Below are 42,573 nucleotides of genomic sequence, written 5' to 3'. Positions count from 1 at the left end.
TTGTGGTGCCTCCAGGAATCGAACCAGGGACACAAGGATTTTCAGTCCTTTGCTCTACCAACTGAGCTAAGGCACCAGTTTTAAACTAAGATACTAAAAGCTAATTTTGTGGTGCCTCCAGGAATCGAACCAGGGACACAAGGATTTTCAGTCCTTTGCTCTACCAACTGAGCTAAGGCACCAATTGGCTTTTAGTAAGTGAACTTTTGTTCTCTTAAGCGGTTGCAAATATATAATACTTTTTTATTCTTACAAAACATCTAAGTCAATTTTTCTTTAATTATCTTTGTTCAACAAAGCAAAGTAAACATGATCTACACCCTTGATATTGGCAATACAAGAACCAAACTCGCTATGTTTGAAAACGATAGCCTTTTAAAAACCGAGTACCTATCGACGAAAAACATTCAGAAAGAATTATTGTTTTTTTTTAAAAAAAATAGCGAAAAGCCAAAAATTGTCTTGGCTAGCGTGGGACAGTTGGATACTTCCTTGCTTGATTGGCTTAAAAAAAACACAGAATTAACCCAAATTACACCTAGTACGCCCCTACCTTTGATCAATAAATATAAAACACCTCACACCTTAGGCATGGATCGATTAGTTGCTGCTGCTGGAGCTTCTATTCAATACCCTCAGGTAGCGCGATTGATTATAGACGCAGGTACTTGTATTACGTACGACTTTGTCAATGCGAACAATGAATACCTCGGTGGATCAATTTCTCCAGGATTGCAACTGAGGTATAAAGCCTTAAATGATTATACCGCAAAACTGCCTTTATTGGAAATGGAAGATATTTCGTATTTCATTGGCCAAAATACACACGAATCGATTCAATCTGGCGTTATCAATGGAATTGTTGCAGAAATTGACAATATTATTGACCGTTATAAAAAAGAATATCCTGATTTAACAATAATTTTAACGGGAGGTGATACAGTTTTTTTGGCAAAAAGATTAAAAAATATAATATTTGCTAATCCAAACTTTCTTTCTGAAAGTTTGAACCATATATATCAATACATAATTGAAAATGATAAAAAGAATCATTCTTAGCTTTAGCCTTATTTTATCCGCTCAAGCTTTCGCTCAGCAAGGAACTGCGTCTCCTTATTCGTTTTACGGAATTGGAGATTTAGGTTACAATGGTACAAATGAATATAAAGCTATGGGAGGTAATAGTGTCTATTCAGATAGTTTACACCTAAACTTACTGAACCCTGCTGCTATTAGCCAACTAAAGGCTACGACCTTTTCGGTTGGAAGTACCTCAAAATTCTATAATTTCAAATCGGATCAAAGTTCGGACAATATCAAACGTCAATCTCTTGATTATTTTGCTTTAGGATTGCCCCTATCTAAGAAATACAGCGTAATTTTTGGATTGCAACCGTATTCAAATGTTGGATATAAAATCGAAAGTGTAAAAACCAACGAACTCAACCAGATCACCAACAATCAACTAGAAGGAGAAGGGGGAATTAACCGCGTTTTCTTAGGTGCTGGATATGAAATCAACAAGAATTTTCAGGTAGGTGTGCAAGCGAGCTATTTCTTTGGTAACACCAAACACATGAACTTAATAACCATGATTGATGCTGGAGATGGTTTTGCCTTAACGTACCGCACAAACGAAATGCGAAGAATTGACTACAAAGGATACGAAATCCGAGGAGCGGTTCAATATAAAGGAAAATTGAAAGGCTATGATTTTCAAGCAAATGTAACGTATAGCCCAGAGACCAAACTGACTGCGGACAACCTGACGAATTTAAGAATCTTAAATGCCAATGGTGGAATTGTTGACGCAAGAGAAATTTTCAACGGGAGCACTAACTTAAAGAAACCCCAAGAATTCTCTCTTGGAGCTGGTATTGGTGAAAATTTAAAATGGTTTGTTTCAGGGCAATTTACTTATGTTGAAAACAGCAAATTAGCCAATAGCTGGAATCAATCTTCTTATTCTGGCTTTAAAGATACTAAACGCTATGCAATTGGTGGGTTCTACATCCCGAAATACAACTCGTTTACAAGCTATTTTGATCGCGTTGTATATCGCGCAGGATTCCGTTATGAAAACACGGGATTAGAGTTAAAAAATCAAAGTATAGACGACTATGCAGTATCTGTTGGAGCTGGATTCCCGTTATTTGGACGCACCTTATCGAATGTAAATATCGGGCTTGAATACGGAAACAGAGGAACAAAAAGCAGTGGATTGATCAAAGAAAACTATTTCAACTTATCGATTGGTTTATCTTTGAACGATTTCTGGTTTATGAAACGTAAATTTGACTAATCCCGTTTGCGCATGTTATTCACTAAGAAAACACCTTTTATTCTTTTAGGACTTTGTGTCCTTAGCTTGTTGTCTTGTGAAAGCAATTTTAGAGATATTCAAAAAATACACAACAAAGCACCATTTTATCCTGCGGGAATCGCGGAGAATATGCAAGGTCAATTTGTAGATTCAGGAAGAGTTAAAGCCATTCTAGTGAGCAAAAAAATGCTCGATTACTCCACGGTAAAATACAAGTTTACTGAATTTCCTGAGGGTATACACTTAACGTTCTTTGACGAATCCAACAATAAAAATACAGTTGTAGCGGATTATGCTATTCAGTATACTACAACTGAGCTTGTAGATTTAAAAGGCAATGTGGTTATTACCACCCACGACAATAAAAAGCTCGAGTCAGATCAGCTGTATTACGATCAAAAGCGCGATTGGTTTTACACCAACGGAAAATATAAAGCGTCGACAGACAAAGAAAACTTTACCCAAGGCGTAGGCGTTGATTTTGATGGAAAACTCAACGTAATTAAAGCTAGAAACAGCTACGCAGAAAGTATTAAAAAAGAAAACTAGATTATGAAAGCACTACAAATTATACCGTTCCTTTACCTATTCATTGCCGGTCTATTCATATATGACGCAATCACAAAAATTGCAGTAAATGAACCTTTCTCAGCCTATTGGTTGAGTTTTGCCGCCGCCGCTTTGTGTATTTTCATGTTTTTCTTCAGAAGAAAATACAGTAAGCGAATGGTAGATCACTACAAGAAAAAATAACTTTCAATACAAAATATCAAGAAATCGTCGAGCAATATATAGCTAGACGATTTTTTTTTTGTGCATTCGCTTGTCTATTATTTTTTATAATTTTATCTTTTTCCCTTACCTAAAGACTGATTTTTACGAGCTAGAATCAAGCTTTAAGTAAAAAATTTTATTTTTTAACAGTAAAATTCATTGAGAAAGGCATTCTTTCTTCAAAATAATGGGTTTACCCCTTTTATTATTAAAGAGATAATTGTATTTTCGCTCTCTGAAAAAAATTACACATAATAAAAAAACATGGCAGTTTTATCAAAAATTAGACAAAAGTCGGCGCTGTTAATTGCAGTAATTGGTATTGCGTTATTAGCATTCGTTATTGGAGACGTAGTTAGAAGCGGTGGTGCTGATACTTCGAGAAATATTGGAAGCGTGAATGGTGAGGACATCAATACGCAAGTCTTTCAGCAAAAAGTTTCCCAAGCAGAGCAAGGGAATCAAATGAGCAGAAATCAAGCCTTTCAAATGGTTTGGAATAACGAAGTGAATAATATACTGCTACAAACCGAATTCGAAAAATTAGGTTTGCAAATTGGAAAAGACCAATTAATAAACGTAGTGAAAACCAACCCTATGTTTGCTAATAGTCCTGAGTTCCAAAATCAATTGGGACAATTTGACATGGCTAAGTTTAACGCTTGGGTGATGGCAATGAAACAAGCTGGTCCTGAGCAATGGCAAGCTTGGTTAAATTACGAAGTTGAACTAGAGAAATTTGGTTTACAACAAATGTATAACGCTATGGTTAAAGGTGGTATTTACACTACTCAAACAGAAGCGAAATACTCATACCAAGGTGAAAACAGCAAAGTAACTTTTGATTACGTTACGGTTCCTTATAGCACTATCAACGATGATGAAGCTAAAGTAAGCGATGATGAAATCGTTAGCTACATGAAAAAACACGAAAATAGATTCAAATCTGAACCTACACGTGAATTGACTTACGCTTACATCGAGAACAAGCCGTCAGACAAAGACAAAGAAGAGATCAAAGAAAAAGTAGAAGCATTTTTACTACCTACAGTGCAGTACAATGCGGAAACAAAAAAGAACGATACAATCCCAGGATTTAAAGCAACTAAAGACTTAGCTGCTTTCGTTAACGCGAATTCTGATGTGAAATTTGACAGTGTATACTACGCGAAAAAAGATCTACCATTAGAGTACCAAGAACAACTATACAACCTTCAAGCAGGAGAAGTATTCGGTCCTTATTTATTTAATGACCACTACTGTATTTCTCGTATCGTAGATAAAAAACCAGGTGCTAGAGTAAACGCAGCTCACATTTTGATTTCTTATGCTGGGGCACCACAAAGTGCAGCAACAAGAACAAAAGAAGAAGCTAAAGCTAAAGCAGACGAAATTTTGAAAAAAGCTACTGCTGCTAACTTTGCTGAATTAGCAAGTGCTGAATCAGAAGACCCAGGATCAAAAGCTAACGGAGGTAAATACGAAGATATTGCCAAAGGTCAAATGGTGAAACCATTCGAAGATTTCATTTTCAACAATGCCCCTGGTAAAATAGGTGTTGTAGAAACAAATTATGGTTTCCACGTGATTCAAGTGTTAGGAAAATCTGAAGGAGTACAAATTGCTACTTTAGCTAGAAAAGTAGAAGCTTCTGAAACGACTGCTGATGAAACATTCGCAAAAGCAACAGCAATTGAATCTGCAGCGAGCACAGCTAACTTTGTGGCAGAAGCAGAAAAAGCAAATGCAATCGTTCAACAAGATGTAACTGTTCGTCCTTTTGACGAGTATTTACAAGCAGTTGGATCTAGAAGCGAAATCGTTTCATGGACATTTAACAAAGATTCTAAAGACGGAGATGTGAAGCGTTTTGATATTCCTGACGGATACATCATTGCAAAATTAACGTCTAAAAACGATACTGGTTTATTGCCGATTAAAGAGGCTAGAAAAATAGTAGAACCTATTTTAATGAACGAGAAAAAAGCAGTAATCATCAGACAAAAAATGACTGCTTCAACCGTTGAAGAAGTATCAAAACAAACCAATGCTTCTGTTGCAGTAATCATGGATGTAACAAGACAAAATCCATTAATTACAAATATCGGAAACGAACCATTAGTAGTAGGTACTGCATTTGGAACACCTGTAAACCAAAACTCAAAATTGATCGATGGTATTAAAGGAGTTTACATGGTAAAAACAACGAGAATTAATCCTGCACCAGAATTAGATCACTATAATAGCTACAGAACAAAAACGGATAACGTAGTTCGCGCAAGTGCATCGAGTAAAGCATTACAAGCTTTAAAAGATCAAGCAAAAATTAAAGACAATCGCATTGGAATTATCCAATAAATCATACCAAAAGCCACCTATGTTTAGGTGGCTTTTTTTATTCCTTTTCGTTTAACTAAGAAAAATACCTTATTTTTGCCCCCGAACCTATATATTAATACTATACATATGAAAGCATACGTTTTCCCTGGTCAAGGTGCTCAATTCACAGGAATGGGTAAAGATTTATACGAAAGCTCGCCGATTGCAAAAGAGTTATTCGACAAAGCAAATGACATTCTTGGCTTCGATATTACAGCCATTATGTTTGAAGGAACTGCAGAACAATTAAAAGAAACAAAAGTTACGCAGCCTGCTGTATTTTTACATTCGGTGATTTTAGCTAAAACAATCGAAAACTTTAAGCCGGAGATGGTTGCTGGACATTCATTAGGCGAATTCTCTGCTTTAGTTGCCAATGGGACTTTAGCTTTTGAAGACGGCTTGCGTTTAGTTTCTCAACGCGCCCTGGCAATGCAAAAAGCTTGTGAAATCACTCCTTCTACCATGGCTGCTGTATTAGGTTTAGAAGATGCAATCGTAGAACAAGTATGCAAGGAGATTGATGGCGTAGTGGTTGCTGCGAATTACAACTGCCCTGGTCAATTGGTTATTTCTGGTGAAACAGGAGCAGTAGAACAAGCCTGTGAAAAATTAAAAGAAGCCGGCGCAAAAAGAGCACTATTACTTCCTGTTGGTGGTGGTTTCCACTCGCCCATGATGGAACCTGCACGTGCTGAATTAGCTGCTGCAATTGAAGCAACTACATTTAACCAACCAAGTTGTCCCGTATATCAAAATGTACCTGCAGCTGCTGTAAATGACCCTGAGGTAATCAAAAAGAACTTAATTGTACAGCTAACTGCACCTGTAAAATGGACGCAATCCATTCAACAAATGATTGCTGACGGAGCTACTAGCTTTACAGAAGTAGGCCCTGGAAAAGTGTTAACAGGCTTAATCAAGAAAATTGACAAAGACGCTGAAACATTCAATAGCTAAAAAATCAATTAACAATACAAAAAATCCTTGATCCCAAAACATCAAGGATTTTCTATTTCATTATAAATTGTGGAGAAATTATCACTTCAAGAGTGGGTATTAATCTTTACCTTGGCGAGTCTTACAGCATTAGGACCATTAGCCATTGACATGTATTTACCTGCTTTTACCAAAATAGCAGCCGATCTACAAACCGAGGTTAGCTATGTTCAAGTTTCCTTGTCAACATTCTTAGGGGGTTTGGCTGTAGGTCAACTCTTTTGGGGGCCAATTTCGGATAAATATGGGGCGAAAAAACCGATTATCCTTTCGCTGAGCATTTTTATCCTCACCTCTTTTGCTTGTCTTTATGTCACAGATATAAAAATGATGTGGGTGTATCGCTTTTTACAAGCCTTTGGAAGTAGCGGTGGACTAGTCATTGCACGCTCTATTGTAAACAAGCGTTTTGACAAAGACAAAACCCTAAAAATATTCAGCATCTTGGCACTCGTAGGAGGTATTGCTCCTATTGTTGCGCCCATCCTTGGAAATGCAGTATTGGAACACTACGATTGGCCGCATATTTTTACCGCTATGGGGTTATTTGCACTATTCAGTATTGCAATGACGTTTACCTTTCTAAAAGAAGACTTTTCGAATCGCCTACCTACGCTAGAAGTTAAGTCAATCGCCCAAAACTATGTCAAGTTATTTGAAAACAAAACATTTATCACCTATACCCTTATTGGGAGTATTGCCTTCAGTTGCTTGATGCTCTATATTTCCAATTCACCCGTTTTAGTAATGGAAGTAGGTGGATTGAGCAGTCGTGCTTTTAGTCTTGTTTTTATGGTGAATTCTTGCGGATTAATGTTGGGCTCATTCCTTACCTCTTCTTTTTTGAGAAAACGTCTAGAACCTAAACAAATCATCACCTTAGGAACGAGCATACAGCTGATTGCTGCCCTTCTATTGCTTGGATTTATTTTGATAGAAGCATCGATTTATTACCAACTTGTACCCCTTTTCTTTTTCGTACTGCCCTTAGGGATGCTCTTCCCTACATCTACTACATTGGCTCTTTCGCCATTTAAAGCAGAATCTGGAATTGCCTCTGCCCTTTTCGGTGCATCTCAATTAGCCTTTACCTTTTTAACCTCGGTACTGCTGAATACCTTAAACAACGGATCCATGCCCATTGTAGCCTTATCCTTGGCCGCTTGTGCCCTGTGTTCGTTATTGATTAATACAACAACCAAAAGAATATAAACGCAAAAAAGCCTTGATCACTCAAGGCTTTTTTTATACTTCTTTTGAAACGATTAGGCGAAAAACGCTTTAATCTCCTCTGTAATAAATGCAATTTGATCTTCCTCAAGCTCAGAATGCATTGGCAGAGACAATACTTCCTTCACCAATTGATTCGTAACTGGGAAATCTTCTTCTTTGTAACGTGGATCCAAGTAAGCCTTTTGATTGTGTAAAGGAATTGGATAGTAAATCGCACAAGGAATTCCCTTTGACTGTAAGTGCGCCATTAAAGCATTGCGATCTGCATTGACAATACGCAATGTATATTGGTGGAACACATGGCTGTCTTGGTCACCTGTTACTTTTGGTGTAATGATGTTTGGATGATTAGCCAAAGCTGCAGAATACTGAGTAGCTGCTGCTCTCCTTGCTGTATTATACTGGTCTAAACGCGGTAATTTCGCATTCAACACCGCTGCTTGTAAACTGTCTAAACGCGAATTTACTCCAACTACATCGTGGTGGTAGCGCTCGTACATTCCGTGGTTTACTATACCGCGAATAATATGAGCTAAAGCGTCGTCATTTGTAAAAATAGCACCACCATCTCCATAACAACCTAAGTTTTTAGAAGGGAAGAAAGACGTTGCTCCAACGTGTGCAATCCCACCTGTTTTCACTTTTCTACCATCAGAAAACGTATAGCTAGCTCCAATCCCTTGTGCATTGTCTTCAATCACAAATAAATTGTGTTCCGCTGCAATATTCATGATTTCTTCCATATTAGCTACTTGCCCAAATAAATGCACTGGAACAATCGCTTTTGTTTTAGGTGTAATCGCTTTTTTAATTGCATCTACAGAGATATTCAAACTATCAGGACAAACGTCAACCAATACGGGTGTTAGTTGCAATAATGCAATTACCTCAACTGTAGCAGCAAAAGTAAAATCTGCAGTAATCACCTCATCACCAGGCTGTAACCCTAGCCCCATCATTGCAATTTGCAATGCATCTGTTCCATTTGCACAAGGAATAACGTGCTTCACTCCTAAATACTGCTCTAAATTCGCTTGAAAAGTGTGTACTTGTGGGCCATTGATAAATGCCGAAGTTTCTAACACTTCTTGGAACGATTGATTTACTTCTTCTTTAATTCCTTCATATTGACTTTTTAAGTCAACCATTTGAATTTGTTTCATCGCCTTGGATTTAGTATCTCTAAGTCTCCTGCTCCTCTTATTGTTTTGGGGCAAAATAACTTGGTTATCGATATGTTTTACAACCACAAAAATACTAATTTCTTTACTTCAAAAATCTTTTCTTTACTAAAAGAAGTGTAATTTCGCTAGATAAACTATTCTATATGTTATTTCTTTACAATCTACTTATTCATATCGCGACGGCTTTCTTGCCTGTTGTTGCTTTATTCAATACTAAGATTAAGTTATTTGTTCAGGGACGAAAAGCGTCTTTTTCTATTTTACGCCAAAAAATCCAACCTACAGACCGCGTATTTTGGATTCACGTTGCCTCATTGGGAGAATACGAACAAGGCTTACCGATTATGGAAGCCCTAAAACAGCAATTCCCTACCCATAAAATTGTATTGACCTTTTTTTCACCATCGGGTTATGAAGTAAAGAAAAACAACACTTTGGCAGATGCAACCCTGTACCTTCCGATGGATACCAAACAAAATGCAAAGACTTTTTTAAAACTTACCCATCCCGAAAAAGTGTTTTTTGTCAAATATGAATATTGGCCGAATTACCTCAACCAGCTCAAAAAACAAGGAATAGAAACCTATTTAGTGTCTGGAATTTTTCGACCAGATCAAGTGTTTTTTAAATGGTATGGCAGCTTTTATAGAAAGGCATTATCCGCCTTTACATACTTCTTTGTACAAAACAAACAGTCCCAACAATTACTCGCTAGTTTAGACATACACCACAGTCAGGTAGTGGGCGATACGCGCTTTGACCGAGTAAGTCAGATCTTAGAACAAGACAATACACTTCCTTTTTTAGAGGAGCTGACCCATGGAAAAACAAAACAAACTCTTGTGGTAGGAAGCTCTTGGCCGCAAGATGAGAAAATAATCCTGGATTACATCAATCAAACAACCGATCAAGAATTAAAAGTAGTCCTTGCTCCGCACAATATCAAACCCGATCAAATCAAACAATTATACGAATCAATTCAAAAACCCAAGCAACTTCATTCACAATATCAAGCAGGAAGCACAGATCTGACGCATGTACAAGTTTACCTCATTGATGCTTATAGCTTATTGACAAAAGCGTATAGTTATGCGAGTATCGCCTACGTTGGTGGAGGATTCGGCGCTGGCATACACAACATATTGGAGGCTGCCACTTTTGGTGTACCCATTTTAATTGGTCCTAATTACAAGAAATTCCAAGAAGCCAAAGACTTGATTCAACTGGGAAGTTGTATAGTTATTAACAATGAAGCTGACTTTATCAACAATTTATCAAAGTTATTAACAAATGATGACTTGCGTTGTGAATTAAGTAAGGTGAGTTCTGACTTTATCCTAGCGAATAAAGAGGCAACATCTAAGATCACAACACACATAACAAACATATAGCCAATTACTTATAATGAAAATATCGCACTAACCACTTGTACATAGTTATTAACAACCACTAGCACTAACAAGTATTATAATTGTTGATAACTATCTGAAAATTCCAAGTTAAACGAGAATAGCACATAAAAAAAGGTAAGTAAACGCTGTTGTTTACTTACCTTTTATACTATGAATTAATAATTACACTATAGGTAACTTATAGAAAGTTAGAGGTATATATAAATTAGTTTAATACCGAACGAGCAAGATAAGTCAAAATATTCATTGTCACAATAGCTCGAGTCTAAATAATGTGAAGCTATCGAATCGAAGTTCTCATTTTTACTGTTCCCCCTTCTATTTACGAAACCCATCGCTTTATTTGTATCCTGCACAGGCAAACCCCTGTAATATCCTCTTTTTTTTAACAGGCTAAAGTATCCACTGCCCCAGGACATTACCTAGGTGGTATAAAAAACACTAGCTCAAACTCCGTTTTACTACGTTTTTACTTACCTTCCTTATTAAAATATCAATTTTCTTCTATTTTGCTTTGACAAACATCTATTTTTTTGTCAAAATAGACATAAAATAAAGGATGTACAATCAAACGTTCTTCCCTATTAAACGAATAGTTGTATCTTGCCTCGAATAAAAACATAACGAACAATTTTATGAACTTAAGACTTAAACACGCATTTAAACTGCTCGTTGCACTTCTTATTGTTCCCGTTTATGCACAACAAGGAGGAATGTGGATTCCGTCATTGTTAGAGGGAATGAATGAGAAAGAAATGACGACATTAGGAATGAAAATGTCCATTCAAGACATCTATGATGTGAATCATTCGAGCATGAAAGATGCTGTACCTCATTTCAATGGAGGGTGTACCTCTGAGGTTATTTCGGCACAAGGATTATTGTTGACGAATCATCACTGTGGATATGGGCAAATCCAATCGCACTCTTCTGTAGAGCACGATTATTTGGCCGATGGCTTTTGGGCACAAACAAAAGCGGACGAATTGCCGAATGACAATTTAGAAGTTACCTTCATTGTGCGCATTGAGGATGTTACGGAAGCTGTAATGCACGGAGTAAAAGCCAAAGACACGGAACTTCAAAAACAAGAAAAAATTAATGCAAATATTTCTCGTACCGTTGCTACTTTCCCTAAAAAAGATTGGCAAGCGAACAAAATTAAATCGTTTTACGAGGGGAATCAGTACATTTTATTTGTAACAGAAACCTTTACAGACGTTCGTTTAGTAGGGGCTCCGCCATCATCTATTGGGAAATTTGGTTCGGATACGGACAACTGGGTATGGCCGCGTCATACGGGAGACTTCGTTTTGTTCCGCATCTATGCAGACAAAAATAACCGCCCTGCTGCCTACTCTAAAGACAACGTTCCTTATACACCCAAGCACTTTTTCCCTATTTCACTTGATGGTGTAGCACAAGATGATTTTACCATGGTGTTTGGTTACCCTGGGCAAACACAAGAATACTTGCCTTCTTATGCTATTGAGCAAATCATCAACGATTTGAATCCAGCTAAGATTGGAGTACGTGATGTTGCTTTAAAAATTACGGATGAATATATGCGCAATGATCAAGCGATCAAAATTCAGTATGCATCTAAATACGCAGGAACTGCAAACTACTGGAAAAAGTGGATTGGCGAGAGTCAAGGCTTAAAAAAGAGCCATGCAGTAGCAGCTAAAAAAGCGTTTGAACAAGACTTTACTGTAAGAGCGAAGAAAAGTAAAAACGCTAAAGAATATACGACTATACTGCCTAAATTCGAAAAATTATACCAAGACATTGCTCCTTATGCTTTAAGTAGAGATTATTTCATGGAGGTTGCCTTGAGAAATGGTGAGTTATTAGCTACAGCTTGGAGATTATTTGCGGTAGAAAATGCGTTGAACAACGAGGCTCAATTCCAAAGCAGAAGAAACAATTTGTTGCAATCACAGGAGCGTTTCTACAAAAACTACAATAAAAATGTAGATGAAGATGTGTTCAAAGCAATTGTTCAACTCTATAAAGAAAAAGCACCAAAAGAACATTTAGCGCCAACTTTAGTTGATGCAGACGTTACTGCCCTTACGAAAGAAATTTACAGCCAAAGTAAATTGACGTCTTATGAAGGATTGAAAGAATTATTACACGGTGATGCCAGCCAAGTAAAAGCGGCATTAGCAGCGGATAAAGGATATGTATTTGCCAAAAGTTTAATCCAAAACTACCAAGCGAATATATTGCCAAAATACGAAGCATTAGACCTTGAAATTAAAGCGTTGCAACGCACGTATATGAAAGCGCAATTGGAACTTTATCCAGATGCTAGAATCTTCCCTGATGCAAACAGTACTTTACGCGTAACTTATGGTAAAGTTGATGGCTATGCTCCAAAAGATGCTATTTACTATGAGCCTGTAACTCACTTAGAGGGAATCATGGAGAAATACGTTCCTGGCGATTACGAATTTGACGTACCAGCCAAGTTGATTGACTTGTATAATGCAAAAGATTATGGAGCCTATGCAGAAGATGGAAAACTTCCTGTAAACTTTATTGCGACCAACCATACAACTGGAGGAAATTCAGGAAGTCCGGCCATTGACGCATATGGAAACCTAATCGGATTGAACTTTGACCGCGTTTGGGAAGGTACTATGAGTGATATCTACTATGACCCAGCGATCTGTCGCAATATTATGGTCGATGCACGCTATATTTTGTTTATTATTGACAAGTTTGCAGATGCAAAACACCTAATAAATGAGATGAAATTGGTAAATCCCAAAAATGATAAAAAATAAATAACTGATTTTCAGGTATTTGCAAAATAAATTTTTATATAAAAATATTTTACAAAAACAAATCATTGAATGATTTATTTTCTATATTTGTATCGAATTAATAATTAACTTTTATAACTTTAGTAAAATGAAAAAAATCGCATTAAGCATTGCTTTAGTAGCTATGATGGGTGTATCTTTTGTTTCTTGTAAAGACACTGCAAAAGAACCAGCTCAAGAAGAAGTAACAACAACTCAAGAAGAAGTAGTAGCTCCAGTTGAGGAGGCTCCTGCTCAAGAAGAGGTTGTAACTGAAGAAGCTCCAGCTACTGAAGAAGCTCCTGCTACTGAAGCTCCAGCTACTGAAGAAGTTGCTAAATAATTTTAGCTAGCAATAAAAAAAAGCTCCCACAAGGTGGGAGCTTTTCTTTTTTATACTCGTTTCGTTTGATTCAATTTTAGCAGTTCTTCGATAATCCCTCTTTCATTGGATAAACGTGGTACTTTGTGTTGACCTCCTAATTTATCATGCTCTTTTAACCAATCATAGAATAACCCTTGACGCGCTTGGTGTAAAACCAAAGGATTTAGTGTCATATTATTGTAACGTTTAGCTTCGTAATCAGAATTTACTTCCTGTATACACTGATCTAATACTGTAGCAAACTTGGCTAAATCGTCTGGTGCTTTTGTAAACTCAATAATCCACTCATGTGCTCCCTTTTCTCGATCAACCATAAAGATTGGAGCAACCGTATATTCTGCAATTTCAACTTGAAACAAAGCAGATGCTTTTGCTAAGGCGCGATCTGTATTTTCTACCATTAATTCCTCTCCAAAAACGTTGATATGGTGTTTGGTGCGACCTGTGATCTTAATGCGATATGGCAATAAACTCGTGAATCGAACGGTATCCCCTATCAAATAGCGCACTAAACCAGCGTTTGTAGTAATCAACATAGCATAGTTTTTCCCTAATTCAACATCGCGTAGGGAAACGATTTTTTGCGCACTTGATCCAAAGGTATCCATGGGAATAAATTCATAGAAAATACCATAGTCTAGCATCAACAATAGCTCGTTGCATCCATTTTGATCCTGAATGGCAAAGAACCCTTCTGAGGCATTGTAAATTTCATAGTATTTGAAATCAGCACTAGGCAATAATTTGTGGTATTGATCTTTATACGGTTCAAAACTAACGCCGCCGTGAAAATACACCTCAGCATTAGGCCAAAGGTCAAGCAAACTTCCTTTTCCCGTTTCTTGCATAATTTTATTGAATAGCACTAACATCCAGGAGGGAACCCCCATAAAACTAGTAACATTTTCATCCCTAACTTCTTTAATAATAGCATTCATCTTGGTTTCCCATTCTGACATTAACGAGGTTTTGTTTGATGGTGTACTGCTAAATTCGGCCCAGAACGGCATATTGTCAATGAGGATAGCCGATAGATCGCCAAAGACCGTATTATTGTCCTCATACAGCTGTTTACTTCCACCTAAACGCAAGCCTTTTCCGGTGAACAGCTGTGAGTTTTCATTGTTGTTTAAGTACAAACAAAGCAAATCTTTAGCCGCCTTGTAATGACAATTTTCCAAGGCTTCGTTGCTTACAGGAATAAATTTACTCTTAGCATTGGTCGTTCCACTTGACTTGGCAAACCAACGAATGGGGTCGGACCAAAAAATATTGTTCTCCCCTCTTCTGGCTCTTTCTATATATGGTTCAAATGCCTCATACGTATAGATTGGAACTCGTTCTGAAAATGTTTCATAACTTTTAATACTAGCATAATCATACTGCTTTCCTACTAGTGTCTTTTCATTTGCTTTAATCAAACTTAAAAACACATCGTTTTGTACCTCATTTGGGTATTTTCGAAATAAATCTATTTGATGAATTCTCTTCTTCAGAATCCAGGATGCAATAGAATTAACAATTGTCAGCGCCATATCTATATTATTAATAAGGTAACTACCTTTTCCTTGTGAAAAGAGTAACTAAACAATAAAAATTGTTTTTGTACTTTTACTCCTTACCCAAAAATAACAATTTTATTTATGCTATACGAAGGAGTTTTAAACAAAATGCAAACGGAATGGAGTAGCCCAATTGAATACTATCTAGTGTTTCAAAATAACTTCATCAACTTAAATCAGGTATTGGATCGTCCTATATCAATTTCATTTGTGGATTATCAGTGTTTAAACTGTGGGGGGCACAAAAAAATATTCCGTCAAGGCTTTTGTTATGACTGTTTTTATGCAAGTCCGGCTGTGGGTGATTGGATTATGCGCCCCGAGTTGAGTACGGCTCATTTAGGTATTGCCGATCGCGATTTGGACTATGAGTGTAAAGTGCAGTTGCAACCACATATTGTATACCTAGCCGCTGCAAGTGATGTAAAAGTTGGTGTAACGCGTAAAACTCAAGTCCCTACGCGTTGGATAGATCAAGGCGCTTCCCGTGCAATTCCCATTGTAGAAGTTCCCAATCGCTATTTAGCAGGAATCACAGAAGTCGCTCTAAAAGACCTCTTTACCGATAAAACCAATTGGCGTAAAATGTTGCAAAACGATATCATTGATACGGATCTCTTGGAAATTCGAAATACACTTGCGTCCAAATTGCCCGAAGAAGTACAACCTTACTTTGATCAAACCACAGCTGATCTATGGGAATTACATTATCCTGTGTTGGAATTTCCCACCAAAATAAAAAGCCTTAACCTAGATAAAACACCTTCTTATCAAGGGATATTAAAAGGCGTAAAAGGGCAGTACTTACTCTTTGATGATGGTACAGTTTTCAATATTAGAACCTATGAAGGCTATGTTGTTCAACTAGATATAAAATAAAAAATGCCCCAAAAAGTTAAACACTTTTTGGGGCATAGCTATTACTTTTGGATCAATGCTTTTATTCGCTTTTCTTTTTGCCGAAAAGATCTTTCAATCCTTTCCCTATTTTATCTACAGCTTCTTCCGTTTCTGTTTTCTTCTTTTCTCCTTCTCCACCCTGTTCTCCTTCTGTTTTATCTTTTTTTCCACCGCTCAACAAATCTTTTAAAGCATCCTTTCCTTTATCGATATATTTATTAGCCTGATCTTCTGCAATTTGCTTGGTTAGATTGGTAATGACCTCATTCATGTTGGTTCCTACTTTTGGCGCACTAAAATCACCTGTCAACCCTACTTTCACCGGAATTGCATCGTATTTGGCACTTTCTTGAGGGCTTAATTTCGCCAAGAGATTCGCTACATCAGGTCCTAACATTTTAGCAGGAACGTTGAAATCTAAGTCGTAATTCATCTGTTGATCAAAACCGTGCTCTCCTGAAACTTGTACATTCATATCTTTCAATTTCAAATCAAAAGGAGAAACTTGTACTTTTCCGTCTTTAAACTTCAAATGGATGCGTTTATTATTCAAATCTAATTTACTTAAATCAACAAATTTTACTGCTGAATCTAGAGAAGAAAGCAATTTTGAATGAGCGACATTCACCTGCGAATTTAAAATATCTCCCGTTAAATCCCCAGAAAGTGTATTCAGTATAGGTGAAAAGTCATTGCTTTCCAATTGCCCATCTAATTTGACATTGGCATTGATATTACCGGCAATAATTCCTGCAATAGGAGCAATTTTCTTCAAGAACTCAAATTGAGTAAATGTATCCTTGATATCCAAGGTTTTCAAACCTAAATCCATATTGAACTTTGGTTGTGTTCCCTTTGTTGATACATCTCCCGCAAACAACAATTTACCGCCAAAAATATCCGTGGTCATGTTTTCTAATCGAGCGGTTTCATCTTTTACAATCAAACGACCTTTTACGTTTTTCAGAGTGAGGTTGTCATAGACTACCGTTTTAGCATCTGCATTTATTGTACAATCTAAAAACGCAGGTATTTTCAAAGCTTCTCCTTGTGGAGTAGGTTTAGCTTTTTCTTCTTTCGGTTTTTCAGCTGCTTGGGCAATATCCTCTTTCAAGAGATCCGCTAGAATAAAGTTCGTAGAACGCACATTAAAGTTCCCTTTTAGCGTTTGTTTATTGAACAAGAAGCCATATAAATTATCTAAACGCCCATCAGCAGCTATATCCGTTTGTCCTGTTGCCAAAGCAAATTTATTCAAGCTCACATGATTGGTATTAAACGAAATAGCCGCTTCTTTTATATCTAAGGGCTTAGCCATTGCAACTGAAGCAAAATGGAAATTCGTTAAGCTAATATCTCCTGCATTTTTGATGTTTTGATACTGACTTTTCTCTACGGAATTCATATCAAAATTAGTCGTAACATTGGCTTTTAAGATTCCCGTTAAGGGAACATCGAGTTTCACGGGATAAGCTTTGGTCACATTGGCTAAATTAATTACCCCATTTAATTTTGCATCAACTAATGGGTTCTCTGTCAGGTTTTTGATATTGGCACTGGCATTGAATACATCTTGATCAATTTTAAACGACAGTTTATTCAAGTCAACATAGGTATCTTTCATCAACCCTGTCGTATTATTTATTTTCATATCCAATACGATTTTCTCTACCGATTTCGGCAGATCAGGGTATTTGAAGGACGCGTTATTCGCGGCCATTTCAATGGCTAAAGTAGGAATTGTCGTTTCCGTCAAATTTCCTTTTACTTTACCCGCTACTTTGAATTCTCCTGTTGTCGTTACCCCTTTTAGACCACCGGCATAGGCTTCCGGAATTAAACCCAAAAAGTTTTTAAAGTCTGAATCAGGTGTAGCAAAAGACAAGTCAAAAGCTTGACCATTTTCCAACAATTGCACCTGACCATCAAATTTTAACGGCAATTGATTGATCAGCGCTTTATTTTCTTTGAAGGTGTAGATTTGCTGATCCATATCCATGCCAATCATAGCATTGAGCGCTAACTGTACTTGGTTCAAATAGGAAGTTCCATCCATAACAAAAGAAACCTTAGCTTTTGATTGGGTATCTAAATCCAACACATTTGCAGTTAAGTTTCCTTTTCCCTCGTGATTAAACTCCTCAATGATTACTTGCATTTTCGAGCTTAAATCCGTGTATACAAGTTTGGTATTTTCAATTTGATAGTGCTTTAACGCTAAAGAAAAAGGGGTGTCTTCTTTGTCCTTCTCCTCCTCTTTTTCGTCCTCATCTTTCAAAGCAATATCGTAGTTGGCGATTCCCTCTTCGTTCACCAAGACATTGATCTTTGCTTCTTTTAGTAGAATTTCTTCAATATTCATGGGTTCTTTCTCCCCGTTGAACAATTCCATCACCGACATTTTTAAGCCAATCGTCTGTGCATGCACTAAAGTATCTCCGTCAAAAGGAGCTGTATTGACGATCGTCAATCCGTCAATAGTTACCGTCGCTTTGGGGAAGTTTTTCAACAAGCTCAAATTCACCTGATCAAACGACACCGTTGCTGTGAGGTTGTCGTTAATGGTTTTAAGTACTAAATCTTGAACTTTTCCTTTGAACAAAAATGGAGCAGCGAGTAGTAGCAGGAAAATCCCACCGACAATTCCACCAATCCACAACCAAATTTTCTTTTTCATAATCAATTAATTTTCATACAAAATAACAAAAAAAAGAGTCAACTCAAATGACATGAGTTGACTCTTTCCATATATTGTGAAAATCTTATCTTATTGAATTTTAATTTCGAAAGGCATAATCGCTTGTGCCCCTTTTAGCGACTGGAAATAATTTAAACGTTCCATCATTTCAAAATTCTCTTGTCCAATTTTCTCCTTCAGCAATTCATCTTGCGTTTGCATGATCGAAGCGCCTAAATAATTACGCAACAAATCATTGATTTTTAGTTCGTATTCTGGATAGTTTACCACTTTATAGTCTTCGATTTCAACTTTATTGGCAGCATAGGCAATTGCAGCGTTCAATCCACCTAATTCGTCAACTAACCCTTTTTCTAAGGCATCAACACCTGTCCAAACACGTCCTTGAGCAATCTCATCTACTTTTTCAAACGTCATATTACGGCCTGCAGCAACGCGATTAACAAATGTTTCATAAATAAACTCTATGCTTTCTGTTACTTCGGATTTAAACGAGTCGTCTACTTTTCGGAAAGGACTATAGGAAGCTGCATTTTGATGCGTTTTTACTTGTTCTGCATTTACTCCGTATTTAGTTGCTAGCGTACTGAAATTGGGCAACATACCAAATACACCAATTGAACCAGTAATGGTCGCAGGATCAGCGAAAATACGATCTGCACCACTAGCGATATAATATCCTCCTGAAGCCGCTAGATCTCCCATAGATACAATCACAGGTTTTACTTTTTTAGTCAATTCCACTTCTCTCCAAATTAACTCTGAAGTCAAAGCACTTCCTCCAGGGCTATTGACACGCAAAACAATCGCTTTGACCTTGTCGTTATTACGCGCTTTCTTTAAAGCTCTATTGATAGACCCCTCTCCAATATAGTTTACATTTCCTTCACCATTTAGAATTTGCCCTTGGGCATAAATTACGGCAATTTGATCTGTACTAGCTTTCTTTGTTGGGTTATCTGCTTTGATATACTCTAAGACGCTGATTTTATTATAATCTTTGTCTTGAGTCATCTCCAACGCTTTTTTGATTCCGGCGTGGTACTCATCTTCGTAGGCTACTTTGTCAATCAACTTTAAAGCTAAGGCACGCTCTGGTGTTCTTGCTGCTAAGTTCGTCGCAATATCATTTAAACTATCTACTGCTATACTTCTGCTTTTAGAAACATCAGCTACCAACGTAGACCAAATTGAATTTAGGAATACTGTAATTTGCTCCCTATTGGCTTCGCTCATTTGCTTTTCTAAATAAGGCTCTACCGCACTTTTGTACTTCCCATGACGAATAACCTCCATGTGTACTCCCGTTTGATCTTGTAATCCTTTTAAATATAAAATCTCAGTTGATAATCCACGGAAGTCAACAGCTCCCACAGGATTAACAAATACAGTATCTGCCACTGAATTCAAATAGTATTCACCTTGTGATAACGCATTGGAATAAGAGACCACAAACTTTCCACTTGATTTAAACTCTTGTAATTTTTCTCTAATCTCTCTTCGCTGAACAAATCCCAATGAAGAAACCGTATTCAACATGGAGATTCCTTTGATACGGTCGTCGTTTTTTGCTTGTTCAATTGCCATTATTACATCCGAAACACCATCCTTACGCTGGTCGTTGAAATTAAAGTCTTTATAACTAAATTTTCCTCCATAATCATATTGTACCGTTGACAAGTCCAACTCCAATACAGAGTTATTCTTTACAAGTACAGTTTCACTACTTCCCGCTACCGCGATAATGGCTATAAAACCAACAAACAGTATGCCGAAAAAGATACATAATCCCAGTAACGTTGCTAATAAATTTCTTAAAAACTTCATAGTATTATTTTTTATCCAATTAGTAGAGCCTAGCAAACAAATGTTACATTGCCCTATACTTTTCATTTAATATCTGCACAAAGTTAGCATTAATTAAAATTTCTTTTACTTACTTTTGTGACATGAATACGCAAAACATGCTAGTTTTATCTCTTGGTACGAATCAAGGGGACAAAAAAGCAAATCTAAATAAAGCTATAGACTTCATTCACAATGAAGTAGGTACTGTTATTACAATTTCTCCCATTTATGAATTTCCAGCATGGGGTTTTGAAAGTGAGCCTTTTTACAATTGTGCTTTGGTTATCCACAGTCTTTTAGATGCGCAACAGGTACTAGAAAAAACATTAGCCATAGAAAAAAGATTAGGACGCATCCGCAAGCAACAAGCAGGATATGCTGCCCGTAGTATTGATATTGATCTCATTGCGTTTAATGACGACATCATCCATACACCAACCTTAACGATTCCACATCCATTGATGCAGGAACGCTTATTTGTCTTGCAGCCTTTATATGATTTGCACTTGGATTGGATTCATCCGATTTTCAAAAAGAGCTGTAAGCAATTACTAGCAGAATGCCCGGATGTAACGACTTTTAAGCAAGTGGATCTACTAGAATCTCACTTGCAACATCACCCGTTAAGAAAGTTGAATTTCGTAGCTATTGAAGGCAATATTGGCGCAGGAAAAACGACGCTTACGCATCGCATTGCTGAGGACTTTAACGCTAAGAGTATTTTTGAAGGTTTTGCCGACAATCCTTTTTTGCCTAAATTCTATCAAGATGCCAGTCGATATGCTTTTCCATTGGAAATGTCATTCTTAGCTGATCGCTACACTCAATTATCGGATGATTTGGCGCAGTTTGACTTGTTCAAAGAATTTATTATTGCCGATTACTACATTTTCAAATCGTTGATTTTTGCACAGATCACCCTAGAAGAAGATGAGTTTCGCCTTTATCAACAAGTCTTTGACATTATGTATAAAGAGACGCCTAAACCCGATTTATACGTTTTTCTATACCAAAATACGGATCGCTTATTGGAAAATATCCAAAAAAGAGGTCGTTCCTATGAGAGTGATATCTCAGGACAATACCTCGATAAAGTGACCCAAGGCTACTTCAATTTTATGAAAACTATTCCTTCTGAAAAAGTCTTGTTGATCGACATCTCAGATTTAGACTTTGTCGCCAATCAAGGGGATTACATCCATATACTAAATCAAATAGCTGCAAAGCTAACATCTTAAAAAAAGCTCCAATACGAAGTGTTGGAGCTTTTTGTTATGATCTGTCATCGTATTGTTACTATTGTGCCTTTTGTTGCATTTGTTGGAATAAATCCCAAATAACAATGCCCGCGCTTACTGAAATATTAAGGGAGTGTTTTGTTCCCAATTGCGGAATTTCAATTACCCCATCACTCAGGTCAACAACGCCTTGAGATACTCCTTTTACTTCATTTCCAAAAACCAAAGCATAACGCGTTTGATCTTGTACTTGAAAATCGTTGAGCATAACACTATTTTCCACCTGTTCGATGGCTTGCACACAAACGCCTGCTGCTTTTAATTGTTGCACTACTTCCACCACGTCTTTTGCATACTCCCATTCCACTGTATCTGTTGCACCTAGTGCGGTTTTGTGTATTTCTTTATTGGGTGGTGTCGCTGTTATCCCACATAAAAATACTTTTTCAATCAAAAAAGCATCGCAGGTTCTAAATACCGATCCAATATTGTGTAAACTTCGTACATCGTCTAAAACAATGATAATTGGTGTTTTATCCGATGATTTAAACTCGTCAATACTCTTTCTCTCTAATTCGCTATTGGCTAATTTTCGCATAGGTAGTTACTATATTTCTGCAAAAATATTGATTAAAGCGATACTAGTCCATTATTTAGGGGAGGAAAATACAAAACAGTAAAAAAACTAAGTTTTTATCTAAATCACACCTGATAATAGTCAACTTTTAACTAATCTTTGATAGAGAATACTTGTCCACCCTATTGAAGTTCAATAATTTTGTAGGTTAAAAATTGAAGATGATCCACGACTTAATCAAGAGAATAATTACCTCAGCAGTACTAATTTACACCGTTAGATGCCTAATTGGATTCTGTATAGGCTATTATCTTTTTCTTCGGTTTGAGGATCACGAAACGCTTTGGACTATTATTTCTATCATTTTAGTAATCTCCCCAGAGGGACAAAATTCGAAGAAATTATCAATTGAACGATTCAAGTCCAATTTAGTAGGATCGGTAGTGGGATTAATCTGCTTGGAGATTCATACGCCAAACCTGTACGTGATTCTCTTTGGCATTGTTTTAACCATTTTGATTTGTTACTTTTTCAAGATACTAAACATGGCGCGTGTTGCCTTAGTTTCTTTAGTGATCATTTTGGTACAGCCCATTACGGGCATCACAGAAATGACGCCATTGTATCGCTTTTTGGCGGTGACTATTGGCTGTTTAATTGGGCTGTTAATCGTTATATTTACTTCTCTTCCCCTTCGTCGTTTAAAGCGATACTATCAGATTCCGCTGTCGTAAAAATTCTTTTGCTTTTAGCTATCTCGCCAATCTTACTGTATATTTGTAACTTCGTGTTATTTCCAAAAAAACAAAAGATATGGCTGCTAAAGAAAAAGCGACAAAAGAAACTCCATTAATGAAACAATACAACGATATCAAGGCAAAGTATCCCGATGCTTGTTTGTTATTTCGCGTAGGAGATTTTTATGAAACTTTTGGAGAAGACGCCGTTCGAACCGCACAAATTTTAGGTATTACGTTAACTAAGCGCGGGGCGGGAACGTCTAGTGAAACTGCATTGGCGGGGTTTCCTCATCATGCGGTAAACGTGTATTTACCCAAGTTGGTCAAAGCCGGACTTCGCGTAGCCATCTGCGATCAGTTGGAAGATCCCAAGATGACAAAAACCATTGTTAAACGCGGAGTAACAGAATTAGTTACCCCTGGTGTAGCTTTAAATGACGAAGTGTTACAATCCAAGTCTAACAACTTTTTATGCGCCTTACACTTTGCTAAGAAAACCTTAGGAATTGCGTTTTTAGACGTGTCTACTGGAGAGTTTTTCACGGCGCAAGGAGATGAAGAATACATCGACAAGCTACTGCAAAACTTTAACCCCAGCGAGATATTAGTACAGAAAAACAACAAACTTCTCTTTCAACAGCACTTTGGTTCTGCCTACAACCTCTTCTTTTTAGACGATTGGGTGTTTAAAGAAGACTTCGCTTTTGAGTCGCTAACCAAACAGTTTCAGACCAATTCCCTCAAGGGATTTGGCATTGAAGAATTAACAGAAGGCGTGATTGCTTGTGGTGCGGTATTGCATTATCTCTCAGAAACACAGCACACGCGCATCAAGCATATTTCAAACATTCAACGCATTGCAGAAGATGCTTACGTTTGGATGGATCGCTTTACCATTCGCAATTTAGAGCTCTACCAAAGCAGTAATTTCAACGCAATTACCTTGCTTGACGTGATTGATAAAACGCTTTCCCCTATGGGTGGTCGATTACTCAAACGCTGGTTGGCATTGCCTCTGAAAAGAAAGAACAGTATTGTTGATCGACACGAAATTGTGGAACTACTAACACAAAAACAAGATACCCTTGCATTTTTTCAAGGGCAAATAAAAAAAATATCCGATCTAGAACGCTTGACCTCAAAGATTGCAACGGGAAAAATAACCCCACGTGAACTCTTGTATTTAAAGGATTCATTAGATGCTGTTATTCCGATTAAGGAGCAAGCGTTAAAAATCCAAAACGCATCCTTAAAGAGCATTGGCGATCAATTACACGATTGCGGCTTGTTGCGCGAACGCATTGAGCAAACCATTCATGCAGAAGCTCCTGTAGCGGTTAGCAAAGGGAATGCCATTGCTTTTGGGGTGAATGAAGAGTTGGATGAATTGCGCAATATTTCATCTACAGGCAAGGGCTACCTCGATGAAATGGAACAAAGAGAAAGTCAAAACACGGGAATTCCTTCGCTAAAAATCGCCTTCAACAACGTCTTTGGATACTATATTGAAGTGCGCAACACCCACAAAGACAAAGTACCAGAAAACTGGATACGCAAACAGACATTGGTCAATGCGGAGCGCTATATTACGGAGGAATTAAAAGCATACGAAAACAAAATATTAGGCGCAGAAGAAAAGATTAGCCAGATTGAAAGCAGGCTATATGATGAGTTTGTTCATTGGTGTGGCCAATACATTCAGCCGGTTCAATTAAATGCGCATCTGATTGCACAGTTGGACTGTTTGTCCTCTTTTGCTCAATTGGCATTAGAAAATAATTATGTACGTCCAGTGCTAGATGACAGCTATGATTTAGAAATAAAAGAGGGTCGTCATCCGGTTATTGAAAAGCAATTGCCATTTGATAAACCCTATATTACTAACGATGTGTTTCTCAACAATTCTACCCAACAAATCATTATGATAACGGGACCGAATATGTCGGGAAAATCGGCCATTCTTCGTCAAACTGCTTTGATTGTATTATTGGCACAAATGGGGTGTTTTGTTCCAGCTGCAGCTGTACGCATGGGCGTTGTTGATAAAATCTTTACTCGTGTAGGGGCTTCGGACAATATCTCCATGGGAGAGTCAACCTTCATGGTAGAGATGAATGAAACGGCTTCTATTTTGAATAATATTTCAGATCGCAGTTTAGTCTTATTGGACGAGATTGGACGTGGTACGAGCACATATGATGGAATTTCTATCGCTTGGGCTATTGCTGAATTTTTGCATCAACACCCTTCAAAACCCAAAACACTTTTTGCTACACACTATCACGAATTAAACGATATGCAAGAGTATTTTGAGGGGGTTAAAAACTACAATGTTTCCGTTAAAGAACTGAAGGACAACGTGCTATTTATTCGAAAATTAATTCCTGGAGGAAGCGCACATAGTTTTGGAATTCACGTAGCAAAAATGGCAGGAATGCCTCAATTGGTAATTAATCGTGCTCAAAAAATGTTGAAACAATTAGAAAAAAATCACCATGCAGAAGGAGAACTAGGATTAAAACCAGCAGAACAAGACTTGCAGTTGAGTATTTTTAATATAGACGATCCATTGTTGAGCAGTATAAAAGATGAATTAACAGCACTTGACATCAATACCTTAACACCTGTAGAAGCTTTAATGAAACTACATGAATTGAAAAAAATGATCCAATAAATCGCTTTGATCGATCGAAAAAATAAGGCAAAACGCTTGTTTCTATTGGAACAAGCGTTTTTTTTATAAAAATTCACAAGCTTTTACTTCCTGACTGCCAACCGCTTGAAAAAAAAGACGAAAAATAACGGGTTATGGTAGTTGTACAAGTGAAAAAATATTTTACATTTGCACTCGCATTACAGAAATAATGCACGATCATACAACGCTTGCGAAAATAGCTCAGTTGGTAGAGCGCAACCTTGCCAAGGTTGAGGTCGCGGGTTCGAACCCCGTTTTTCGCTCGAGAGTATTTTTTTGCTCGAGTGGTGGAAGTGGTAGACACGCTGGACTTAAAATCCAGTGAACAGTAATGTTCGTGCGGGTTCAAGTCCCGCCTCGAGTACAAAAAAGGCTGTCTCTTTGAGACAGCCTTTTTTTATTTGCATTTTTTCTTTACTTATTCTTTCACAATAAACTGAACGCTTTTTTGTTTTCCATTTCCTTTGAGCACTAGGAAATAAGATCCCGCTGCTACTGTAGCAGGTACTTGAATTCCCTTCTCCGCAGTACCCTCAACAAAATCACCTGTTTGGATAACTTGCCCTTTTAGGTCGTACATACTATAGCTAACTGCTTGTTGTTGATCGTCATCCAAGCGAACAAACAAACGTTGATTTTTTTGTACTGGATTTGGATAAACACCCCAATTTGCTTCGGTTTTATTCTCGATATAAATCGGACAACTCACCATTTGCTTCCCTGAATGCAAGGTCAACACCACGTGATACGCAGCTCCTGCTTCTAGCGCATCACTTGAGTTTTCACCAGCAGAATACGCTTGCTTTTTCCCAATTGACTCGCCATTTTTAAACCACTCATAAGCCGTAAACACATACCCTCCATTGGTGTTTTTGTTGTTATTCACCAAGAGTAAATTCGTGTATTTCTGATAGATAAGAGATTCGGTCCCTATGCGCTTCACCAAGTGTACAGTATAGGTTTTATGCTCAATTCCACGAGAAGAAGTTACTGTAATTTCTTGTGTGTAAGACCCGTATTCTTTCACAGGCACAACGATGTACTTCGATGGGCTAACTTGCATACCTTCCGCAACCTGAACTTCAATGATCACTTGGTCTTGTTGTGTATCACAACTAAGCTCTACAAAGATCTCTTGTTCCGGTGTTCCATAAGAAATGCCGTCGATCAGTAGATTTTCAATTTCCACCGCTCTACTTGTAACCTCAATGGTTCTAGAAACAGGTATAGCAGCATTGTAATTCGCATTCCCATCTTGGGAAGCCGTTACTGTTACATCGCCTGGTTTCAAGAAACGCATCAAACCATCTTCTTCTACTGTTGCTACTTCAAGGTCAGCGGCATTGTCAATGCGATAAGAAATAGGCAATCCAACATTGCTTATTGCATAAAGCTGAAGCGTTGGTGTATCTTCAATCACAACCGTCGATACATTGCCGAACGAAATCACTTGATCTGCTTTTGTAATGGTTAAAGTTCCCACTACAGACAGAGGTTGGTATGCCGGACCATAATCCACTGTCGCGGTTACCTGATACACTCCTACATCTACTTGATCATTGTTGACATAAGTAATGATTGCCTCTGGATCCGTCACACCTACTAAGGTTAAGGATTTTACCTCTCCATCATAAACAAAAGTTTGAGAAGGCAAGGTTACACCTGAAATTTGGCCTTGCAAAATTTCAAAATCTGCACCGATAAAAGAAGTGATATAATAATTCTGACGCGATGTTAAACTCCCTTGATGAATGGTATATAAGCCGAGGTCTTCACCCGGTTCACGCTCGAGATTGCCTACCATTACATTGGATGGATAATCCCCTAGACGCAATCCTTCCAAGGTATAAGTAAATACAGGATCAGCTTGTCCAAAGCGTTTACTTTGATTGGCATGGACCACAACTGCTATAGGAGCAGCCGTAATTTTAAATTTTTCTTGGTTGCCCATCACAAAACTATAATTCCCCTGTGTTGTGGTTAAGGTTCCTGCTTGATATAGATATTCTCCTACATTTTCACCAATTGCTCTACCTAAAAGCCCTTGTAATACAGATTCACGAGTATCGTCAAACTTGAATCCCGTCACCGTAAATTCAAATACAGCAGGATCCGCTTGCCCATACACTTTTTGTACCCCTGCCACGGGATACAAGCTCAACACAGCAGGGGTGATTGTGAATTGATTTTCTTCAAACACCATAACGTAATGCTCATCCACAAGCTGTACCGTTCCTACACCAATAGTGTAACGTCCCACATTTTCACCAGCCTCTCTGCTTGGCGTTCCCGTTACAACAGTTGCTGCATCAACTCCTCCTTCCAAACCAATCACTTGGTAGGTCAAAGCTGAATCTATTTCTCCATACACTTTTTGACTTGCATTAGCCCGAACGATTAATTCCTTCGCATTAATAGTAAAATCAGCACTTATATAGGTAATATCGTAATTAGGCTCAGCTTGCAAGGTTCCTAGTGTAATGGCATAAGTACCCAGTTCCTCTCCTACTTCTCTACTCAACAATCCAGTGATCACATCCGGTGTATCTGCATATTGTAATCCCCCAACAGTATAGGTAAAAATAGGATCTACCTCATTAAATTGTTTACTTAGAGTACTATCCGCAGTGACGGTTAACATTGCTTTTGTTACAGTTAGGGTAAACGTCACATCCTCAGCAGGTAAAAACTGGTGATTACCAGCTTGACTAGCGGTTACTGTAGTTGTTCCAACCCCTTTAATGACAAAGGTATTATGCTCAAATTTAGCTACTGTTTCATCAGCAACAACATAGGTCAAGGCTAATTCACTATCAGAAGTCCCGTGCTCAAAAGGTAAATCACCATAGGTTTTGGTCACATCTGCTGCAGTGATCACTTGTGACCTCAAAGGTTGCGTTGAAAAAGCCACAGGACCATACCAATCGCCACAAGGCAAAGCATGCACATAAACCTCGTATTCCGTATCCTCCTCTAAATCCGTAAATTCATAACTTGATCCAACATTATTTACGGTTGTTCCTTCTCCTAATTCAAATCCTGCGGGACCATATTCGACAACAAATTCAGTTGCTTCAGATGTAATATTCAATTGTATTTCAACACTTCCTCCTCCTTCTATTTCAGCTTCCTCAATCTCCATACAAGTAAAAGCACTCGAAATATCAAAATCATCTACAAGAACAAACAGATCTTCAAAGACCTCCTGAATTTTAGCTGTAATCTTTATAGTCACGTAAAGTCCTACATACTCATCGAGTTCAAAAGAAAAGTTTTGCCACCCTGCTTCTCCATTACTAAGAATCGATCCTATAGTTGAATAAGACGTACCAAAATCTGTGGACAGCTGAACATCCATTTTTCCTAATTCGTCAAAAGCGGGATTTTCTAAGCCATCCAGCATAAGATAGTTAAATGAAAACACATCTCCTGTGCGAATAGGTCCAACGGTAATCGTTTTGAATTCTGCTTTTAAATAATTACCAAAAATTGAAAAATCATACAAATACACGCCCATACTTCTTTGGTGATCTGTATCATATTCTTCAAAAAACCAAGGCGAATTATTGATAGCCCCCCATCCTAAAGGATAAGTTTCACTCGCTTGAAAGTTTTCATGCCAAGGCGATCGGGTAGTTAGTATTTCGTCAAAAGTCAATGGACCTGCCCATGGGCTTTGATCACCTTCTTCCTCCGAACAAATGCGACGTACATAAAACTCATACGCTGTATCATGGTCCAAATCCGAAAAGGTATAGGAAGTCGTTTCAACAGCTGAAATAACAGTTCCCTCAGTGCTTCCTTGTACAAAACCCTCAGGTCCATACTCTATCTCAAACTGATTACCACCACTCATCCAAGTAAGAGTGAATCCCGTAGGGGTAATATTAGTTTTACTCAACATACTCGGCTTTAAACAACCTGGAGGACAAGAACCTAATACTATGTTTTCAGTAACAACTTCTTCACAAGCCGATACTGTTCCTGACTGATCTTCAACGTCACCTATAGTAATAGCGTATTGCACTTCATTATCACAAAATCCAAGGAAACTATCATCAATTTCAATTTCCAATGCATACGGATGATTGGTGCCATAATAGGAAGCTGTGATTGAAAAATCTTCCCCCTCTTCATAAGGTCCACCGCTGAGAACAACAACCCCATCAGCATCTAATAATGACCAAGTAGTAACATCACCATATTCGGGAAAGGTCAAGGTTATCCCAATTTCACAGCCCTCTGATGTTTCAGGAGGAGTAGTACCATCGCCAATATTTAAAGTAAAGTCAATGGCCTGACCATAAGAAAGTCCAGTTTCCTCAAAGTAATAATCGTAAATACTTATGGAACAGGGATCCTCAATAAGGGCAACATCATACTCGGGATCTGTCCATGTTTTGGTAACTCGAATACGAGTTTGCCCAGCTAAAGCCGTAGCTGGAATAGGAATGCTAAAGGAAACATGTTGACCGTCCGACCCATCAGATCCATCAAGCTCGCCAAGGTAAAAGACTTCACCCGCATCATTTAACACCCCATTTTGATTCCAATCAATAAAGGCAATCAGTTCATTAAAGTCTCCATACGTATTTCCTTCAACTTGAATGGTGTAGGATTGACCAGGGGTTACGTTAGCCACTCTAGCGGTGTGATTAAGCAATAAATCCTCATCATTGGTATTGACAATGGTCAATCCAGCAAACTGAATTTTGGTGATTTCCTCTACCATTATTGCGTCCACATCACAATAGGGTGCGGGAAACTGGGCAAAAGATACTTGTCCCCAAAAACAAATAACAAACAAGAAGAACAAGTGTAGTCCCCTTGCTTTTTTTTCCTTTTTATCAAAAGAAATAGTTTGGTTAGTAGTGATATTCATATTTTTCTAATTAATTGAAACTATCATAAAGACACATAGGTAAAGCGCATTGTTTTAACTTTATAATTCATTAGTCGTACACAAAGAGAGCAAAACACCATCAATTTAGTAATTAATATCCAAACTACCATTAGGAATAATCTTAAATTTTTAACTTAATTTTAGTAAACACCTATTATTTCTTTCCTTATTGCTCAGCCGATTTACCCGCTATAATTCCTTTTATTGGAGAGTGAGGAGGAGAACGTACTGTGATTATGATTGAAATTCAACAAAAAAATAAAAAGCCAAGGCTTTCATTATCAATCCAAAACGAAAGACTCATACTTTTATATCTAAAAAAGCTTGCAAAACAATTTTTTCTATTCTATATTTGCACTCGCAATACGGAAGTAATGCACGATCATACAAAAATTCGCGAAAATAGCTCAGTTGGTAGAGCGCAACCTTGCCAAGGTTGAGGTCGCGGGTTCGAACCCCGTTTTTCGCTCAAGTAAATTTATTTACGCTCGAGTGGTGGAAGTGGTAGACACGCTGGACTTAAAATCCAGTGAACAGTAATGTTCGTGCGGGTTCAAGTCCCGCCTCGAGTACAAAAGTCCTAAGTTAACGCTTAGGATTTTTTTTTGCTCTGTAGTGACCAATACCCCCTATAACACCCAAGAGCACCAACCTATATAAGCATTGAATTTATTACATTTTTATTATGAGCGCAATCGTTATTAGCCAGAAAGAAAATGAAACCTATAAGTTCACTTTTGAACACCGTAGAGGACGAACCCTATTAACCAGCCAAGAGCACTCAACCAAAGACGAAGTATATGAAACAATCGATTTCTTAAAGAACAATTTCGCCTCAGTAGAGAGTATCCGATTTAAAACACCTAGTGGTAAGTTTTATTTTAAAATCGTCATTGACGGCAATACCTATGGAACAAGTCGCCGATTTAATACGGAATTGCGCTTTGAAAACGGAATTGAAGAAGTAGTTCAAAATTTTGTTGCCGCAGAAACACTCGACTTTTCACTTGATATCTTTGGAGATTTACCCGGAGATTAATACTTTTCAAAAAAAAATAAAATTATCAAAATACTGATAGTCAACAACTAAAAATAGAAGGTAAAAAATAATAGCTTTTTTTTTATTTTTTTATTGTCAAGCTCTATTTTTATTCTATCTTTGCACTCGCAAAACAGTTCTAATACTGGTGAGCAGAGGCTCGAGTGGTGGAAGTGGTAGACACGCTGGACTTAAAATCCAGTGAACAGTAATGTTCGTGCGGGTTCAAGTCCCGCCTCGAGTACAAAAAGTTTCAAGTTAATACTTGGAACTTTTTTTTTGCCCTAAAACGAAAACTACAAAACACAGTTTACCCCCTCCTTCTAGTCATTTTTTCTAATTGTTCACTTTTCGCCTGTTCTTTTAATTGTTTTACACTTAAATACAACCAATACAAAGATATTTTTTCCTTATTTCAATAAGTATTGCAGACAAAAAAACTACTACTTACATTTGCACTGTTGATTTCCAATCACAAAAAAAATAATGAAATGAAAAAAACAGTAAGCCCTTTTCTAAGTCAATATACCCTGTCGATTCAATGGACTGATTTTGCTATGTCAGCAATGTCGAAAATGGATATTCCATAAAGGAAAGCTTTCTGCATTTTTTGTTTTAAAACAAAAAAGGAGGCTTTCGTACAGCCTCCTTTTTTTTGTATCGTTTTTTATAGCAGCAAAAAAACGATAGTCATGTGTTTGCTGCTAAAAATAATAAAATTTTTAGTAATAATGAAAAAATGTAAACTTCGGCTACTCATTGGTAGCTTGCTCTTGTTGTGTAATATAGCATTAGCACAACAGGTAAAGGTAACAGGAACAGTAAGTGAATCCAACGGAGAGTCACTTCCCGGTGTGTTAGTTACTATTAAAAACACCACTAAGGGGGTTCAAACAGATTTTAACGGACACTATTCGATAGAAGTTTCCCCAGAAGATATCTTACAGTATGAGTATGTAGGGTTCAAATCTCAGTCACTTTCAGTAGGTGTAAAGCGTCAAATCGACATCACCCTACACGAAGATGTAGTCAGCTTAGAAAACATCGTAATTGTCGCCTATGGCGCTCAAAAACAAAAGGCAATTGTAGGAGCAATAAGTCAAGTAAAGAGCGATGTATTGGAAAAACAGGTGGCGACATCAGTAGTTACGGCTTTGCAAGGAACCGTATCGGGAGTTAACATCGTCAATTCCAGCGCTCAACCTGGTGAAAATCCAACTATTCGCGTGCGCGGAATTGGATCGATCAACGCCGCTGCTGATCCCTTGATCATTCTGGATGGCGCTCCTTTTATGGGGAATATCAATGCCATTAGTGCAGATCAAATTGAGACGATCAACGTTTTAAAAGATGCATCTTCTACCGCACTTTACGGCTCTCGAGGAGCTAATGGTGTCATCTTAATCAAAACAAAAATGGGCAAGCGCAATGCAGAACCTGCTGTAAGCATCAACCTAAGTACAGGTGTAGCTTTTGATGCAGTAAAAACCCATAAAGTGCTCAACACTCAAGATTATACAAGTTATTTATGGGAAGGCAGAAAGAACAATTATCAGTATGTCATCGGACAAGATGAACGTACAGCCCGTCAAAATGCCTCAGATGGCCTTGTAAGCTACTTTGGATACAACCCTTTCGGAACCGATCAGCCTATTGATTATAACGGCAATTGGACCGTAAAGGAACCCCTGCTATGGGAAACAGATTGGAAAAGAGAATTAGAACGCAACCAAGCGTTTAGAAAAGAATACAATTTTAATGTTACAGGAGGAAGTGATCGAACCACCTATTTCTTGGCAGGAAACTACCTCAACCAAGATGGAAGAATTAAAACCGCAAACTTTGAACGTACAACCGTACGACTAAACCTAGAAAGTCAACTGACAGATTGGTTACAACTAGGTGCTAACACCGCCTATGCCGTTTCCAATCAAAACTTCCCAACTCAAAGCGGTACAGATTTATATAGCCCTATGAATTGGATTTACACAATGCCAAGTGTCTACCCTGTATACAAAAGAGATGCTACAGGGCAAATCGCCTATGATCCGCAAGGCCAATCTATCTATGATTATGGCAACGCTTCGAGTAAAGATCCCAATAGTGTACGACCAATTATGAGTGGCGAAAATGCTGTGGGAATTCTATACAACAACCAAACAGTAAACCGCAGGAGTAGCATTACGTGGAATGGTTTCGCAAAAATTGATCTCGCGGAGGGTCTTTACTTTAAATCTAATCTATCCTATGAGAAGTACGACTTGGACATCAAAGCGTATAACAATTCACAATACGGTCAAGCCTCTAGTGTAAAAGGGAGAGTAAACAAAACCAAAGACACCGCTGAAACACTCAACTTCATCAATGCGTTACACTATGATAAAACTTTTGGCAATCACCATCTTGCTGCAGACGGAATCATAGAGGCGTACCAATTTAAAAAGGATTTTTTCAATGCCTCTGCCACGGGCTACTTACCGGGAAATTCAGAAATTGGTAGCGGTACTTCGCTAGAGAACATCAATGGCTATACCGTAGAAGATCGACTGACAAGTTATTTAGGCCGACTTAGCTACGACTACAACAACAAATACTTCGCTGAAGGTTCTTTCAGACGAGATTCAAGTACGCGTTTTCACAAAGATGTGCGAGCAGGCAATTTCTTTTCTATAGGAGGATCTTGGATTGCCTCATCAGAGGATTTTCTAGCTGACAGCCCTTATATCGATCTGCTTAAATTAAGGGTTTCTTATGGTGAATTAGGAAATAACAATCTAAAAGACAACTATTTTCCATATTTGCGTTTATTTGAAACAGGGTACAACCAACTAGACAATCCTGGTGTTATTTTAGGAGATTTAGCGGATCCCTTGCTAAGCTGGGAAAAAACAGCCTCCTTCAATGCTGGGATAGATTTCAGCTTGTTCAACAATCGCGTGGAAGGATCGATCGACTACTACAAAAAGCGGTCTATTGACTTGTTGTTCGCTATTCCACAAGCGTCTTCTACTGGAAACTTAGAAATACTATCCAATGCAGGTACAGTAGAAAACTACGGCTTAGAAGTGAGTGTAACTACACATATTATCCGCAAGCCAGAGTGGAATTGGGATGTGTCTTTAAATTTCTCTATCGACAGAAATAAGGTAACCTCCCTAACACAAGACAGTTTTATCAGTGGATTAAACCGTTGGGAAAAAGGTCGTTCCTTATATGACTTTTACCTAAGAGAATGGGCTGGTGTGGACCCCAACGACGGCTATGGCCTGTGGTATAAAGATGTAGTTGATGCCAATGGTCGCGTCACGGGCAGAGAAACTACCAAAGACTACGATGAAGCTACGCGTTACTACAACCAATCAGCCTTACCTAAGATAGTTGGAGGATTTAATACTAGCTTATCCTACAAGAACTTCGACTTTAGCGCATTCTTTTCTTTTAGTTTAGGTGGATACATCTACGACGGCGATTACGCCAGCTTGCTAGGCGGTATTTCTAAAGGATACCAAAGTTCGCCCGATATTGCTGACCGTTGGCAAAAACCTGGAGATAATACTAATATACCTATCCTCCTAAATTCGTCGAACAATTTTGCAGCGACCTCCACGCGTTTTTTATATAAAAATGACTACGCGCGATTAAAGGCGCTGACAATTGGGTACACCCTACCAATCGAACAATTGGGCAAATTAAAGCTAAAACAAGCCCGTGTTTATATTCAAGGGGAAAATTTACTAACCTTTCAATCACATAAGGGCATTGACCCTGAACAAGCCATCAACGGGGTAACTAATTATCGCGTTCCCTTATCCGCTACCTTATCTGCTGGTTTAACTATTAATTTCTAAAAAGCAAACAAGTGAAAAAATTATATATAAAACGTATTGTCCTGTTATTTGTACTGAGCCTTACAATTAGCTGTTCTTCGGACTTCTTAGACGAACCACAACCCAAAGACAGCATTTCTCCCGATATCGTTTTTGGCAGTAAAGAAGGAGCCACTTCTTTTCTATCAGGAATCCTACGCCTTCAGCGCACCTCTCTAATCAACGATGAGGCCTCTGGTTTACACAGTATCTTATTTGCGCGAAGTGTAAAAGGAGCCGACTTAATACAAAAGCAAATCTGGTTTGGAGATGATTATGACTATCAGGTGTATTTAAGTACAGGCACGCGATCCAAATTCTCCTGGCGTTTGCCTTATAAGATTATCGATCAGGTAAACAACTTTATCCAAGGGGTTGAAGCGAGTACAAAAATCAATCCTTCAGACAAAAATGAGTTAATAGGACAAGCGCTAGCCCTACGCGGATACTACTATTTTCAGCTAGCAATTGAATTTGGAGATGCCTATGCATCCAAACAAAATATCGCCTTTCCTCCTATTTATACTCAACCCACTACAACCCCTAATCCCTTTTCGACTAAGGAGGAATTTTTCGATCGCATTATAAGAGATTTAGAAGACGCATCCCAACGCTTGAACGAAAAGAGAATCAATAAATCTTATATCAATCAAGCGGTTGTTCAGGCCTTTTTAGCCCAGGTATATCAATACACAGGGCAATGGGAACTCGCCAAGAAAAACGCTGTTTTGGCTTATGGCGGTCAACCGCAAAGCGTTTTACATCCAGAAGAATACGCGGCTGGCTTTGATGCTATGAGCGCTAAAGAATGGTTATGGGCTTTGCCTCAAAGTGCAGATCAAACCGTATATTATCGCTCCCATCCACATGCGATGATGGATCACGTTGCTGTAGCTTATCACGGCACATTTATCAACGATAATTTTGTCAAACAATTTAGTCCGACAGATGTCCGCAACCTCTTTTCTAACTTCTATGAAAAACCAGCAGGTGATTGGCAAGCTTATGTAACCTCGAAGTTTACATTCACTTTTGAAGCCGATTTACCCGTGATTCGATATCCGGAATTAATCTTGATCGAAGCTGAAGCAGACTATCACCTAGGGGATGAAACTCAAGCAAAAAAGACACTCGACCTCCTACGCCAGAATCGCGACAAGGAAGCAGCAGTAACAACAAGCACAGGGTCAGCTGTACTGGAGGCAATCTTACTGGAGAGAAGAAAAGAATTGTATGGCGAATGTGGCGTGGAGTGGTTTGATGCCAAGCGTTTGCTGAGAGGCATTACGCGTTCAGGAAATCACCGAACTCCTATTTCTCTCCCTGCTCAAGACAAGCGCTTTCAATTGGCAATACCGCAGGAAGAACTAGATGCACGTAAGTAAAATACCTCAACCTAACAGGCATAAAAAAATCCTACAGCATTGGGCTGTAGGATTTTTTTATACTTGTATGTTCCTTTGCTTCGATGGTTTAGCTAGCTGCTTCCAATCGTTGCATTAAGTTTTTATTCAATGCCTGTTCGGTATAAGCCAAATCTACGACTAATTCCGTCACATCTTCTTTACTAGGTAACTCATACATCGCGTCAGTTAGGATCGCCTCACAAAGCGAGCGCAATCCCCTAGCCCCTAATTTGTAAGATAAGGCTTTATCTACTATATAATCTAAAGCTTCATCTGTAATAGAGAACGCGATATTGTCCATTTCGAACAATTTCTCATACTGCTTAATTAGTGCGTTTTTAGGCTCCGTAAGGATGGCGCGCAACGTTTCTTTATCCAGAGGATTCATATAGGTTAACACAGGTAAACGACCAATGATCTCAGGAATTAAACCAAAGTCTTTGACATCTTTTGGAATAATATACTGCATCAAGTTGGTGCGATCTACTTTTTCACCTTCTTTAATTGAACTATACCCTACAGCTTGGAAATTCAAGCGTTTAGAGATAATACGTTCGATACCATCAAAAGCACCACCCGCTATAAAGAGAATATTTTTGGTATTCACTTCAATAAACTTTTGGTCTGGGTGTTTACGTCCTCCTTTAGGTGGTACGTTGACAATACTTCCTTCTAAAAGTTTTAGCAAGGCTTGTTGTACCCCTTCTCCAGACACGTCACGCGTAATGGAAGGGTTGTCACTTTTACGGGCAATTTTATCGATTTCATCAATAAAAATAATCCCGCGTTCCGCTTTTTCTACATCGTAATCTGCGGCTTGCAACAACTTAGTCAAAATACCCTCTACATCTTCTCCTACGTATCCCGCCTCTGTTAATACAGTTGCATCGACAATAGCCAAGGGTACATTCAACATTTTTGCAATTGTTTTAGCTACCAATGTTTTACCTGTTCCCGTTTGGCCTACCATCAAGATATTGCTCTTTTCAATTTCAATATCTTCATCTTCACCATTCATTTCTTGTAATAAACGCTTGTAGTGATTATACACCGCAACGGACATTACTTTTTTGGTTTGATCCTGACCGATAACATATTCATCCAAAAAGGCGCGGATTTCCATTGGTTTTTTCAACAACAACTCATTGGAAAGGCCTTCTAAATGTTTTGCATCTTCTTCTTCCAGTACAATACCATAGGCTTGATCCACACAACGATCACAGATATGAGCATCAATACCCGCTATAAGAATATTGGTTTCTGATTTTGGACGTCCACAAAAGGAACATCTCATCTCTTCTTTAGCCATAAATTATTCTCTAATTAGAATCTCATCGATCATACCGTAAGCTTTAGCTTCCTCGGCAATCATCCAGTAGTCTCGATCACTGTCGTGATGTACTTTTTCCATCGGTTGACCGGAGTGTTTCGATATGATTTGATACAATTCGTCTTTTAATTTTAAAATTTCTCTTGCTGTAATTTCAATATCAGAGGCTTGTCCTTGTGCTCCACCTAGTGGTTGGTGAATCATTACACGCGAATGTGGCAAAGCAGAACGTTTTCCGTCTGCACCTGCACAAAGCAATACAGCCCCCATAGAAGCAGCCATACCCGTACAGATCGTAGCAACATCTGGTTTAATAAACTGCATAGTATCGTAAATACCTAATCCTGCATATACCCCACCTCCTGGTGAATTTACATAAATACTGATATCCTTATCACTATCAACACTTGATAAAAACAACAATTGTGCTTGAATAATGTTTGCTACATAATCGTCAATTGCCGTTCCTAAAAAGATGATACGATCCATCATCAAACGAGAAAAAACATCCATTGAAGCCACATTCATTTGGCGTTCTTCAATGATGTAAGGAGTCATACTACTTACGATTTTATCGTAATACATACTATTTATACCGTGATGCTTGGTCGCATATTTTTGAAATTCTTTTCCGTAGTCCATAAACTATTGCTTTTATGATTAAAAAAATAAGCGTCTATTCATTCAAATAGACGCTCAAATATACTTATTTTTCAGGAAAGAATTATTCTCCGTACATTTCCTTAACGAAATCTTTGTAAGAAATTTCTTTCACTGTTGCTTTTACTTTCTCATTGAATAAAGCCAACATTTTTTCATTCATTGCTTGTTCAGAAATACGTCTTACCTCATCTTGGTTTGACATTACGCGAGCAACGATATCTTCAACTGTTTTATCATCAGCATCCGCTTGACCGAATTGAGCCAATTGCTCTCTGATCAATTTAGTTGTGTAAGCTTTAATATCTTCAAACGTTAATTGTAACTCATATTGCGTCATTACTTTTCCTTCGATCAATTGGTAACGCAATCCTTTTTCAGATTTTTCGTACTCTTCAGCTGCTTGTTCAGCAGACATTGGAGTTTCACCAGCTGTCATTAACCATTTTTTCAAGAATGTAGCAGGTAATTCAAAAGAAGTTGTTTCTAACAAGAACTCAAAAACATCGTTTAAGTATTTTTGATCTGCTTGAGAAGCGAATTGTTTTTCAGCGTCTTCTTTGATTTTTTCTTTCAATTGTTCTACTGAAGTAACAACGTCTTTACCGAATAATTTATCGAAAAGTTCTTGGTTTAATTCTGCCTTTTCAGACTCGTTGATTTCGTTAATTGTAAATACAACATCAACTTCTAATCCGTGAACTGCATCGTGATCGATTCCTAAAACATCCATTAATTTGTGATCGTCTTCGAATAAACCTTTTGTGTTTACTGTAACTTGGTCACCAACTTTTTTGTTTAAGAATTTCTTTTGGTTTGTTTTTGTTCTGAAATCAGTAACAGCGATTGTTACCTCTTTGTTGATTCCTTCTTCTTCGTTTACGAAAGTACCTACTAATTCAGAAGTTTCTTCAACTGCTTCTTTAGAGATTAATTTTCCGTATTGTTTTTGGATATACTCTACTTGCTCATCTAACATCGCCTCATCAGCAACGATGTTGAATTTAGTAACATTTGTTTTTGCTTCTAAGTCTAAAGAAAACTCAGGAGCCAAACCTAATTCGAAATCAAATTTTAATACATCAGCATCCCAGTCAAAGTTCTCATTCATTACTGGTAGAGGATTTCCTAAAATATCTAATTTTTCATCTACAAGATAATTGTTCAATTTCTCTTGCAAAATTTTGTTTACTTCTTCGAACAATACTGATTTTCCATATTGTTTTTGAATTAAACTCATAGGTACAGCACCTTTTCTAAATCCAGGAACATTGGCGTTCTTTTTGTAGTTAGATAACACAGTATCTACATTACCTTGGTAATCTTCTTTTGCAAGTTCAATAGTAACAATTGCATTAAGAGCATCTACATTATTTCTTGTAATATTCATTTTTTGATGTATTTACATATAAAATTGGGTTGCAAAAATAAATTATTTTTACAACCCATCCAACTTTTTAAGTGTTTGTATTTCAACTATTAAATTTTTCACCCGTTTCTCGGTTCCCCTTTTAAGAGAATCCCATTTACAATGGATTGACAAAAAGACAGGATCAAGCTGAATAATAAGGCATACCAAAATCCGTCTACATAAAATCCACCGACAAAATAAGCGCTAAGCATAATGATGATGGCATTGATAACGAATAGGAAAAGCCCTAAGGTAATGATCGTTGCTGGCAGTGTCATAAAGACCAGAATAGGTCGTAAGAACACATTCAACAATCCCATCACTACAGCTACCCACAGGGCAGAGGTCCACCCTTCAACGTGGACTCCTGGCAACAGCCAACAAAGGAAAACAACTAAGGCTGTTGTAACTAATAATCGAACGATAAAACTCATCTATTTTCTTTTTTAATTCTGTACTACTAAGGTTGGTCCTGGATATACAGCAGGATTCACTAATGGAATATTTGACTTATAGTGTCTGTTAATCACGCGTAAGATTTCAGCAGCGATAAAAGCATACCCTCTGGCATTCAAATGTACTCCATCTAATGAAAAAAGCACTGTATTTAGGTTGCCCATTCCTTTAAAGTAATCAGCGGTATAAATTTGTCCGTCTTCTACTCTCAAGCCACTAACTGCTTTGTGTAACAATTCATTCATATCGGCTACTGCCAATCCTTTTTCCTCTGCTATTCCACGGATAATAGAATTGAAGGCGATTGTAGCCGTTTGTACTTTTTGTTGTTCTACTGGATTCAACACAAATTTATCTTCAATTGGAAACGTAATTCCCTTGATTAACATAGCGTCCATTGCTGGATTACCTGTTGTAAAAGTCGCGCCAATTTGCGCTCTACTCGTCAACAACATTAAGTCTTTCGCTGTCGCGTGTCTCGCTTGACCATAGCTTTTAGCAATAAATCCAATTTCTTGGTCTGACAGTGCAAACGGAAATTTTCCTGATGCAATTAAAAACTTGATTGTCGCTGCGATTTGAGGTTCTAGGTTAACTAAGGTTTTATCTTGAATCAACAGTGGATTTGGCTTATTTTTATCCAATAATTGCAAGCGATCGCCTTGACCAAACTGTCCTAAGATTTCTTTGAACATTCCAACTAACATATTGATTTGACCAAAAACCTCATCTGGATTTTGTCCTGGCTTCACTACAGCATCCGCAGTGATAGGATTATAGGGTACGGTTGTAAAGAATGGAATGGTTGTAACATCGGGAACAGTAGCTACTACTCCTTTTGCTCCGCCGGTTGTCAAGGTATTGACAATTCCTTCATACGCCATCTTAAACACCCCTACATGGGTAATGTCATTCCCGCCGTATTGGGTAAGATCTGTTCCTGTTGCTTCTTCATTTTGATCTAAACCTTCACCACCAGATGTAGCATAAGCTAAAACGTCATTTGCTCCAATCCAGTTGGTAAAAAAGGTCGGTTGTAACGTCATTACATCTGCCATCACGGTTGTTTCGTCCGAAGTTGCTGTACGCACAAAGTAGGGATTGGCCTTACCTTGGGTTAAATTACTTAGGCTTCCATAACCAGGTGCGAGTAAATGAAAGGTTTTTGCTCCAGGTACTCCCGCATTGTGATAGGCTTTTTGGCTTCTATTGGCAACGTCTAAGGTTACTGTTCCTTTTTTATTTTCTGGACTACTGGTTGACATATTCATCACCAGTTTGGTATCGAATCCTGGAAGCGGGCTACCGGCCACTAACATTCCTCCTACATCGTTAGCATCGTCATCTAAAGGAGGTTGTGTAAAATCACCGCCACCGACAATTTTAAATTGTTGAGCTAAAATATTAGGAAAGGAATTCTTTTGTGCCGAGCGGTAAAGCGTTCCATCCATATAGCCCGCAGTCAATGAGTTTCCTATAGCCACATAAGAGGAGAAGTCCGCTTCTCCAGCATAATACGTCCCTGAGTTAATTTCATCTTTAATAGAAGGCTCACAGGCAGCAACTAAAAAAGCTAAAAGAGGTGCGATATATAAATATTTTCTTTTCATCTTAATTCAATTTAATCATTAAAAACTATAAGTTACACCAATTCCTCCACTAGTTACTGCAGATTTATAGGTTCCTCCAAAGGAAACATTTTGCCCATCTTCGTGGTAGTAATCATATGAATTATGCGTATCGCT

The 42,573-nt window shown here is 37.9% G+C and carries 29 protein-coding genes and 7 tRNA genes (1 of these 36 running past the window's edge); 22 read left to right on the top strand and 14 right to left on the bottom strand.

Annotated elements, in window-relative coordinates; all coding sequences use genetic code 11:
• Nucleotides 1-3: 3 nt before the first annotated feature.
• Both HX062_RS02455 and HX062_RS02450 read right to left on the bottom strand, forming a co-directional pair.
• Nucleotides 4-76 (bottom strand) — tRNA-Phe (locus HX062_RS02455).
• A 33-nt stretch (nucleotides 77-109) separates the two neighbouring features.
• Nucleotides 110-182 (bottom strand) — tRNA-Phe (locus HX062_RS02450).
• A gap of 127 nt (nucleotides 183-309) precedes the next feature.
• Between HX062_RS02450 and HX062_RS02445 the strand changes: the two genes are divergently transcribed.
• The 7 genes from HX062_RS02445 (at nucleotide 310) to HX062_RS02415 (ending at nucleotide 7,687) form a co-directional block, all read left to right on the top strand.
• Nucleotides 310-1,059, top strand: coding sequence for a type III pantothenate kinase (locus HX062_RS02445; protein WP_286466272.1), 750 nt, complete (start codon nucleotides 310-312; stop codon nucleotides 1,057-1,059).
• Nucleotides 1,037-2,302, top strand: coding sequence for a BamG family beta-barrel-assembly machinery protein (bamG, locus tag HX062_RS02440; protein WP_182625611.1), 1,266 nt, complete (start codon nucleotides 1,037-1,039; stop codon nucleotides 2,300-2,302). Before HX062_RS02445 ends, bamG begins: the two co-directional genes overlap by 23 nt.
• Nucleotides 2,303-2,314: 12 nt before the next feature.
• The gene (gene lptC / locus HX062_RS02435) at nucleotides 2,315-2,872 is read left to right on the top strand and encodes an LPS export ABC transporter periplasmic protein LptC (protein ID WP_182625610.1); all 558 of its coding nucleotides are present in this window, start codon (nucleotides 2,315-2,317) and stop codon (nucleotides 2,870-2,872) included.
• A 3-nt stretch (nucleotides 2,873-2,875) separates the two neighbouring features.
• Nucleotides 2,876-3,076: a hypothetical protein gene (locus HX062_RS02430; RefSeq protein WP_182625609.1), complete on the top strand. Its 201-nt coding sequence runs from the start codon at nucleotides 2,876-2,878 to the stop codon at nucleotides 3,074-3,076.
• Between the two features lie 285 nt (nucleotides 3,077-3,361).
• Nucleotides 3,362-5,455 (top strand): peptidylprolyl isomerase, encoded by a 2,094-nt coding sequence (locus HX062_RS02425; RefSeq protein WP_286466270.1) that lies wholly within the window; start codon nucleotides 3,362-3,364, stop codon nucleotides 5,453-5,455.
• A 108-nt stretch (nucleotides 5,456-5,563) separates the two neighbouring features.
• Complete coding sequence (fabD, locus tag HX062_RS02420) at nucleotides 5,564-6,436, top strand: ACP S-malonyltransferase (RefSeq protein ID WP_286466268.1); 873 nt, start codon at nucleotides 5,564-5,566, stop codon at nucleotides 6,434-6,436.
• Between the two features lie 69 nt (nucleotides 6,437-6,505).
• A complete protein-coding gene (locus HX062_RS02415) occupies nucleotides 6,506-7,687 on the top strand; it encodes a multidrug effflux MFS transporter (RefSeq protein ID WP_286466266.1) in 1,182 nt (393 codons plus the stop codon).
• Nucleotides 7,688-7,740: 53 nt separating this feature from the next.
• Here HX062_RS02415 and HX062_RS02410 read toward each other — a convergent pair whose 3' ends face one another.
• Nucleotides 7,741-8,871, bottom strand: coding sequence for a DegT/DnrJ/EryC1/StrS family aminotransferase (locus HX062_RS02410; RefSeq protein ID WP_182625605.1), 1,131 nt, complete (start codon nucleotides 8,869-8,871; stop codon nucleotides 7,741-7,743).
• Nucleotides 8,872-9,035: 164 nt separating this feature from the next.
• Between HX062_RS02410 and HX062_RS02405 the strand changes: the two genes are divergently transcribed.
• The 3 genes from HX062_RS02405 (at nucleotide 9,036) to HX062_RS02395 (ending at nucleotide 13,457) form a co-directional block, all read left to right on the top strand.
• Nucleotides 9,036-10,283 carry a 3-deoxy-D-manno-octulosonic acid transferase gene (locus HX062_RS02405; protein WP_286466264.1) on the top strand — a complete coding sequence of 416 codons (1,248 nt, stop codon included), beginning with the start codon at nucleotides 9,036-9,038 and terminating at the stop codon, nucleotides 10,281-10,283.
• A 656-nt stretch (nucleotides 10,284-10,939) separates the two neighbouring features.
• Nucleotides 10,940-13,096 carry a S46 family peptidase gene (locus HX062_RS02400; protein ID WP_286466262.1) on the top strand — a complete coding sequence of 719 codons (2,157 nt, stop codon included), beginning with the start codon at nucleotides 10,940-10,942 and terminating at the stop codon, nucleotides 13,094-13,096.
• Between the two features lie 127 nt (nucleotides 13,097-13,223).
• Complete coding sequence (locus HX062_RS02395) at nucleotides 13,224-13,457, top strand: hypothetical protein (protein ID WP_286466260.1); 234 nt, start codon at nucleotides 13,224-13,226, stop codon at nucleotides 13,455-13,457.
• Between the two features lie 50 nt (nucleotides 13,458-13,507).
• On the opposite strand, the gene HX062_RS02390 is transcribed toward HX062_RS02395, so the two are convergent.
• Nucleotides 13,508-15,034: a GH3 auxin-responsive promoter family protein gene (locus HX062_RS02390; RefSeq protein WP_182625601.1), complete on the bottom strand. Its 1,527-nt coding sequence runs from the start codon at nucleotides 15,032-15,034 to the stop codon at nucleotides 13,508-13,510.
• A 108-nt stretch (nucleotides 15,035-15,142) separates the two neighbouring features.
• On the opposite strand from HX062_RS02390, the gene HX062_RS02385 reads away from it, so the two are divergent.
• On the top strand, nucleotides 15,143-15,940 hold the full coding sequence (locus tag HX062_RS02385) for a DUF2797 domain-containing protein (RefSeq protein WP_182625600.1): 798 nt from the start codon (nucleotides 15,143-15,145) through the stop codon (nucleotides 15,938-15,940).
• A 61-nt stretch (nucleotides 15,941-16,001) separates the two neighbouring features.
• Here HX062_RS02385 and HX062_RS02380 read toward each other — a convergent pair whose 3' ends face one another.
• The gene (locus HX062_RS02380; RefSeq protein WP_286466257.1) at nucleotides 16,002-18,638 is read right to left on the bottom strand and encodes an AsmA-like C-terminal region-containing protein; all 2,637 of its coding nucleotides are present in this window, start codon (nucleotides 18,636-18,638) and stop codon (nucleotides 16,002-16,004) included.
• Nucleotides 18,639-18,728: 90 nt separating this feature from the next.
• Nucleotides 18,729-20,486, bottom strand: coding sequence for a signal peptide peptidase SppA (gene sppA, locus HX062_RS02375; RefSeq protein WP_286466254.1), 1,758 nt, complete (start codon nucleotides 20,484-20,486; stop codon nucleotides 18,729-18,731).
• A 122-nt stretch (nucleotides 20,487-20,608) separates the two neighbouring features.
• On the opposite strand from sppA, the gene folK reads away from it, so the two are divergent.
• Nucleotides 20,609-21,745: a 2-amino-4-hydroxy-6-hydroxymethyldihydropteridine diphosphokinase gene (gene folK, locus HX062_RS02370; RefSeq protein ID WP_182625597.1), complete on the top strand. Its 1,137-nt coding sequence runs from the start codon at nucleotides 20,609-20,611 to the stop codon at nucleotides 21,743-21,745.
• 58 nt (nucleotides 21,746-21,803) lie between these two features.
• Here the strand turns inward: folK and HX062_RS02365 are convergent, their stop codons facing one another.
• Nucleotides 21,804-22,343, bottom strand: a complete 540-nt coding sequence (locus HX062_RS02365) for an RNA methyltransferase (protein WP_182625596.1) — start codon at nucleotides 22,341-22,343, stop codon at nucleotides 21,804-21,806.
• Between the two features lie 200 nt (nucleotides 22,344-22,543).
• Here HX062_RS02365 and HX062_RS02360 point away from each other — a divergent pair, with 200 nt between their 5' ends.
• The 4 genes from HX062_RS02360 to HX062_RS02345 all read left to right on the top strand — a co-directional run bounded on the left by HX062_RS02360 (nucleotide 22,544) and on the right by HX062_RS02345 (nucleotide 26,121).
• Complete coding sequence (locus HX062_RS02360) at nucleotides 22,544-23,056, top strand: FUSC family protein (RefSeq protein WP_182625595.1); 513 nt, start codon at nucleotides 22,544-22,546, stop codon at nucleotides 23,054-23,056.
• 79 nt (nucleotides 23,057-23,135) lie between these two features.
• Nucleotides 23,136-25,736 carry a DNA mismatch repair protein MutS gene (gene mutS, locus HX062_RS02355; RefSeq protein ID WP_182625594.1) on the top strand — a complete coding sequence of 867 codons (2,601 nt, stop codon included), beginning with the start codon at nucleotides 23,136-23,138 and terminating at the stop codon, nucleotides 25,734-25,736.
• A 211-nt stretch (nucleotides 25,737-25,947) separates the two neighbouring features.
• Nucleotides 25,948-26,020: transfer RNA gene (locus HX062_RS02350), tRNA-Gly, on the top strand.
• Between the two features lie 15 nt (nucleotides 26,021-26,035).
• Nucleotides 26,036-26,121: transfer RNA gene (locus HX062_RS02345), tRNA-Leu, on the top strand.
• A gap of 54 nt (nucleotides 26,122-26,175) precedes the next feature.
• Here the strand turns inward: HX062_RS02345 and HX062_RS02340 are convergent.
• Nucleotides 26,176-30,639, bottom strand: a complete 4,464-nt coding sequence (locus HX062_RS02340) for an MBG domain-containing protein (RefSeq protein ID WP_286466251.1) — start codon at nucleotides 30,637-30,639, stop codon at nucleotides 26,176-26,178.
• 417 nt (nucleotides 30,640-31,056) lie between these two features.
• Between HX062_RS02340 and HX062_RS02335 the strand changes: the two genes are divergently transcribed.
• The 6 genes from HX062_RS02335 to HX062_RS02310 all read left to right on the top strand — a co-directional run bounded on the left by HX062_RS02335 (nucleotide 31,057) and on the right by HX062_RS02310 (nucleotide 36,950).
• A tRNA-Gly gene (locus tag HX062_RS02335) sits at nucleotides 31,057-31,129 on the top strand.
• 17 nt (nucleotides 31,130-31,146) lie between these two features.
• Nucleotides 31,147-31,232, top strand: a tRNA-Leu gene (locus HX062_RS02330).
• A 113-nt stretch (nucleotides 31,233-31,345) separates the two neighbouring features.
• Nucleotides 31,346-31,699, top strand: a complete 354-nt coding sequence (locus tag HX062_RS02325) for a hypothetical protein (RefSeq protein WP_182625592.1) — start codon at nucleotides 31,346-31,348, stop codon at nucleotides 31,697-31,699.
• A 158-nt stretch (nucleotides 31,700-31,857) separates the two neighbouring features.
• Nucleotides 31,858-31,943: transfer RNA gene (locus HX062_RS02320), tRNA-Leu, on the top strand.
• A 487-nt stretch (nucleotides 31,944-32,430) separates the two neighbouring features.
• Nucleotides 32,431-35,547, top strand: a complete 3,117-nt coding sequence (locus HX062_RS02315; protein ID WP_286466249.1) for a SusC/RagA family TonB-linked outer membrane protein — start codon at nucleotides 32,431-32,433, stop codon at nucleotides 35,545-35,547.
• Nucleotides 35,548-35,558: 11 nt separating this feature from the next.
• Nucleotides 35,559-36,950: a RagB/SusD family nutrient uptake outer membrane protein gene (locus HX062_RS02310; RefSeq protein ID WP_286466248.1), complete on the top strand. Its 1,392-nt coding sequence runs from the start codon at nucleotides 35,559-35,561 to the stop codon at nucleotides 36,948-36,950.
• Nucleotides 36,951-37,038: 88 nt separating this feature from the next.
• On the opposite strand, the gene clpX is transcribed toward HX062_RS02310, so the two are convergent.
• The 6 genes from clpX to HX062_RS02280 form a co-directional block, all read right to left on the bottom strand.
• The gene (gene clpX / locus HX062_RS02305) at nucleotides 37,039-38,280 is read right to left on the bottom strand and encodes an ATP-dependent Clp protease ATP-binding subunit ClpX (protein WP_182625589.1); all 1,242 of its coding nucleotides are present in this window, start codon (nucleotides 38,278-38,280) and stop codon (nucleotides 37,039-37,041) included.
• Nucleotides 38,281-38,283: 3 nt separating this feature from the next.
• Nucleotides 38,284-38,943, bottom strand: coding sequence for an ATP-dependent Clp endopeptidase proteolytic subunit ClpP (gene clpP, locus HX062_RS02300; protein ID WP_182625588.1), 660 nt, complete (start codon nucleotides 38,941-38,943; stop codon nucleotides 38,284-38,286).
• 82 nt (nucleotides 38,944-39,025) lie between these two features.
• The gene (gene tig / locus HX062_RS02295; protein ID WP_182625587.1) at nucleotides 39,026-40,351 is read right to left on the bottom strand and encodes a trigger factor; all 1,326 of its coding nucleotides are present in this window, start codon (nucleotides 40,349-40,351) and stop codon (nucleotides 39,026-39,028) included.
• 98 nt (nucleotides 40,352-40,449) lie between these two features.
• Nucleotides 40,450-40,806 carry a phage holin family protein gene (locus HX062_RS02290; protein ID WP_182625586.1) on the bottom strand — a complete coding sequence of 119 codons (357 nt, stop codon included), beginning with the start codon at nucleotides 40,804-40,806 and terminating at the stop codon, nucleotides 40,450-40,452.
• A 12-nt stretch (nucleotides 40,807-40,818) separates the two neighbouring features.
• Nucleotides 40,819-42,438 (bottom strand): SGNH/GDSL hydrolase family protein, encoded by a 1,620-nt coding sequence (locus HX062_RS02285; RefSeq protein ID WP_182625585.1) that lies wholly within the window; start codon nucleotides 42,436-42,438, stop codon nucleotides 40,819-40,821.
• An 18-nt stretch (nucleotides 42,439-42,456) separates the two neighbouring features.
• Nucleotides 42,457-42,573: the end of an OmpP1/FadL family transporter gene (locus HX062_RS02280; RefSeq protein ID WP_182625584.1), read on the bottom strand. The gene runs 1,134 nt beyond the window's last position; 117 of the gene's 1,251 nt are visible here — the last part of the coding sequence; its start codon lies off the right edge, out of view; the stop codon is at nucleotides 42,457-42,459.

The sequence above is a fragment of the Myroides sp. DF42-4-2 genome (genome assembly GCF_030326445.1).
In the GTDB taxonomy this organism is placed as follows: Bacteria; Bacteroidota; Bacteroidia; order Flavobacteriales; family Flavobacteriaceae; genus Flavobacterium.
This window is presented reverse-complemented; position numbering and strand designations above follow the sequence as displayed.

Coding starts and splice junctions, on each gene's coding strand:
- HX062_RS02445 (WP_286466272.1), top strand. CDS start 310: ATGATCTACACCCTTGATATTGGCAATACAAGAACCAAACTCGCTATG.
- bamG (WP_182625611.1), top strand. CDS start 1,037: ATGATAAAAAGAATCATTCTTAGCTTTAGCCTTATTTTATCCGCTCAA.
- lptC (WP_182625610.1), top strand. CDS start 2,315: ATGTTATTCACTAAGAAAACACCTTTTATTCTTTTAGGACTTTGTGTC.
- HX062_RS02430 (WP_182625609.1), top strand. CDS start 2,876: ATGAAAGCACTACAAATTATACCGTTCCTTTACCTATTCATTGCCGGT.
- HX062_RS02425 (WP_286466270.1), top strand. CDS start 3,362: ATGGCAGTTTTATCAAAAATTAGACAAAAGTCGGCGCTGTTAATTGCA.
- fabD (WP_286466268.1), top strand. CDS start 5,564: ATGAAAGCATACGTTTTCCCTGGTCAAGGTGCTCAATTCACAGGAATG.
- HX062_RS02410 (WP_182625605.1), bottom strand. CDS start 8,871: ATGAAACAAATTCAAATGGTTGACTTAAAAAGTCAATATGAAGGAATT.
- HX062_RS02405 (WP_286466264.1), top strand. CDS start 9,036: ATGTTATTTCTTTACAATCTACTTATTCATATCGCGACGGCTTTCTTG.
- HX062_RS02400 (WP_286466262.1), top strand. CDS start 10,940: ATGAACTTAAGACTTAAACACGCATTTAAACTGCTCGTTGCACTTCTT.
- HX062_RS02395 (WP_286466260.1), top strand. CDS start 13,224: ATGAAAAAAATCGCATTAAGCATTGCTTTAGTAGCTATGATGGGTGTA.
- HX062_RS02390 (WP_182625601.1), bottom strand. CDS start 15,034: ATGGCGCTGACAATTGTTAATTCTATTGCATCCTGGATTCTGAAGAAG.
- HX062_RS02385 (WP_182625600.1), top strand. CDS start 15,143: ATGCTATACGAAGGAGTTTTAAACAAAATGCAAACGGAATGGAGTAGC.
- HX062_RS02380 (WP_286466257.1), bottom strand. CDS start 18,638: ATGAAAAAGAAAATTTGGTTGTGGATTGGTGGAATTGTCGGTGGGATT.
- sppA (WP_286466254.1), bottom strand. CDS start 20,486: ATGAAGTTTTTAAGAAATTTATTAGCAACGTTACTGGGATTATGTATC.
- folK (WP_182625597.1), top strand. CDS start 20,609: ATGAATACGCAAAACATGCTAGTTTTATCTCTTGGTACGAATCAAGGG.
- HX062_RS02365 (WP_182625596.1), bottom strand. CDS start 22,343: ATGCGAAAATTAGCCAATAGCGAATTAGAGAGAAAGAGTATTGACGAG.
- HX062_RS02360 (WP_182625595.1), top strand. CDS start 22,544: ATGATCCACGACTTAATCAAGAGAATAATTACCTCAGCAGTACTAATT.
- mutS (WP_182625594.1), top strand. CDS start 23,136: ATGGCTGCTAAAGAAAAAGCGACAAAAGAAACTCCATTAATGAAACAA.
- HX062_RS02340 (WP_286466251.1), bottom strand. CDS start 30,639: ATGAATATCACTACTAACCAAACTATTTCTTTTGATAAAAAGGAAAAA.
- HX062_RS02325 (WP_182625592.1), top strand. CDS start 31,346: ATGAGCGCAATCGTTATTAGCCAGAAAGAAAATGAAACCTATAAGTTC.
- HX062_RS02315 (WP_286466249.1), top strand. CDS start 32,431: ATGAAAAAATGTAAACTTCGGCTACTCATTGGTAGCTTGCTCTTGTTG.
- clpX (WP_182625589.1), bottom strand. CDS start 38,280: ATGGCTAAAGAAGAGATGAGATGTTCCTTTTGTGGACGTCCAAAATCA.
- clpP (WP_182625588.1), bottom strand. CDS start 38,943: ATGGACTACGGAAAAGAATTTCAAAAATATGCGACCAAGCATCACGGT.
- tig (WP_182625587.1), bottom strand. CDS start 40,351: ATGAATATTACAAGAAATAATGTAGATGCTCTTAATGCAATTGTTACT.
- HX062_RS02290 (WP_182625586.1), bottom strand. CDS start 40,806: ATGAGTTTTATCGTTCGATTATTAGTTACAACAGCCTTAGTTGTTTTC.
- HX062_RS02285 (WP_182625585.1), bottom strand. CDS start 42,438: ATGAAAAGAAAATATTTATATATCGCACCTCTTTTAGCTTTTTTAGTT.